Source organism: Pedobacter sp. AC464, from assembly GCF_979253075.1.
Window position 1 is genome coordinate 1,499,030 of sequence record NZ_CEEDBV010000001.1, and the last position, 57,671, is coordinate 1,556,700.

A 57,671-nucleotide genomic window follows, 5' to 3' on the forward strand; every position below is an offset into this window, starting at 1 on the left:
CGCATTATTTCCATGGATTGGATTGAGGGTTTACATTTGAAAGAGTTTTTACAAACCAATCCATCACAAGAACTTAGAAATAAAATCGGACAGGCGCTATGGGATTTTTACAATTTTCAGCAGCATGAATTAAGAGCCGTTCATGCCGATCCGCACCCTGGGAACTTCATGATTACGCCAGATGAAAAACTTGGCGTTATAGATTTTGGCTGTATAAAAGAAATGCCGGATGATTTTTATTATCCTTTTTTCTCATTGATTTCCTCAGATGTGATTCGCGACAAGCAAAAAACAATCGAAGCGTTTCGTAAGCTGGATATGATTCACAAAGATGATACTGAAGGTCAGGTGGAATTTTACTATAAATCTTATAAGGAGATGATTGAGCTTTTCGCGAAGCCTTACATCAACCCCGTTTTTGATTTCAGCAAGAATGAATTTTTCGAAAAGTTATATGCTTACGGCGAAAAAATTTCAAAAATGCCCGAGTTTAAGCAGGCCCGCGGTGTAAAGCACTTCATTTATGTAAACCGAACTAATTTCGGCCTTTATACCATTTTGCACGAACTTAAGGCAGTAGTTAAAACCGATACCTTTAAGCCTGCAATCGAGAAGAGCTAAGCATTTTTCTTTATCACATCGATCATATGATCTAAGTCGAACGGTTTTTGAATAAAATCGTCGGCTTTACTTTCTTCTGCAATTTGGGGTAACTTATCAGATGTAGAGGTTAGAATGGCAGAAATATCTTCTGTTTCAGGTTCCGATTTCAGTTCCTGGATTACCTTTGAACCTTTCTTAGTTCCTTTAATATTGTCGTCTATTACCACAACATCAGGATCAATTTTATCAATATTTTTAATAGGATCTGTTGATAGTGAAGCTGTTACATCAAATCCTTCCTCGTCCAATACCTGGTCCATAATATCCAGAATATCCTTGTTATCCTGAACTAGAACAACCTTTTTCTTCATAAAAATTCACACGTTTAATTCTTTTTAAATATAAGAAAAAGAACAGTTCCATAACATAGTGTTTCATTTTTTATGTCTGGCGCCGATGCTGTTCGTCCGGAAATTCGTGGCGTTGGTCGATTAGTCTTTGATTCTCGTATAAAAGCGCCATTCTGGCTGCAACGTTTTTCCCCACTTGGCGTCTTATCAACAAACAATAACATAAAAAACATAAACCGATAAATAAATCATTTTAAATAAAGCATTATGAAAACCTCAATCAAAACCCTAATCGCAACATCATTAACCGCAATCGTTTTAACATCTTCAATTTTTGCAGCAGACGCAAACGCCGGAGAAAAAAAACCAACGACTTCTGTAAATGCAGCAAGCAACTACAAAAGAATTGTTATCAAAGGCAATGTAGAAGTTACGCTCATTCAGGGCGCAAAAGAAGGTGTGAGCTATACTGATGATAACACGGGTAAAGCGAAAATTATGCAGGAAGGAAATATTTTAAAAATCTCGTCATCCGATAAGGATTTGGTAAAAATCACGGTGTACGTTGCCGATATTTTCAGAATCGATGCCTCAGATAACGCAGTTGTAAAAACAAACGGAAAAATCAGGACTAAATATTTACAGGTTTTCTTAAGAGGTAATGCGCAGGCAGAAATCAATTCTACCACAGAAGGACTTTACACCGTAATTGAAGATTATTCAGATTTAAAATTGAGCGGCGCTACAGACAACCATACAATTGTGATGGGAAAAACACCAAAATTAACGATAGACAGGTTCGCGGCTTTAAAAACCAACATGAGCTCAGGCGAAGCCAGCATTAATCAAACCGTAGCATTAATAAAATAAGATTAATCAATTTACCTTTAAAAGCGACTAAACTCTAGTCGCTTTTTTTTTGTCTTTTTTTGCGCCGTAAGCAACTTCAGTATTTCTTCAGATTACAAATGTAAATTGCAAAAAATCAAAAAAAATGATGAATTTACTTAAGGGCAGATACGCTGTTCTTTACGCCTTTATAATCTACTTCCTTACTTTTTCCTTTTTAATTCGAATTGCACTTTTTATCGCCTCGGCTCAGCATGTAGCATTTTCTCTGGGCGAAACCCTAAAAATATTTGTGTTGGGCTTATTTTACGATTTGGGAACGAGCCTTATGCTGGTAACGCTGTACAGCTTGTTTCTTTTATTAATACCGACCAAAAAATACCAAAAAAAATGGAACAGGTTTTTTACCCCTGCCGTACTGTTTTTCTTTCTGGTCATAACGCTCTTCTCTTTTTTCGCTGAACTTACTTTCTGGCAGGAATTTGAAAGCAGGTTCAATTTTATTGCTGTAGACTACCTTATTTATACGTATGAAGTTATTCATAACATTAACGAATCGTATCCATTGCCATTACTAATCTCCGCAGTTTTACTTATTGCCTTAGCCATAACATTGCTCTTTTATAAACTAAAAATTTTTAAAAGAACTTTTGAAAGTACTGTTCCCTTTAAGCAAAGGGTTATTTTTTCATTAACACTTATCGCAATTTCACTAACCTTTTGTTTTATAGTCAAAAACAGCTGGGCCGAACATGGAAATAACCGCTACGCAAACGAATTAAGTAAGGCAGGCATTTATTCCTTTTTTGCCGCCTTCAAAAATAATGAGTTAAATTATAAAGACTTTTACAACCTTATCGATGATAAAGAAGCATTTAATTTAATGCGAAAAGAGCTTGAGGAAGCAAATGCTAAATTTTTAACCAGCGGCTTATCCATAAAAAGATTTGTGGCTAATGATAAGCAGGAGGTTAAACCAAATGTGATTACAATTACCGTAGAAAGCCTGAGCGCTGACTTTTTAGCGCACTACGGAAATAAAGAAAATTTAACGCCTTTTTTGGATTCAACTGCAGACAACAGCGTCTTTTTTAGTAACATGTATGCAACCGGTACCCGCACCGTTCGTGGCATGGAAGCACTCACACTTTGTATTCCGCCAACACCAGGTAGCAGCATTGTCAGGAGAATGGATAACGAACATCTCTTTTCTGTAGGTGCTGTTTTTAAAAAGAAAGGTTATGTAAACACCTTCTTTTATGGCGGCGATGGCTATTTTGATAACATGAACCACTTTTTTGGCAACAATGGCTACAACATAGTTGATAGAGGACGAAAACTGCTAAACGAAACTTTTGATGGAAGTAGAAAAATTATTAAAGATGGGGAAGTAACGTTCGAAAATGCCTGGGGTATTTGTGATGAAGATATTTTTAATGTGGTCATTGAAGATGCTGATGCAAAATATAAGGCGCACCAGTTGTTTAATAATTTCATCATGACCACCTCTAACCACAGGCCCTACACCTTCCCGGCGAATAAAATAAATATGCCTTCGGGTACAAGGGAAGCCGCTGTTAGGTATACTGATTACGCGATTGAGCAATTTATCACAAAAATTAAGCGCAAACCATGGTTTAATAACACGGTAATTGTTATCGTGGCAGACCATTGCGCCAGCAGTGCGGGTAAAAATGAAATCGACATTTCAAAATACCAGATACCCTGCATGATTTTGAACTTAAAAAATCAGCCCGCTTTAAACATTAGTAAAATGACCTCGCAAATTGATTTGTTTGCCACGTTATGGCATCTTTTGGGCTGGAAATACACCAATGGATTTTTCAGCAAAAATGTTTTAGACGAATCGTATAAACCGAGGGTGGTTTTGGGAACTTACCAAAAACTTGTTTACATGCGCAATGATAGTATGGTGGTACTGAGTCCGCAACATAAAATGGAGCATTACATTTACAACAAGGCTAAAAACGAACAGAACAAGACCAAATTCCCGGATGCTTTCGGAAACCAGGCTATTGCAAACTACCAGACTGCTTTCGAACTGTTTAAAAACGGAGGACTAAAAGAGTAAAGCGGAAACAGCTATGCCAATTCCGCTTCTATTAATTTTCGTTAAGATTTAAGCTTAAATCTGCTGCTTTAGCGCTTTCTACTTCTTTACGCTTTCCTTTTGCCTGGTATTTGACACCAACCCGGAGTGCCTTCAAGCCAGAAACGCCTTGTAATTCTTCCAAATCCAACTGCTCCAAATCATCATTCAAAAACCCTAAATCCTGCAGGTATTTAATGTATTCGATATACTCTTTCGCTTCTTCAGCATTAAAATACACCATTGCTATTTTATTTGGCTGCGTTAAACGTTCCGAAGTATTTTTAATCAACACCTTATCAATTCGTTTCTTAACAACTTCATAGCGTATGTTGTACGCACCTTCCACATCAAATCTACGCTCATCATTTCTGAAACTGATGTCGATAGAGTTTGAATGTATAAAAACCAGTTGTGTAGTTTCCAACGGACGAGGCATTTCGCCAATTAAACTTTTAGATAACCTTGCAATTTCGACCATGGATGTAAGTTGCCATAACCTGATATTTTTCAGGTAGAGCAAATCGAAGGGCTTATTTGGGGCAATATCCTGACCGATGTAAATATCATACTCTACCCCATCGGTTCTAAATTTCGCAAAATAGCAAGGATAAGAAGCCTGGAGATTTGCCTGCGCAGTTTCCAAATACTGGCTCACCTCCATATTGATAAGCTGCATAGAAACCTCAAGCTTGCGTCTGTTTTCGTAAGCTAAACCTGTTTCAGGCAGAATTTCTGCAAAATAATCGTCTACAATTTCCGCCGACTCTGGATGGTTAACCTTTATAACGGAGAAAAATGGGTAAACTTCTGCAGCTAAAAATTCATTCAACAACATTTCTTCATTACTCGAAGCAACATTACTAATGCGCACAATCCAATCGTTACAGTTAAAAATTAACTTATCAATTAATTCTAAATGAACAAATTTACGTAAGCCTTTCAGCGTCTTAATTATGTTCAATAAATGAACATGCATATCTTCTTTTAAAGCCTGGTTGCGTTCGGTGGTCGAATTTCTAATATCTACAGCGCCAAAAAGCGGATACATATTTTTAAAAGTAACCGTTTCTATCTGCTTATGTTTCTTGTTTTGTTTATTCTGCTGGATGAAATGCCAAACCGCCTCGTTAAACTTCCACTGTACGGAAGGCTGTAATGCCGTAAACTTATCCATCAAAACGGCATCCATTTTGGCATTAAACTCCTCAATGCTGTATTGAAAAAGCTGCCCGATTAAAGGCATCGCAGGGCGTAATCTCGACAAGAGTTTATCGTCTACAACAACTTCCTTACTCGAATATACTTCTAAAACACCCGCAAGTTGTGTATTGTAATAAACTGGCAATACCGAATATGAACACACTCCGGCAGTTTTCAGTACCCGTAAAAACGGATCTTTGGCCATCTGATCTTCATTAATCGAGCTCACAAAAATTGGTCGTGGATCTTCCTTGTATTTATCAACCAGAGAGTAAAAAACCTCTTCTTCCATATTAGAAGCTTTGGCCGAATTGATAAGCATGCTTTGCGAAAAGTCCTGATTATCGAAAACCAACTTGTTATTTACAGTCAGGAATGGCATTAAACCGAATTCCAGATCGCCATTACCGCTTAGTGTTTTCAAAGCCTGAATAACGTGGTTGTAAGCCTCAGTTTGGTAATTATGATCAACAAGGGCGTTTCTAATGCCCTCAATGGCATGTTGTAACGTTACATCCGTTATAGAAATAACACTAAAGCCTTCAAAAGTGAATTTGCTTAATGGCAGTTGTTCAACCAGGAAATCAATCTCATTACCTTCCTGAAAATGCTGTGCCAGGCTCTCGAAATTTAACTCAGGCAACTCACCTTTATGTTGAATATCGATAAACTGCGTGTCATTTTGAATGTTGTAGTACTGTATTAATTTATTATCAGGATTAACATGGGCGTAGATGATTTCATTTTTCAACACCGATGTGAAATTGTAAAATCTATCTAAAATTAAATTGTAGATAAACTTTAAGTGCTTCATCTCTGAAGAATCATTTGACTTGTCTTTATTAACTTTGTTTTTAGGATCGTGATCTTTAAAAAACTGGTAAAAAGCGTTGGTACTGAAAAAAATCTCGTCGGGCACGGGTGTGCTTAGTGCCCAAAACAATTCATTTTCATTCGCCATTAAGGGCGTAAGAATAGTAAATATCAGTTCGAGCGTTTCTTTATGCTTCGCTAACTCCTGTGCGGTGATATTGCCGAGTAAAGCATCTTCTTTTTCAATTTTCTCTAAAAGAAACCTGTAAAATTCAGACTTAACCGTTTTCTCAGTCTTTAAGCGGTTTTTCAGGTAGTTTACTAAAGGCCTGAAAGACAAGTTCGATTTAACCTGGCAATGAATACATTCGTTTTTATGTATTTGTATTACATTGGTATTCATGGGTAAAAATTTATTATAGACGTGAAATTAATAGTTAAAAAATAGTATAGTTAACAAAGATACAAACAGCTTAAGCGATAATTAGTCTTCAAAACGTAATACTATTTTTACAACACCTACATATAACTTACGTTAGAAAGTGGTTTTTAGTTTAAAAAAAATTGATTTCTTACTCCTGCGAAAGAGAAAGCGTATTAATATCTAAAATTTAAGGATACATACGGATACCAGCCATCGGTAGAGTGCCCCATCACAAAACGCACGACAGTTAGCGATGCCGGCGCAAAATAAACGCCTCCACCAACGCCATGATGCCATGTGTTCGACACATCATTTCGGCTCCAAACGCGGCCAACATCATAAAAGCCGAGCAAGCCAAGCTGGCCCGGAAGCACATAACTTACAAGGTCGCCGAGTTTTGCACGAAGTTCCAGATTGTTGTAAAAACTGTGTTCGCCAGCAAACCTAAACTGACGGTAGCCCAGCAAATTTCCCTGCCCGCCTAAAAACTGCGACTGGTAAAAGGCTGGTTTTCCTACCGTTATCCCCCCACCAAACCTATCGGCAAGTATGAATGCTTTTCTGCCATCGAGGTTTTTAAACAATGCAATGCTTGCCGTAAACTGCCCGAAAGAATTTGAATATTTGTTTATCCCTTTATAGCCAAGCAATTTAAAATCGACGTAGCTACCCAAAGTTGGCAGTAAATCGTTATCTCTCGTGTTGTTTGTAAAGCCGATAACGGCCCCTGCAAACATTTTTTCGTTGCGGACATTCAGGCTATCTGCAGAGCCTAACGGAGCGCCACTGGTAATAAATCTGCCCTCATTATCTTCCTGGTTTAATTTGTAATACTGGAATGAAGGACCAATGGTGATGGTCGATTTAGGCCGGCGCCACCGTAGTGACGGATCGACCTGATACAGATTAAACCTGGCCCGGTAATACCTGATGTCATCACCATGCTCGTCGAAACGGGTATCATTACCTAAGCCAAAGAAATTTTGCGTGTTATTTGGCGCATAGGCGTCAGCTTTTAAAATAAAATCTGCATTGCCGATAGCCTTAAGCCATTCTCCCTTATAATTAAACCTAAATGCTTTGGTTGAAAAAGAATGTAAAAACGAAACCGTCTGAGCGTTTCCATAAGGCTGTTTTCTAAAGCCAGGGTTGGTTTGTTTGTAAACTAAACCCAGTAAAATTCCGTCATCATTATTATAACCAACATTTAAATTATACGATTTTCTGGTGTACATATCTTTAGGTATGTAACTGAAATTGGAGGTATCGTTAGAAATTATTTTGCTGATTTTCTTGTCGGCATCTCCAAGATAGGTTGCTTTATCTTCTCTTCCGTAAAGCTTTACAGTACCATTGCTATTTGCAAAATCGTATACTTTCTTTCCCTTCCCGCCAATAATCCTGATTTTTATCGCGGATGTTTTGTTATCCAAAATCAGACTATCGTTTCCATTATGCATGTAAACCCTGATTTCCCTGGTTACTTTTGCATCAAAAACGCGGTTAAACAATTCATCCTTAATATTACCTTCCTTGGATATCTTATTGATTTTAACTTTCAGCCCTTTGTCTGGTGCATCTGTAATTTGAATCAGCTCGTTCTTATTGGTTACTTCTATATCTACAACCTTGTTAAAAAAGTGATAGTAGTCGTTCATCAATTTCGGGAGTGCAGCAATCCGGGAGCGCATTTGCGCCAGCAAGGCATCGTGATGTAGCGAGTAGCTTGGCTCAGGCAGTTTTCTTAATGCCCGCTCAAATACCTCGTCGTTATAATTTGCGCAGAAATCTTTAATTATCTTATTCCATTCTTCCTCACTAATATCGGCTGTCCAGCGGCTGCTCAGCTCCCGCCCTTCCCATAAAAACCAGTTTATATTTTTAATTCCCCGCTCGTAACCCTGCATCATTGGCAATAATGACGATGATTGGGTATAACGCTGCAGTAAACCGTCTGATCTGAAAAACACCTGATCCCTATCCCGTGGCACCGGAGTATAGCGTGAACCGCCGTCTTTCTTGCTTTCTTTCCAACGCCACTGGTCTTCATGCCTGTCCCAGTCGCCCAATAAAACATCAAAGGCTCTGGCTTTTACCCAGGCGGGTCCATCCAGCGTATTGTCATTATCGTCGGTCAATTGCTTATCCATCTTCGGAGAACTGTCTGATTCGCCCACCGGCTCCCTTTCCTCTAAAAGGCATAATGTATTCGCAAATGCCGATTCATACTCGCCAAGGTTATCATCCGGTGAAACCCAACCAATGATCGGATTACTGTGTGGAATGCCCGCGGCTTTTGCCAGCTCGGGTACAACCAATGCAGAAAACGGATGCTGTGCCGACATGTTATCCTTTATAATGTCTTTAGCAAAAGTTTGCCGCAACTGTTCGGGCAACAGGACTTCAGGAAACTTTTCTACGCTCCTCAGCACATATTCCTTTCCGTTCTTATCTTCCAGGCGCAAAGATCTCGACTGATTTCCACCGCCCCTCTGCGTTGCTTTCAAGCCGCCAGCAATTTGAGAAACCCGGAGTACCGGAACCTTGGTTTTCATAGCATATTCTTTCCGGTAATTTTCGCCAAAAATATAGCGGTGAAAACGCCCAACACTATCATATTCAGGCTTAATCTGCACAGTAATGCTATCGGCCAAAATAGGCTTATCCCTGTTTCGAACCTTTTGATTAATCGTTTCGAACTTCTTTGTGTAGGTGTAAACCTGCTTCACCCCCGTGTCTGCATATATGTAATATTCATATCGCATATCATTATTCATAAGTTGATCTGCAATAACGTAACCTTGCTGCATTTCATGAAACAACGATGTTTTGCCCTCTTTATTAGGCGATACCTTTGAACCCGAACCACTGATAACCTGAAGCTGTTTCCCTTTTATGAGTTGCAGGCCATGCTCGTGACCAGAAACATAAGTTACATTAGGATAGTCGCCGAATACACCTGTTACAGATTTTATCATGTCTTTATAAGCCGGATGGTTCAAATCTTCAGGACTTAATAAGGTTGAGCGCAACAGCGGATAAACAGAGCCGATAACCGGCATTGGGATGTATAGGTTTTTATTTAATGATGTTAAAGGGAATAAGTGGTTGCGTAAATTAAAATAGCCGCCATGCGGACCGTAACTTTGAAACGGATGGTGCGATGCAAGCAGGATTACCTTTCCCTTATTTTTATCCAGCAAATCCTCCATTTTTACCAAGACCTCATCTTTGGTGCGGCATTCGCACTCGCCATTTGGATTGGATTTGTTGTAAGGAAATAGCCACCATTCACTGTCGTAAGCAATAATTGTTAACTTATCGGTTAGGTTAATTGCAACAGGATCCGGACAACCATTTGCAGGAATAAGCTTAAGAAGCGGGTCATTTTGTGCTTTCAGGTAATCATCCTGAGCCTTAATTTTAGCTAAGCCTTTCGGACCGGATTTGTCCCAATCGTGGTTGCCTGGCACAAAATAAACGGCAGCACCTTTTTCCCGCATGGGCGCAAACTGCGACTGCAGAATTTTGCGGGTATCTTCCTCCTCCAAACTGCCTGGCAGGCCCATTCCCGTTGGGTATATGTTATCGCCGAGGTAAACGACGGTGGTTTTTTTTGGAATTATTTGTTTAGCGGCATTCTTTAGATCCTGCATCTGTGCGGGATTCATTTCTCCGGCATCTCCAAATAAAATGACACGATATTTTACATCACTTTGTGCAAATGCTGAAAGGCTGACCAGTAATGAAAATAGAAAAAGAGTAAAGTTTTTAATCATATTTTTTATTTGGAATCCGAATATGTATCCAAGATACAGGTTTTGCTGCTCCCTAAAAAGGGAACAGCGTTGAATTGATTTACTTTTTAAGTTTAAACGCAAGAATATCGCCTGCGGCTAAGGTGCCGCCTTCGTTTGAAATGTATAAGTTATTGTCTTTATCGAAAGCAATACCTTCTGGTTGATTGAAATTGCCACCTTTTAATGGATATGTTCCTTTTATCTTAAAATCAGCATCTGCTACAACCAATAATTTATTTACGGATGATAAAATGTACCACTCGCCGGTCGCTGGATTTTTCGCGAAGGCAGAAGGCTTGAATTTCACTTTCTTTTCGCCTGATAGTTTTTCGATTTCATCAAAAGGCAGGTTAAATGTGCCCGAAGCTTTCAAGGAATTGTCTTCTTGAAAATCGAAGGCATAAATACTCGTCGCTTTATTTTTTTCATCGTCTTTACTTCCCTTTGTCAGGATATAAACTTTTCCAGCCTTTTCATCAGTTGCAATGCCCTCGTATTCCGCCTTCGGAACCAAATCTTTTATTTTTACCACATTATCCACCTCGGCTTTGTTAATGTCGGCAATTGGAAACATATGGAGCTCGCCATTACTTTTCAGCACAATTATCTGATCTTTAATAATGGTTAAATCCTCATAATCACCTTTGCCACCAAACTTCGTATATTTTGATTCCTTATCGTTTAAACCCAGATAAAACAAGTCGCCGTCTTCATCCTGAATGGCAAAAACCTGTTTTGGATCACCATTATGAAACACTATACCCGAAATTTCGAAAAGATTCTGGGGCATATTATACTTTGTTGGGTTTTCCAAATCATAAGGTAACGTTGATTTTTCGGTACTGGCCGACTTTGTATCAGCATCAGCATTTTCATCACGCTTTCCATTAACGCAGGAAATGCAAAAGAAAGCCAGCAGCAAAACACTAACTGCTGAAAGGGTATAAAGCTTGTAATTTTTCATTGGTAATTGTTTATTAATTGTTAAAGTCCACTTGTAATTGCCCCGGCCTGCGATGCGGTCCTGAAAATAAACTGGTTAAGCTTTCAGGAACTCGTAAATACTTTGTTGGGATGCAATAAGCGGTTTCGTTTCTTTTATTGGAACGTTTTCCATCTGTTCATCAATAATAACTGCCTGGAGGTTATCTTGTTTTTGAATATTAACAATATCCAGAATCTCTGCCTTGATTTTTTCATCGTAAACCGGAAAGCAGACTTCAATTCTTCGGTAAATATTGCGGTTCATCCAGTCGGCAGAGCCTAAATAAACGTCGTTTGCCCCTAAATTATTGAAGATAAAAATTCGCCCATGCTCCAGATACCTATCTACAATCCTAATAATTTTAATGTTCTCGCTCACATTCTTCAGGCCTGGAATTAACCTGCAGATGCTGCGAACAATCATGGTAACCTGTACGCCCGCCTGTGAGGCTTCGTAGAGCTTATTAATCAGCACTTTTTCTTCGAGATTATTAAGTTTAATGGTTATAGAGGCTTCCTTACCCGATTTCGCAAAATCAATTTCGCGGTCAATTAATGCTATAAATTTTTGCTGAAGGTTAAACTGGGCAACTAAGATGTGTTCAAAATTAATCAAATCAGACGATGAAGGCTTTACCCGCTTCGCCAGAAAGATAAAAAGCAACTCAATCTCGCGGAGAATGGCCTTGTTAGCAGTCATTAAAATGTGGTCGGTGTAGAATGATGCGGTACTTTCGTTAAAGTTACCGGTGGCAAGTAACCCGGTGTATTGTAACCTGTCGCCAATTTTCCGCTTAACCAAAGCGACCTTCGCGTGCACCTTTAATGCGGTAACACTGTACACAATTTCCACGCCCTGGGCTTTCATCTTCTTTGCCCATTTGATGTTGTTGGCTTCATCGAAGCGGGCTTTAAGCTCAACCAAAACAAAAACCTTTTTGCCGTTTCGGGCAGCGCTGATTAAGGCATTAATGATTTTAGAATCGCTTGCAACCCGGTAAATTGTAAGGTAAATTTCCTGAACATCAGGATCTACAGCGGCTTCGTTAAAAAATCTTAATACGCTATCGTAGCTTTGATAAGGTGTATGGATGATAATATCGTTTTTTAGGATTGCCTCGGTCAGCGTTCCGGTAATGGTATCGGTATTGCAGATTTTGGGCCATGCGGCGTTAGACAAATCCGGGTTTTTAACCGGGAAACCGATAAAGTCTTTTAAGTTATGGTACTGACCACCTTCAACCATACTTGCTTTTTTCAGGTTGAATAACTTTTTTAATAAAACCAGTACCGGCCCGGGAATACCGGGCTGATGCAAAAAGCGTGTCGCCAATCCGGCGTCTCGTTTTAAAAGTTGAGCTTCCAGTTGCTCTGATAAACTACCTGAATATTCATCTTTCAGGTCGATTTCGGCATCTCTCGTAATCTTGAAACTAAAGCAACCCGTTATTTCTGCATCACGGAAAATCGAGTTCAGGTTAAAACGGATGATATCATCCAGAAAAACCACAAACGACTCTTTCGCATGGTCAATTTTATAAAACCGGGGCAGTTCATTAGAAGGGATGTTTAAAATGACCTGCTTTTCATCATCCTTATCCTTCAAGGTGATCAGAAAATAAAGCTCGTTATTTGAGGGGAAAAATTTCGTATCCCGGTTAAGGTAAACCGGCTGCATAAAAGCCAGAACCTGGCTCAAAAAGTACCTGCTGGTTTCTTTAACTATAGCTGCCGGAAACGGATTTCCATAAATAAAATTGATGCCGTTTTCGTTTAAACCCGGAATGATGTCTCCCTTTAAAATTTTACCGTATCGCTGCTGCTGGCCGGCAATCATATTATTTGCGCTTTGCAAAAGGTCGGCCTCAATTTGTATATCGTTGTCTTCCCGGTTGCTTAATTTCTCAAGCGCCAGCAATACAGGCATCCTGACCCGGTAAAATTCATCCAGATTAGATGAAAAAATCGACAGGAATTTAATTCGCTCTAAAAGCGGAACGGTATCCCGCTCTGCCTCCATTAAAATACGCTCATTAAATTTGAGCCAGCTCAGATCTCTGTTGAAAAAAGATGAATTTGTATGCGCCTCCATTAAAGTTTTCCGTAAGCTGCGTAGGCAACAACAAATGCTAAAACTGCTGCAATTAAACCAAACATAAAGATGTTGTATGCCAACCTAATCAGCTTATATTTTCTGCCCAGTACAACACCGCCAGAATATACATCAGTGATTAACGTACCGTATAAAAAGTCTTTGTCATTCATTACTTTAAGCATCCCATCTGTATAGGTGGGTAACGACATCTTATAAAAATTTCCAAAGAACAAAAGATTCACCTTTTTGGTATCGATATCTTCAGGTGTAAAAATGCCGGGGGGTATGGATGGGCGTGTCGATAAAATTGATACAACCACACAGGTTAAGCTTACAGAAAGCAAAATGAAAGTCGGGATAATCAGATTGCTGTGGTCTTCCAGCCTTCTTAGCAGTAAACTCACAATTAAAGAAAGCATAATCGAGTTCACCGTTATCAATATATGCGCTTTATTATCAGCCATATCACTAAGGCGCTGGTTGTTTGCCGAGGTAATCCTGAACATGGTTTCGATGCCTTTATCAGGTTTCTCCAACTTATCTTTCTTGTCTTTTTTCTTTCCATCTTTGGCAACCACCGCAGAACTCGTCAATTCAACGGGGATTTCATCAAAAACAACCTGTTCTTTCTGATCTGAAAGTTTACTTTTTATTTTCTCAATGTTGCGCTGCTTTTGATCCTCCAGTAATAACCTGGCGTAATCTGTATGATAATGCTGCGATTCTAAGAACTGTATATCCTTGATGCGCCACTCGTTTTTACTGATGTCTTTTTTATAAATCAGCTCTGCTTCTTTATGCATCATTTTACCTTTTTTGCGAAAATCTTCTGTTCCTAAGTGAAAGAGATCTGCATCACACAAAATGTTATCAAGCTGATTTTTTGGTTGTTGAGGGATTTTGGTGCTTAAAATAGCGGCAGAAACTTTTTCGCGAACGTCTGCTTTTACGCCTAAGGATTCGAGGTAAGTGTTGGCCAGCCCGGCGCCTTTAACTTCGTGGTCCATTGCATCTTCGAAATATCCTGTATCATGAAACCAGGCCGCAGCCGTTACAATGAAAAAATCTTCGTCGCTTAGCTGATAATGATTGGCAATTTGATGGGTTGCCTGCACCACATCTTTGGTATGCTGAAGATTGTGGTAAACCAACCTTGAATCGTGGTGTGTATTAAAATAATCGTTTACGTGCTTTTCTACATCAGTTTGTAGTTGCTTATAGTTCATGTGGGTAATGCTAAATATTAAATTATTAAACGAAAATCATCCCTGCTGACTTTTGCCGCATTTAATTAGCTAAACTACGCTAATTTTTATAAAAATTGAACGCTTGTTTTCTATGGAAAAGTAAAAGCATTTAAAGTTTAAAATACGTAAGCTAAAATGAATCTGTTAAACATTTGTTTTAAAAAAAGGCAATTATTTGAAAATGAATCGGAAATATTAAAATTTAAATTTTTAGCGAAAACTTTTTCGAAAATCGAAATCAAATTTGTAACATTGCACTCGCAAAAAACGCAAGTTTTTTCAGGGCCTATAGCTCAGTTGGTTAGAGTAGAAGACTCATAATCTTTTGGTCCCTGGTTCGAGCCCAGGTGGGCCCACAAACAAAAATCGCCCCTTGAGACAAACTCGAGGGGCTTTTTTGTGCCTTCAGCTTCCCAACTAACTATAGAAACAGCTTTGTTGGAACCCTCCATGGCTCTGTATGGAAAAAGGTATAATGAGATTCTTTATTAAAACGGTTGGTTGTATTTACCCGTAAGCGCTTTGTTTTCAATGCTTTTTGCAAAGTTTGGCGTTTCCTCGTGGTTGTGAGTGTCTGATGCATCCTGTCTTGCTGCTGCTGCATCTTTTAACTTTATGCCTTTTTCTTGGAAATAGGTGAGCATTTCAGGTGTAGCAGTAGCATGTATTTCGTTTGTGTAAAGTGTCGTTTTATCATCAATCTTAGTAGCTTTTAGCTCCCATAAAACCTGGACAGTGGTACGGCCGCTTTTGGTTATTGAATCGGAAATGGAAAGCATACGGCAATTATCAGGTTGGGCAACATCTGCTACATAGTGCTGAACCATTAGTGCATCGCCAATAGTTTCCACATTAAGTGATACAGGTTTTCCATCATAAGTGGTGCTGATTGCCGCACCAATGTGTTGCGTTGAGCAACGCTGATATTCTGCATCGGGCAGATTTAAAAGCCAGTCTGCTATATTAACTTTTTCAATTGGCGCATTGATAATTGCTGTCACTTTTGAATGAGAGAGGGTGTTTTCCGGTGTTTGCTTAATTTCCATAATGTTTGAGTTTTTCGTAAAACTAAAGCGACGGCACTTTCAGGCCAATTGCTATTCAACGAAACAGCCAATTCGCTCGTTGAAAGCGTGAAAAACATCGACGGAAATCATTTTTTGGGAACCCGTCCTAGCTTCGAAGCAAACTGGAAAACGCCTCTTGCTCGAAATCAATAAGGCGTTCCACTAAATGTATTTAATTCGCTCGAACTAGCCCTTTGCGAAATGATCAGAGTAATACTGCTGAAATGCCTGACCAATAGAGTACTAACTAATTTTTCCCGATCCAGCCAGAACTGGTGTGCTTAAAATCGTCAGAATATTTGAGTCCATAACCCAACATGCGATCGAATGAGGAATGTGTTACCAATAACAAACCCAGGGTGATCACCGTATCCAGCTGCATCAGGAACCCAATGGCCACAAGCGCCAATGCCAGCCCACGATGATGAACCAGATTATAAGTGAAGGCACCTACACGGGCGTTAAAGAGGTATCCGAGCATAGAAAGGTCAGGACTAAAAAATAGAAAAGCCCATGCCCAGGCTGGCAAACCAAGGTTATGTATGTATAAAAAATAAATGCCAACTGCTGTTAGCGCCGCTTCTTCACCTTTGATGGTAAAGCCCATCAATCTTTCCTGGTTCATATGGTTTTTTTTTAACTTTAAATGCAAGCGTTGCAAGCCGGTAATTCTATGCTAAATCCTAACTTTAAATTAATTAAATGCTGCCCTAAACTCAAGTGGCGACTGGTTTGTTTTAGCTTTAAATAATTTACTAAAAGAAGGCAAATGCTCGAAGCCGAGGCTGTAGGCCACCTCACTAACCGATAATTCGCTGGCCGACAATTTCTCTTTGGCTTTTTCGATGAGCTTTTCATGTATGTGCTGCTGCGCATTCATGCCAGTCTGCACTTTCAGCAAAGTACTCAAATACTTTGGCGAAAGGTTCACTGCATCGGCCAGATAGGCTACGCTTACCAGGCCCGCAGAAGTAAGTTCATCATTGTTGAAGTAGTTGACGAGTAAATTTTCCACTTTTTGAACGGTCTGGTGATTCGACTTCTCGCGGGTAATGAACTGACGATGGTAATAACGATCCGAATAGCGGAGTAAGGTTTCGAGCTGTGAAATAATAACGTTTTTGCTAAACTTATCAATATTGGCTTGATACTCTTCGCTAATGTTCTGGATGATGCTGTTGATCATCGCCTCCTCCTTTTCAGAAAGAAATAAAGATTCATTCAGCGAATAATCCCAAAAATGATAGTCACGAATTGTTTTAGCCAGGCTAGTATTCCATAGAAAATCAGGGTGAATGTAGATTACCCACCCTGTTTTTTCGGTCACTTTTGTTTTGTCGTCTACTTCGATTTTCAAAACCTGGTTAGGCGATAGAAAAGACATAATCCCTTCATTAAAATCGAAGGGCCGCTGGCCGTATTGCACTTTAAAATTCACCATCCGCTTTACAGAAATGGAATAAAAATTCATCGCCATGCTCATCGGCCCTTGTACTTCCCGGTGTGGTACGGTAGCCACATCCACCACGCTGATAAGCGGATGAAGTGGCGGTGGTATTTCCACAAATTGATGAAACTCGGTAATCGTTTTAAAATGCTTCATAAAGTTTACGCTTAATGCCTGATGTCTAAAACCAGCCTGCCCCGTACATGCCAGGTTGCAATCTGTCGGTGTGCTTCGGCAACCTCTTGCAAAGAAAAAACCTTATTAATTAAAACCTTAACTTCCCCTGCATCTATTAATCCGGCGATTTCTGCCAACCATTCCTGCTTTGGCTCGTTGGCGGCTAAGCTGCAGTTTACCTCTGCGGCCCTGGCAAATGCAATCAATTCCTGGTTAAATGCAAAATCAGTGTTAACGCTCACAAAGCTACCGCCTTTTTTCAGGATACCAATGGCTTTTATTCGTTCGCCATTGTCGCGGGTTGGCGAAGCTTCTAGCACCAGATCAACATCACTCAGCAATTTTTCAAAGCGTTGTGTGCTGTAATCTATCACCTCGTCTGCCCCCAATTGTTTTACATAGTCAAGATTATCGGCAGATGCCATTCCGATAACATATGCACCCCTGGCTTTTGCAAATTGAACCGCAAAGCTTCCTACACCTCCGGAAGCGCCCTGAATAAAAATGCGCTGCCCTGCTTGCAAATTACCATGACCGAACATCGCCGTCCAGGCGGTTAAAGCGGCCAACGGGACGCCTGCCGCCTGGGTAAAACTCAGGCTTTTCGGTTTAAAGGCAAACTGGCTCGCCTTGCCTACGCAATACGCCGCATAACTCCCATCGCCCGGAAAGTTTGGAACACCATAAACCTCGTCGCCTGCTTTCAAGGAAGTAACCTCGCTACCGGCTTTGATCACAATCCCGGCAGCATCCCAACCTAAAGTGAGTGGCAAGGTGAGAAATCCACGCAGGCTTTCGTTTGCTCCGCTTCTAATCACCGCATCTACCGGGTTTACACCACTTGCATGCACTTCAATTAAAACTTCATCCGGTGCAGGAACTGGCCGGGCGACATCTTCTATTTTCATGACCTCCGGGCCACCAAATTCATTAATCCTTACTGCTTTCATATGCTGTTATTTTATTTATCAAAGGTGTAGATTAACCGCCACCATAATTTAGCGCAAATACGCTTTTGCTTAGTCAATAGTCCCGAATTATCGTGGGGCGATAGGCATTGGGCATTGGCATGAGAAGTGATTAGAGAGAGCTAGGGCTGGTTGGAATCAGCCAAGGCAAGAGGTAAAATGGAAACGATAGACCAAACTATAATAAAAATAGAGCAAAACGTTTCTGTTAAGTTATAGCTAGATTGGAGCGATTTCAATAAATGACATTGTTAATATAACTACATTAATAAGGTTAGGACTTGCTGGCTTCTATATTTTTCTGTATCTTCAAAATACTTGAATAATAAACGCTTAATCATTAATAATTCACAATATGAAATCTTTTTTGTACTGCTTTCTAATTGTCTTTTCCTTATCTGCAAGATCACAAACTGTTAACAACTCCAAAATTTCGAATTTGAGAATAGGGAACAAAAGCCTATCTCATTCTGACACGTTAATAGTTGATGTAAAGGAGGCCTACAAACTCCATCTGGGCAGGAACAATGCTTTTCAAACTGGAGATTTACTTTTCAGAGATTCAAATGAAAATACACAACTGCAATCAAAGTTGCCTTCAATCGTGCAAAATTTAACTTTGTCTAAAAGCAAAATGCTGATTGACCAAAAAATAATAAAAAGAGATTTGTTATTCAGGGATACTGATGTTAAGGCTAAATTGATTTTTCCTTAATATTAGTTATAATTCGCATTTTTAATAGATACTGAATTACGTTGGACATTTTCTGCTGGTGCACGCCTGTCGCGTGTACATTCAAGCAAAGCTTATGATTAATACAATTACGAAGCCTGCCCTATTACCTAATCTTTTATCCTACAATTTTGTCGAAACATTTCGCCTTAAAGGCGGCCATCATTCCAAAAAATACCAGCTCTGTAATTAAAGGGCAATCCCACACGTTAAGTCAATTTTTATCGACCGCGAAATAATGATAATGCGTCATCGAATGGACTATTTGAAGCGTTGCCAATTAAAAATTAATATTCAGTTAGATAATTGAATTATTAGCTTTTTTTAACAAATTGCGATTTTTACATCCGTTCATGAAGTCTGAGACAACAAGTAGGTTAGCAAGTAAGCCACACTATCCAATACTAGATGGTCTTCGGGGTGTTGCTGCCATCATTGTTGTAACATTTCACCTGGCCGAACCATTCTCAACAGGTAATTTAGATAAATTAGTAAATCACGGTTATCTGGCTGTCGATTTTTTCTTCCTGTTATCAGGCTTTGTGATTGGTTATGCCTACGATGATCGCTGGCAGAAAACAACGGTGGGTACATTTTTTAAACGCCGTATCGAACGTCTTCAGCCGATGGTTGTGTTGGGAATGACCCTTGGAGCTATTGGATTTTATTTTACAGATTCTACCATATGGCCCATGATTCATGCCGTTCCGGTTTGGAAGATGTTGTTAGTGATGCTGATCGGTTATACAATTCTGCCGGTACCGCTATCGCTTGATATTCGTGGCTGGCAGGAGATGCACCCACTTAACAGCGTGGGTTGGTCATTATTCTTCGAATACATCGCGAACATTTTATATGCAGTATGGATTAGGAAATTTTCTACGTTGGCATTGAGTATCCTGGTGGCTATTGCTGCTATTGCACTTGTACATTTAGCAGTCACCAATGGCGATGTTAGTGGTGGGTGGACGCTAAATTTTGAGCAGGTACGCATTGGATTTACCCGAACCATGTACCCTTTCTTTGCCGGCCTCTTACTGTCGCGGGTTGCCAGGCCGACTCAAATTAAGAATGCCTTCTTATGGTGCAGCCTTTTGGTCGCCATCGTACTTTACATGCCGCGGCTTGGCGGTGCTGAGTATTTATGGTTGAACGGGATTTACGACGCTTTCTGTATTATTATCATTTTTCCGCTGATCGTCTATTTCGGGGCAAGTGGCGTAATACAATCTCCAAAAGAAAACAGGCTATGCAAATTTCTAGGTGACATTTCTTATCCATTATACATGGTACATTACCCCCTGGTGTATTTTTACGTTGCGTGGATCAGCAATAATAAAGGGATAACGATTGGAGCGGCCTTGCCTTACGCATTAGGCATTCTAACAGGCAGTATTGTGTTGGCCTATGTATCATTAAAATGGTATGACGAGCCTTTGCGTAAATGGTTAAGGAAAAAACTAGCTTAATTCACGCTGTCATCTGCCTATGTTAAAGCCTGTCAATCAACGCTCGGTTCTTGAGCATATCAATCTGAACTGCAATGATTTAACGAATAAGTTGTAAAAATCAATCTATTTATTCCTTTGCAGCAGGTGAACTCAAAAGGGTTTTTGTGGGATGCACCGATCTTAAATAAAAAACCTCATTTCGCATGGCATTTTTCCATTACTCCAAAACTTTGCGACGGTTTAATCATTAAGAAACATTTCTCTTGAAAGTTAAATCATCGACATTCCAGTTTTAAGATTTGGTCATCAAATCTGCATTTGCAAGCGTATTTTAAGGTTTTTTGATAATAAACTTTAAATATCCCCTTAACACGATGCTCGTATTTTCGCCGGATATAACTAATTATTCATATGAAAATTTTCTATTACACGCTGCTATCAATTTTTATAGGCTGCGTTTTTCCGAGCCTGGCATCTGCCCAGGGCTCGCAGGCCTCAATTAATGGCGTAATCACAGAAGAATCGGGCAAGCCGGTTCCAGGAGCATCAATCTCCATACGGAATGAAGCAACCGGATTTAGTACTTCAACAGCTTCAAATTCAAAAGGTGAATATACCTTTAATCAGCTGCCGCTCGGCGGGCCCTACTCAATAAATGTAAGTTTTACGGGTTTCGGCACCCAGAAAAAAACAGGTTTTATGCTAAATCTTGGCGATGCGCAAAAAATCAATATTCAAATAGAATCTACTTCAACGGCATTACAAACCGTCCAAATTACTTCTTCAGGACTTAAATCATCAATCCCAACCCTGGGTGCATCCACATCCATAAGCGCCAGAAACATTGCCAAGCTTCCTGTTAACGGGAGAAACTTCACCTCATTAATCGACCTTTCTCCGCTAAGCAGAGGTGGAAGTATTTCTGGTCAACTGGCAACATCAACGAATTATTCTATCGATGGCATGACTGCAAAAAACCCGACTTTCGGAGGTACTGCAACACCTGGCGCTCCATATTCAATTTCCATTGAAGCGGTAAGAGAATTTAAAGTCGTTACCAACCAATATGATGTCACCTACGGCAGAAGTGGCGGTGGTGCCATAACAACGGCTACTAAATCAGGAACCAACGAACTATCCGGAAGTGCCTTCACTTTTGCCAGAGCCGATTGGTTGTCCTCGCCTTATGACATCAGAGGAAACAAGCGTAACAATGATTTCTCAACATACCAGTATGGTTTTAGTCTCGGTGGTGCCATTGTAAAAGATAAAGCGCATTTCTTTGTCGCTTATGATCACCAGAGAGACGCAAGACCATTACAAATTGCCGATATTCAATCCATAGATGATGAGAAACGCCTTAGCGTAACTCAGGCAACTTTAAATGACTTTTTAAGTATTGCACGAAATAAATATGGCGTAGCCAACACTCCCCAATTTGGATCATTTGATAAAAGGGAAAGAACCGAGGCTGTATTTGCCAGGTTCGACTGGCAGCTAAACACTAAAAACCTGCTTACCCTTACCAATAATTTCATCTTTGATCGCAATAACCAGAACATCGGCGACAATTCAGCGATTAATCTTTACGAGGTATATGGAACAAACAGAACCAGAAGCAATAGCACGCTGGCCACTTTACGAACCGTTATCAATCCGCGATTAACAAATGAGGCAAAGGTTCAATATTTAACTTCATCTTTTGAAAGCCTTGCAGGCGAGCAATTACCGGAAACAAATATTCCCCGTGCAATCGTTCAGCAAGTACCTTCAGTTGTTGATGGAAAAAATGTGTTAACAACCATTCAGCTTGGCGGGCAGCGTTATGCACCAGAATATTTTTTTAGCAATGTAGTGCAGGCAACAAATAACCTATATTTTAATACTGATAAAATCAATTTCACCTTTGGTGCAGATTTAATGTACACACACCTGTACTCGAGGTATGGCAGCGAGTTAAATGGAAGGTTCTATTATTTAGGTATGGATGCTTTTAGGAATAATACACCTTATAACTATGCAAGGGAAATACCTTTGGTGGATGATGAAAACGTAAGGCAGAATTATATCAATACAGCCCTTTATGCCCAAATGCAGACAACGCTTGCCCCGGGTCTGGATATGATGGCTGGTATCCGTGCCGATTACACCAACTATCTGAATAAGCCGAACTTTAACCAGGTGGTATTTAATGATCTTGGGTTAAGAACCGACCACTCTTTAAACACATTTCAGTTGCAGCCACGAGTTCAGTTTACCTGGGATATTGGCAGCAGACAAAAAGATATCGTAAGATTGGGTGGTGGAATTTTTGGTTCTGACATTCTGAACTATACCATGATCAACAACATGGTTTTTGACGGGACAAGAATGGCCTCGGTTGACCTTCGTGGCGCAAATGTTCCGGTCCCAAATTTTCCGGGATACCGGGCAGACCCCTCTACTGCACCAGGCAAGGAATTATTTAACAACCCGGCTATTCAAAAACTGACAACCATTAACCTAAACAGAGAGGACACCAGAATACCGGTTTTGTACAAGGCTAATTTTTCTTACAACCGGATTATCAATAGTAAACTGAGGTTGGGCGTTAGTGCATACGCAAGTTTTGCCCGCAACAATTACATGTACACAGACGCAAATATGGTCGACCAGCCGTTTTTCAGGTTAGCCAATGAAGGCAACCGCGGTGTTTACGTTCCGGCGAGCTCTATTACCGCTCAGGGCGTTTCAAACTGGACATTAGGTCGAAAAACTACAAATGTTGGCAGGGTGCTTGCCCTAAACAGCGACGGGAAAGTAAACCAGTTCGCTTTCGTATTCGATGGCACATATAAATATTTCAAAGATGGTGAAATTTCGTTCAGTTACACCAGAAACGAAACTAAGGATAACACTTCTTATAATGGCAACGTAGCCAACAGCGCTACATTAGCGCTGCCGGTGAAAGATGATCCTAGAGACATCAGCAGATTATCGGCATCAGACAACCAGTTCAAAAACAAAGTGGTTGTTTACGGCACTTTGCCCACGTTTTATGGTGTAAGTGTGGGTATCCGTTACTCAGGCTTCGGTGGCTCGCGGTATTCGATGATTGTTTCAGGCAATGTAAACGGTGATTTTGTAGCAACAAATGATTTGGCTTTCGTTTTCAACCCTAACCAGGCGAGCGTTCCTGCTGCGGTTAGAACAGGTATCCAAACCATTCTCGATAATCCTTTAGTGAGCCAGAGCTTTAAAGATTATGTTACCAAAAGTATCGATCAGGTGGCTGAAAGAAATGGCGGGATAAACAGTTTTAACGGCCAGTGGGATATTCGTGTAGCAAAAAAATTCAAGATATCACGTAAACAGTATTTAGAACTTTCCGGAGACATCTTTAACCTCGGCAATTTGCTGAACAAAAAATGGGGTGTTAGTGAAATCCTTGGCACACAGGCAATATATTCTATCACAGGATTTAATGCAGCCACCAACACTTACAACTATGTTGTTAACCCAAATGCCGGAATCATAGTGCCATCAGGCAACCCATATCAGGTTCAGGTTGGCCTTCGTTACGGCTTTTAATTTTATAAAAGATGAAAAAAATTATAATTACAATATTATGCATCATGTGTATCGGCTTTGCCGGTGCACAGATTGCTAAAAATCCTGTATCAAAACTTATCAAATCACCGGAAGTAAGTGGAGCGGGAAAGGTAACGTTTAGGTTTCTGGCTCCAAATGCCAGGAAGGTTATGCTCGTTATGGATGACGCAAAAGTAAGACCTATGCAAAAGGACACGGCCGGAATATGGAGTTTTACTGAACAATTTAGTCCGGATATTTACAGGTATACTTTTGCTGTAGACGGAAATGTTCTGCCCGACCCGAACAACCCCATGATTAAACCCTTGTTTAAGCGGGCTTTAGGGCAAAGTCTGGCCTATGTTCCAGGACCTAAAACCCTGAGTTGGGAAGTGAATCAGGTACCTCATGGTATTCTTTCGCAGCATTTTTATAAATCGGATATTGTTGGCGACGAGAGAGACTTTCGGGTTTACACGCCACCCGGCTATAATCCTAACAGAAAAGAACCTTATCCTGTATTATACCTTTTCCACGGCATTACAGATGAAACCAGCGCCTGGACAACTGCTGGTCGCGAAAATGTTATTTTAGATAACTTGATTTCGCAGGGAAAGGCCAAGGAAATGATTATTGTAAACACGCTGGGCTACGGTGCCCCGGAAATGCTTGAACCTGGCGCCGGACCTTACGGGAAGGCCGCTTTGAAGAAAAATGAGGAACTCTTCGTTTCATCCTTTATCAAAGAAGTTATTCCGAGGATAGAAAGTATTTACAATGTTGGCAAGACTAAAAAATACCGGGCCGTTGCCGGCCTATCTATGGGTGGAGGGCAATCTTTAGATGTTGGCCTCAACCATCCAGAGCTATTTAGTTATGTTGCCGGTTTCAGTGCAGCGGTTATTTTACTGGATCCCGACTATGAAAAGGCTTTTCCAAAACTCGACGCATCAATCAATAAAGATTTAAAGCTGATCTGGATAGCTATTGGAAAAGATGATTTTCTAATTGAATCGAACAGAAAGTACAAGGCCTGGCTTGAATCTAAAAACATTAAATTTTTCTACCAGGAAACTGAAGGTGTACACTCTTACAACGTTTGGCGCCGTTATTTGACAGATTTTAGTCAACTCATTTTCAAAGATTAGAGGCTGAGATTTTTACATTCTTTTCTGGAGGACAAGAAAATAGCTGGCTAACGAGCGTGAAAGACTTTTTAGCCAGTTATTTCGCAAGAAAAAGTGCCAAACATATCTGTAGTATTTATTCAATGCCTTACCACTTTTTTCTAATCGATAAAAGATTAACATCTCCAAACTTTACCAATAAGAAAAGCACCTGACGAAAACCAGGTGCTTTTTTTACGAGGAAAGACAGGTTATTTATTCTGGTAGCTGCCCATTAAACGTATTAAAAGATCCGGGCTATTCGTGATGATGCCATCTACGCCAATTTTCTCTAAAGCAATCATATCCTCTTCTTTATCTACAGTCCATGGCAAAATCAGCATGTTTTTCTCATGTACTTTTTTAACCATTTCCAGATCTACGCCACTGTAATAGGGACTATAAATATCAGGTACGAATCCTAAGTTTTTAAGGTCTTCCTCGAGCCCTCCTTTTTTTGTATTCATCTGCTTAAAATAGTCATCAACTTCTTTGTCCGAAAATCCATACTTTTTGAGCTGATCCTCGTTTAGATTCATTTTACCCTGAACCAAAAGTGATAATTTAACTTGCGGCTCGTTCTGATGAAGAATTTTAAGCGCTCTCACATCAAAAGACTGTATGATGACCCGACTTTTGATTCCTTTTGCATTAATTACATCCATCATTGTTTTCACAAATACCTCAGGCGTGGGATTATATTTTCCATCGCCCGCCGGAGAACATTTGGTTTCTATGTTGTAATAAACCGGTTTAAGATTAGCCTTTTTCACATAGTTTTCCACGCTGTCGATTAAATCAGTTAATAAAGGCTTATGTGTTTTTAACCTTTGTTGATTAGGGAACATAGGATGTTGCTTAATCCCCAAACTATAGCGGCTGATGCTGTCGTATGGCATCTGAAACAGACTTAACCCTTTTTCTTCGTCTTTAACAATTTCAGTACCGTTGGGTTTACTCATGAATGCAGCTGACATATAAGCGTCGTGAGACACGACCACCTTTCCGTCGGCAGAGATAACTACATCCAGCTCCAAAGTTTTAGCACCTAATTTCACCGCATTTAACATCGCTGGAATGGTGTTTTCCGGCAATAACGCCATACCGCCACGATGGGCCTGAACATCTAGCTTTTGTTGCGAAAAAGCAGTGCCTGATAATAAAAAGCATACAATTGCTAAGTTTTTTTTCATAAACTGTTCTATATTTTAAGTGCGTAAAAATAGAGCAGTTCTGTGGACAAGCATGTTAGGTGAATATTAAATTTAATGACTACATCAAATTGAATTATACTTCAAAAAAGCTTTACGCTAAATGTCCTCCGAAATGGCTATCTCTGCTCATTGAAGTGTAAAGGCTATCTTAATAATTTATAGGATATGTACTCGCCGTCTCTTTCATCGCTTTTAATAAAGCTACATTTTTCCAAAAGTTTGATCGACCTTTGATTATCTTGTCTGGCGTTAGCAACGATTTCGTTTAGCAACAGGTTTTTAAAGGCGAAATTTATCGTGGATGTTAAAGCTTCGAACATCAGGCCATTGCCCTGGTGCTGTGGTAACATTTCAAAGCCAATCTCTGCCTGAGCGTTCTCGATTTCGAAATTCCATATACCTATCGTTCCAATTAACTGGTCGAAGCCTTTCCGCACAATTGCCCACATAATAGCTTCATTATTGGCTTGCATAGTGATAATTCTGGTTATGAATGCATCAGCTTCAACAACAGAGGCCGCTTTTTGCCGGTTGATGAATGCGTTCACGCTATCATTGCTGCGAAGCAAAAAAATTTCGATAGCATCACTAACCTTTAGCTGCCGAAGATAAAGCCTTTCAGTGATGAGCTTCGGGCAAGGCTGGAAATTGATATCTATCATGTTAACTTTAACGAGTGTGAAATATAAACTAGCCACATCTTTGGCATAAATCAAATTTAACCAACCCCATAAATGGAACAAGTGCGGCTTTTGTATGCGGCACCTCTACGCGGATGCTAATTTCATATAAAATTTTTGCCCATTGGGCAGGCTCCCATCAATCCTAAATTACAAATCATCCTTAAATCGCTTTAACATTTCAGTAACTAAAATTCCGTCAATCGTCATTCCCTGTAAATCACAGTCAAGGATACTGACCTGGTTAAGTTTACAATCGGTGAAGACAGTACCCACAAGGTCGCAACACTCAAATTTTAGTGGGGCATGTTTCGACTGAGGGTCATACGCCGGATGGCCTTCTGGCGGCATCCCGACATTATGAATGTATGCACCCCCCAACTGTGCACCATCGATCTCCATATTACTTAGGTCGGCATTTTTTATTTGCACGAATGCCATTGCTACATCATTAAACACAGTGTGATTTAGGCAAACCTTCGTAAATGATGAATGTTGCAATATCGATTCCGCTGCAACCACCGGTTTCTCAACGCCAGTAATTTTGATTGTTTCCATAGTGAATTTGTTTGTACAAACTTGCCAATAGATGAGGAGATAACAAACGGCTGGTCAGGACAAATAGAGGTGTTGAACTGGACAGAAGACAGGTGCCAGAATTGTATGTTAATTTTTATAAGGTCTAGTAAAAATTAAATTTTTAGCTTTCTGAAGGTTTTGAGCAATGTTGAGTATCGAAAACGAAGGTAACTTTCCGGCACGCAATAATATTTTTTTATCTGTGTGTTTCTGGCATCAATTAAGGTTGAGAGCGAATTGTGATTAATATCATTCTAATAAAGAAACGTAGCCAATCCATTAAAGGAAGGAATGATTAAGTTTTTGAAAACCGGCCTCGTTAAAGTTTGTGTGCCCGTTATTTGGTTATATCATTGCCACCTACTCTTTATTGATTCCGCCCGGTGTATCATACCCCAATCTATCATGGCATCAATCACTTTAGTAATGTGCTTACCAGAATCTGTTAATAGATATTCTATCAAGACAGGGGTCTGGTCGTACACTTGTCGCTTCACAAATCCGTTTATTTCTAATTCCTTCAACTCTTTAGATAACATGCGAGGCGTAATCTTTTCGATATTTTCCAGTAAATCTTTAAAGCGAACTCTTCCGTGCAGCAAAGAAGCGATAATAGGCAACTTCCATTTGCCGTTAATAACGTTTAAAGTATCAGTCAGTGCCAGCACGTAGTGCCTGGGGCATTGTTGAACCTTATCCCTGTCTATCAAATCTGTGAACGTTTCCATATCAATAACTGCAAGTCTTAGTATACAAAAGTATAGTAGTTATTTTAGATTAGCAAGTATATTTAAAATAGTCACTTCTCTATATTTGTGCTGTATTAAAAAAAATTAAGATGATTATAGTTACAGGTGCAACAGGTCAGTTTGGCTCTAAAACCATTGACCATTTATTAAAAAAAGGTGCAGAACCTTCTACAATTTCTGCATTAGTTAGAGACGTAAAAAAAGCGAAACGCCTTGCAGATACGGGAATCACATTGAAAGCCGGCGATTATAATGATCACGAGTCGCTGATAAGTGCCTTTAAAGGTGTAGATAAGCTTTTGCTGGTTTCAAGTAATGATAAGGAAGCATTTGAAAACAGGACTAGCCAGCATCTAAATGTAATAAACGCTGCAAAAGAGGCACAGGTTAAGCATATTATTTATACCTCTTTTATCAGAAAACCACATTTTGAAGATTCTGCTATAGCTGCATTTCAAAATTCTCATGTCCAAACGGAAGAAGCTTTAAAAGCGAGTGGTATTAATTATACTATACTTCAGAACGGAATTTATTTAGAGATGATCCCAATATTTGTAGGGGATAAAGTAGCTGAAACAGGAACCATTATGTTCCCAGCTCAGGCAGGAAAGGCCAGTTTCGTGCTTCGTGAAGAATTGGCTGAAGCCGCAGCTCATGTGTTATTAACCGAATCCCATGAGAACAAGGTTTATCAGCTTACAAATACAGAGGCGGTTACATTTGATGATATAGCGGATGCACTGTCGATTCAGCTTGCAAAAGGAGTAAAATATCACTCACCAACCCTTAATGAATTCGAAATGTTATTGAGGAAGCTGGGTATCCCTGACTTATACCTTGGAATGTTTACAATGTGGGGGACTGCAGTAGCGCAAGGAACGATGGACCTGGAAGATAATACCTTACAAACGTTTTTAGAGAGAAAACCAACATCCATGATTCAATTTATCAATCAGACCTATGGATAACATTATTGCGTAGCACCGAAATATGGATGTTGCTTACCAGGATTTCTTTCTTTAATAACAAGCTATACCAAGTTTGAATTTGCCCACAACAACAATAAGCACAGTTCGTACAAGCTTCTAAATTGAACCGATACATTTCGTAAGTTTCCTCTATAGTGAATTTTTGTAATGTCGACTTGTCTTTTGGATGGCTTTTTTTTTTGCAACCGCTGGCGCACGCGTGTGGCGGGTGCATTTAAGTAAAGTCTTTGATTGTTACATTTAGGAACCTTGCCCTATTACCTAATCTTTTATTCTATAATTTTGTCGAACCGTTTGAGTCAAAAGCGGCCATCATTCCAAAAAACACAAGCTTGAAGTCGTTTAAGTATGCTATCGATTGCAAACTTTTCATGGATAATTTCAATGAAAAATTTTAGTCCTTAATGAACCATGCAGTTCACTTGCTAATTAGTAAAAAATGGTTCCAGATTTTTAATATTTTTTATCCTCGCCAACTGATCGTCATTTAAAGGCTTGATGATAAAATCGCTCACAATTTTGTAGGAGAATGCCCTTTGCTGGTCGCTGGGCTCGACAGAAGAACTTACCATGACAACATGCATTTTTGAAAAAAGTGGATGCGCTGTGAGATCTTCCAGAAGTGACCAGCCATTTTTAACGGGCATATTGATGTCGAGCATGATAAGATACTCTGTATCCGCTTCATGATTAGTTTCCAGACGGTCCAGCAGCTGGAGTGCACTGCTGAAAGATTCAGGATCATTTTTAACACCAAAATCAGAGATTACGGTCTGGTGAAGAAAAAGGGCAATGTGATCATCGTCGACGATCATGATTTTGTAGCGCATATTTTTTTAGCAAGGCGTTCGAATGGTTAACACTATAAAACAAGATTGGTTTGCTGCCCTACAAAATGTTTTTTACCCTTTCGAAGATCATGAACCTAACCGAAACTACCGCATACTTCCTACGATGTCCCGAATGGCGAGATCGAGGCTTTCTGCGCTATCCAGAATCATTTTGCACAGATTTAGCAGCTCCTTGTCTTCGGTTTGTTTTTCCAATATAGCAGTCAAAGCGAGTATATTGGTTAGTGGCGCTCTGACCAGATGTGACTGTTTGAAGGATATCCTGCTCAACAGCACTGATTTTTTTTCGATTTCGTCCAAAGCCCCGTCCAGGCGTATCCTATCCGCTACGAACTGTGTAATGTTATAGCCCAGACAGAAAATTCCCGCCGGAGCGCCCATTTCATCAAACATCGCTCTGTACTCCCACTGGGTATACAGATAACCACCCTTCCCGTCGTGCTTTCTTATTGTTGCTGGAAAAAGACTTCCGGGATTCTGAAAGCATTTTAGGGATACGTCCTCACAGGTTTTCCTGTCATCGGGATGCATGGTAACGTGGTATGGCTGGCCGACAAGCGTTTCGTTTACAAAGGCAAATTGCTCCGCGTAATGCTGATTGACGTAAGCGTAATTTCCGTCCATTCCGGCGCTTATTATATAGAAGTAGTTAGATTTTTCCAGTAATTTTCTGGTCTCGGTAAAGTGTTCCATGAGAGATTGAGATAATTTATGTTTTAGGAGCCATCGCTGTGTGTGGCATTATTGAGTGGAAAAATAACAAATGAGTCCGATTAAACAAAATGGCAAATGCAGCGGCCGAGTTGTTGCCCTGCTTACCAATTGATTACGTAGCAAGAATGTGAAAGCAACTTTCACCTTTTTTACCGCCGGTACACCCGGTATTTATAAGGTAGTGATTGAAGGGATTGATAATAAAGGAAGTTTTGGCCGAAAGCCATTTTTTTTGAAAATTCAATAATTAATATGTGAGAATTGTGTGTTTAAAATAAAATTCATGGATATCATCCAGGGTATAAAAAATTTGGGGCAGATAATTGTTTAAATCTCAAAAAAGAAGCTATTAGTTAATCTTCACCAATAATAATTTTAATACAACAACATTTTACTGGCGGTTGAAAAACTCCAGCATTGTCTTCAATGAATTTTCTGAGTGCATTTTCTCACCATTTTCAAGCGAAACCTTTGCTGCATTTGCTGCTCTTGGCCGCATCTTTATTTCATAAGCTAAGATAGCCTCTTTCAAGGAACCGTACTCATCAGAAGTCAGACATTCAGATAGTTCAAGGGCATCGAGCATTGCCATATTAGCACCTTCTCCAGCAAATGGTGGCATTACATGAGCGGCATCGCCAATGATAGTGAGGTTTGGAAGACTTTGCCAGGTTTGGTTTAAAGGTGCACAGTAAATTGGCCGCGGAATAAATGGAATCGCTGCATGCTCAAGCAATGTATGCCACATATCACTCCAGTCAGAATATTCGTTTTTAAACCAGTCCCGAACCGCTGTGCGATCTGAGAAGTTAACGTTGCGCTCTTTTGACCACATTTCATCGGCTTTAAAACTTATGTAAAATCCGAGCTCACCACCGGCTTTCTGCCCCATTAAAATATTTTTTCCGTTTCCGAAAGCCATGATTTTACCACCGTTGATTAGTGAATCGAATTGCGGAACCGCTTTTTTAGCGTCATAAATATTACCTTCCAACATGGTTACTCCAGAGTAAAAAGGCTTAACATCTGTTATGTAAGGTCTGATTTTAGAATTTGCGCCATCAGAACCGATAACGACATCTGAATAAACAGACAGTCCATTTTTAAAATGTAGCATCCAGCCTTCCTTATACTGTGTCATAGCAGTAAAATGACTGTTCCAAACGATAGTTTCCGGCTGCAAAGACTCTAATAATATTTTTCTCAAAGCGCCGCGGTCAATTTCAGGACGAAAGTTCGCATCGCCGAAATCTTTTTCGATATTCTTTTCATGATCACTGAAAAAGATTTCCGCCTGATGGTTTAAGATTAAAGTTTTGTCTGCCCCCGGCATGAAATTATTTTCAAACTCGGTTAACAAATCAGCTTTAATTAAAGCTGCCATTCCCGACGCCTCATGCATATCGAGTGGTGCGCCTTGTACACGTGCATCCTTATTGATGTCTCTTTCATATACTTTCACATCGCCGCCCTTAAGCTGTAACAGCCTGGCCAACGTTAAACCACCAGGGCCGCCACCGATAATTGCGATTTTCTTATTATTGATTTGCATATTCTTTATCTAATTGAATGATGCAAAACTATGCTGTCTTAAAGGAAGATAATAGTATAAATCGGTCGTTTTGATTTTTAAAAAGTACTTTGGGCACAACGCCAGAAAACTTTTTTATTTCTTTGATAAAATGGGTTTGATCTGCAAAATTAAGCTCCGGGAAGAGTTTTCCTTGTGCAATATGATCCAATGAAGCCCGAAAGCGGGTTATGTTGCAAAATGATTTTAAAGAAATACCAAATTGCTGATTAAAATATCGGTTCATCTGTCTACTGCTCCAACCAACTTTTTCAGAAAGTTCTTTTACGGTAACAGAGCCGTGCATTTTGTAGATGAGGTCAAACAATTTCTTTTTGCGAGGGTCGATCTCTGTTGGGATGCGGGATCTTATTTTTTGTGATGCCAGCTCACAAAAGCTTTCAAAAGTTTTAAGATCTTGAAGATTGATATCCCAAAAACCGTTAGCTAATATTTTTCCATCATCGACAATAGCTGAAATGGTTTCATGAAAGATATATTCAACGGCAAGCGGCTTAAAACTTACTGCAAATCTCAAACTTTTGGCAGGTATGAACCCGCTTTCATGATATTGCGTACCTAAACCAAGCAGTACAACTTTGAAAGACTCGTTGCCTGACAGTATAAAAAACAAATCTATCCGGCCATCCGGTAGCCCGACCGTTTCCTTATCACTGTCTGAATCATTCTGGAGCACCCAAAAACTTTCCACAAAGTCCGAAAGATCATCATCTGGCTTGATTTGTTTATAATAGATGCCATTAACCATATTTAGGGTTTGATTGAGAATGGAACAGTTCTGGATTCTACTTAGCTACATCCTGAAGTGCAGTTAGCGGGTGAAAATATATTCAGCTACGAACGGCGACCGGAGAACAGACGAAGCTAATAAAATTATTTAGAGCCAGGTTTTGACAATAGTTTATAGGGCTTATTATCCAAAATTGATTGAATGGCAGCCGCAATGTCATAAAGATTACCTTGCCTTTGATTAGAGAGGATAACGATTGTCCTATCTTTAGTATTGTCAGCTATTACTAATGCCTGGTAATGTAAAGCAGTACCATCGTGTGTATGTGTTACAACCTTATTATCTTCCATATTACCCCCGCCTAAGCCAGATTGCTTGTCAGCAGAAACGGGCGTAATAATCTCTTTTGTAGATGCGGCGCTAATCAGGCAAAAGTTATTGATGCATTGAGACCATTTATAAAAATCATCGATATTTAAGCAAGTCCACCCAGAAATCGGCACTTCCAGGCCATCCTGTTTAAAATCATCATTAAATGATTTCGCCACCATCGAATCGCTTTCATTCGGGTCGACTATACCATTACTGATACCCGCGACTTTGAGCATATTCTCTTGAACAAAATGCTTAAAAGAAAGACCTGTTACTTTTTCGATTATTTGCCTGCGTAAAAACGTGTTGTTATTGTTATAAGCATAGCTGCTTCCGGGCTCGAATTCTAATTTTTCAAGGGATTGCAAATCTTTCCAGTTATCATCATCACTATGAACCGTCCGATATTTTATATCAGGCAAGCCGCTGGTGTACTGCAATAAGTTCTTCACACTTATTTTTTTTGCCCAAGGTGGTAACTGTGGAAAAAACTTAGACAAGTTATCTTTTATACTTAGCTTACCTTGTTCCTGAAGCATCATAATCCCTACGGCATCAAATTCTTTCGCTACGGAGCCAATATGAAAGCGATGATGTACGTTGAGAAGATTTTCTTTTGAGGCGTCTGCATAGCCAATTGCCTTTCTAACGATTACTTTTCCACGATCAGCAACTAATATATTCCCGTTGAAAACGCCTGATTCATTTGCTTTAACCAAAAATTCATCTATTATCTTCGCTTTATCATTCTGTGCGAAGGTCCGTGTCCCTGTTAAAACGGCTAATAGAAAAACGAATTTGATAGTGCAATAATGTTTGCTCATGAACTTTAATTTTCTATTTGAGACAGCATCGAAATTCATTTGTTACATTTGAACCTGTATAAATCAATATTTACGTCTTTGAGAGGATTTAAAATTTTCATTAGATTGATTGCCCAACAAACCGAAAAATGACCAAGCTGAATTACGTCCTTATCTTTTTCCTATGTATCATGCTATCCTGCAACGTGGATAGGAAATTCGACAAAGAAATCTGGCTGAAAAGCGCTGATGTAAATGATACCAAAAACCCACGAGCTCACATGACAAAGGACCTTTTGGAAAATCGTTTGAAAACCGGTATTACCAGGGATTCAGTATTGGCTTTATTAGGCAAACCATATAAAGAAGGCATAGAAGACAGACTTCCGAAGGGGATGGAAATTCCAGATTCACTATCTTTTTCTAACAAAGAAAACTTAAAACAAAACAATAATGGTGGAGGTACTGACAGAATTGACGCCTTTATACGCTTAAACGCCCAGCCCGACACATTGATGCTATATCCTGTCGGTTGGGCAACGATAGACCCCAATTTCTTAGTAATTAAATTAGACAACAAGGGCTTGGTCGCTGATTTCTGGATTGAGCAACACTGACAAACTAAAGGAAGAAGATAATAGCTACCAATTTTTTAGTTCGTTCCTGTCGACTTTTTACCCTCTACCAGTATACTGATTAATCAACGTCATGGTAATCGGGCTACATGTAAGTTTCAGGTATTTCGATTATTATATGATTTAGAGCGAATTCGCAAGATAAGGAGTAGATTCATGCTAGAAACGTAGAGATTTTGTGGTCCTAATTTTTCTGCCTCTCCCCCCTTTAAATCGAAAACAAATGTCTAAGATTGATTGGTTAAAGATTGCAACGGAGCTCGTAGCAGACGTTTGTTTAGTTGACCTTAACATTGATTTATCTCGACGCTTCTAACCATTCATTAATGATGTCTGCCAGCACTTCTTGCCCCTTTTCGATCTCCGGTAAACCTTTAAAAGTTATAACTGCCCGACTATTATCTTTCCAAACCAACATTTCGCTTTTATTTGAAATTAATTTTTGTTTTGGCTGTGGCTGCTTTTTAGCTCCTCTATGAAAAACAAGTTGTACTTCTTTTTTGGGGGGCTGAATTCTCATCGTAATTCTGTCTGCGTTATCAAAGGAATAATTTGGACCATTCCATTTTAAATTTTCTTCCAAACCTGTGTTTGCGGATAAAATGTAAATCCTCAGTTGTTCAATCTCATTTCTAAACGGATGGTTCAGGGCATCCAAAAAAGCTGTCACTTCATGATTTAGCTTAATTTCCTCCGACATGATTAATATTTAGGTATGTGTGGAACATAAACAAATGTTGTGGTGTAAGTCTTAAGATTTTTGTCTTGCTGAGCTAAAGATAATTCAATAACCGGCTTATTAAAGCGATATTGGAGTTGTTAATCCTCCTACATTCTGCCGAATTGCTTAACCGGATTTGCTTTTAAAATGAGCAAACAAATGATGTCAGTTTCAACGGAGGCAAATTACACACTTGCCGGTACCTGTTGATCGTTAATAATTTTTCGTATTCCAAAAAAGGAGATAAGGCCAATCGTTACGCCTACTATAATTGCTGTTTTAAATGCCATAATAATCAAACAGGTGAAAATGAAAGATTGTTTTATAACACGAGAACTTAAAATTAACGAAAGCTGTTTAATTAGGATATGAGAACGAAACGCCAGGAAAAATTATTGAACTTTGTAACAGTGCAACACCGCCAGCAGAAAAGAAAGTATACCGGTGAGCCATATACCGTTCATTTAGTGGCCGTTGCTGAATGCGCCGAAGCACATCAATTAATTTTAGGTTATGAAATTGGCCTATGCCATGATTTATTTGAGGATACGGCTTGCACCGACGCTGAACTCCGCACCGCCTTACAGGAATATGGCTACAGCCCAAACGAGATAGACTTTATCCTTCAGGGAACATGGGATCTGACGGATAAGTTTATATCCGCCGATTATCCAAACTTCAACAGAAAGCAGCGAAAAGCAATGGAGGTGGAACGCTTGTCGAAAATAAACAGAAACAGCCAATCAGTTAAATATTGCGACCTTATTGACAACACTAAATCAATTGTTCAACACGATAAAGGTTTTGCCAGGGTGTACCTGGCTGAAAAGGCGAACCTGCTTAGCGTGATGAATAAGGGGGATGAAATGCTATACAAGGAAGCACTTAAGAATTTGGCTGATAGTTGAACACACGAATTAAATGACACGGACAGTAGATTGGCATTGTCAAATTTCCGTTGTGAAATCAATTAGATAAGGTTTTAAGGAAACCCCCTTCAAATTACGGAATCCATCACCCACAATTAATTGATAATGCTTGTTTTTATCTAAGTCAACCTCAAAACTTAACGTTCGCCCATCATCAGAAAACCCAAGCATTTTCTTAATTTTTAAAACACCATCTGCTCCCAGTGGACCTAATTCAAAGTTTCGAAATCTTGTATCCATGGCTTCGGAAAAGTTTATCGTTAAGATTTTTGCAGATACATTCAATTTTGTACCCTTGAGCTGAGCGATTCTTGTTACCGTTGGCCTACTTATCTCATATTTTTTAGCTAATTCAGTTACAGACTCCTCAAAATAACCGGATCGTTCTGCAAAAAATAGCAGACTATCCCGATTGTTATAATCTAATTCAATCATTTCTTTTATCGACTTCATCTTGTCAGAAGCGTTATTGTAATTTCCTTTACAAATCGCATAGCCAACAAAGTAGCCTAAATCTCTAATTTTGAACTCGTTATCAGCATTACTATAAAGCCAGAAACCACTTGATGTATTAAGCATTTGTGAAGCGAATATTTCTGCAACATGCTTTTTGTTTGCATTACCGTAAGCCAGGGCTGGAAGATTAGAAGGTTTTCCTGTTGCCTGCTCAGCAATAAACTCAGCAACGCCTTCCAAAACACATTGTCCTAAAAGGTTCTGGGCTATAGTCGTTTTCTGCTGCGTATGTACATACTCGTGAACATTTGTGAAAACCAGCGAGTTTATTGGCCTTGATTTTAAGTAGCTTGCCAGACTTGGATTTGTTGCTTCGAATTCTTTCGTATAAGCATTCTTATCCGCCATTGCAATTTCACTTCCAATTAGAACAAGGCTATCTAAGGTAGTACCGCCAGACCTGAAAGCACCAACTGTAAAATAGATTTTCGCAGGCTTTAAAGCGGGATATATGATTTTTAACTTTCCTATATTATCAGCAATTTCGGCAGAATAATTTTTAGCTTTAAACATGTCCCTCCGAATCGACTTCCAGTACATCGGGTATTTTTCGATAGCATCAATGAACGATTTATCGGTATATGACCTCGCAGCCATTAGTGCTTTGAGGCCGGGCGTTCCCCTTGAAATGAAAACCGAATTAAGAATTTCATATTTCTTAACACTGTCTTTAGTGGATTTTATTTGATCATAAGCATTCCAGAAATTTTCAATATCAGTAGTAATTACATTGTTTGATTGGGTTTGCGCTGAACCAACATTAAAAGTGAAAATAAAAATAAAAAAAATCAGTGTCCTCATGACTAAAGGACAAGTTTATCGACCATTAGTTGCATGCTTTTGAAATTAATGAATGAAAAAAAGATTCCCGCTACAGCGAAAAACGTTAGCGAGATTCCTTTCCATGCATGGTTGTTTTTAAACAGGATTAGACTCTACTTAATTTTTTCATAGGAAAAACTGTTCTTAAATCTAATCAGGTGCTTAAAAAAAAATTCTTTTTCCCTGTAGGGCCTCCTCTACAGTTTTATCTTAACAAAGTAAAGACGGTTTCGGTCTACCGATTTAGTTAAAGGGAGAATTTTTTGTGCAAAGCCACTTGCTCCATTGTCTACAACACCGAAATCGTCGTCGTTAGAAATTACCAGAATATTTCCTGGCAGCAGAACCAGCCCTTCAGCCTTGTCATGAGGATAAACAGATGGCAAATCCTTTAATAAATCCAGCACTAATGTTTTTGTAACAGGAGCAATACCTGCAGCTGTTAAGCCAGCTGCATTATTCAGTTCTTCCACGGTTTTACCCCCATACAACTTCCCTGTGGAGCCATTTGCCACATCAGAGATATCAGTCGCTGCGCTGATGTCTATTTTAAATACCTTCTTAAACGCAGCCGGGTTGGTTGCATCACCCCCAAAAAGCCCGTCCCGCTCAATGGTTAAAAAAGTTGTGGCATTAACGGCTACAATATCGCTCACTCCTGTTAATGTGGTGTTATCCATTAGGTAAGCATATTGTTTAGTTGCTCCTGTAGCAATATCGAAAGTTAGAATCCTCAATACCATAGAACTCGCTACAGCTGCTTTTGATGGATTATACATCGGCGACTGCATCATGCCAACAAGCGTTTTCCCATCAGGGGTTATCGCAAGGCCTTCCATGCCACGGTTTGGCCTTCTATTGGCAAAAACAGCCGGTATTTTTCTGCCACCAGTTCCACTACTGAAAGGGTTAATCCGCTCAATTGTTTTTCCGCTTGCGTCGAAGTGGACTAGATGAGGACCGTATTCATCACTAATCCAAAAACTGCCGTCAGCAGCCCTCACTAAACCTTCAGAATCGATGCCATCGGCGCTTGGCGGAATCGCCTGTCCGTTTAAATCGTAAGCCGTTTCCCCTGATGCACCCATGCCCACCGGATTCGGGATACCGTTCAACCTGTCACCAGCAGCATTTTTGAGCATTATCGTTTGTTCCAAAACCAACTTACCATCCTTTAATCTAAACTTTCCGATTTGCGGGGTAAAGTCTGGTTTTCCAATAATAATCGAATTGGCAAGCTGCCCGGCTACGTTAGAGCCTCTATCAGTTAGCATGTAAAATATCGTCGGATCGTTCGGGTCAGAAGCTACTGCAGAACCGAAGCCTCCGTTGTAAACCTTAACGCCATTTGATGTCGTAAATAAAACAGCAGGGTCTGATGCTTCAGCTGCATCGGGATATGCAATTTCCTGTGAAGGGCTGTTTGAATTTTTCTTACATCCAACCATACCCATACTAAATGCAAGCGCAAGTATTGTAATTTCTTTCTTCATTTTAATTTATTTGTCAGTTCTACAAATCACGCAACTAAATATTAACACTGCGTTAATGGCGGAATAACTAATCTAACCGCCTGATGCCTGGCAATTCACCTTAGGAGATGATGCAACCTCGAAAAGACATTTTCCTTTCTTCTGAGTTATCGAAAACTTAACAATTTCTTAATCACTTATTCGTAGCGTTATTTTTATTCGTGCCGTATAAGGAATAAAAAACAAACTATGAGAAACGCTCTGCTATTTTTAACTGTTATTATTATGCTTCTTGGTGGCTGTAAAAAACAAGCTCCGGCTGAAGAAAATCTGCCTACCGAAACCGATTTAACTGCATGTTCGTTAACTACAAACTGCAGTTTTTTATATGCTGATAATGCGGGTATGGATGGTATAAAATTGAATTTAACAACCGGCCAATACCGGGTTTTCTGGGCCCATACGAGCATTGATTACGCCGCTTTTTCGCTCTACATGATGGCACCGATGATTGGGAACAGCTTTACCTTAACCAAAGAAGATATGCTGGCCGGGCGAGTAAAATATCAAAACAATTGCCCCACCTGTTACTCAAGTGCAATGTTGCCTGTCGACGGGAAAATAATAGGACGAAGAATTGCAGCGAAAGATGGCTTGCCGGAGCGGTGGCTCGTTCAAGCCGATATTGTTCTGCAGGCAGGCGGCGTTTCTGCTGGAGCTCAAACCATCCACCTTAAGCAATATTATCTTCCCGCGAATTAGCACGAGAAGATTTCATCGTTTGCGAATTACTGCATTGAAATTGCCTGGTAACAGCATTCAAACGGCATTCCCAAAATGGCTTCTAAAACCAAGGAATTACATGTCAATGATCTCAATTTAGTGCAGAGCGTAGTTTCAAAGTTTTTCGAGCGCTATTCTATCATCCTCTTTTTTAACCCATTCGATGGTAGGCTTAAAATTTACTGCCTTTAAACTGGTATTCCAGATGGTTTTTATAAATGGCCAGCGATGTGTTTTTCGATTAATGACAATACGAAATGGCATAATAAACATTCTATGTATCCAGGTAACCCAAAACTGAAGTTCGCCGTTATGCATCCTTTTTGTAAACAGTTCATTTCTTAGGCCATATTCATATTTCCAAATATGCTCGTGCGTATCTTTGAAAACACTGCTTAAATGATTGATGGGCGTTTCGTGTATCGCTATGCTGTGTTCTACAGCTAAGCCTGCCAGGCCATTTTTAATAATTCGCTTTGAATACTCTACATCATCATTCCAGATGAAAAATTCTTTAATTGGTAAGCCAACACGTTCAACGGCTCTTGCCGAAAGCAACATGGAAACAAATGTGCCAAACTGTATAAGTGGAAACTGATGTTGCTTTGTTAATGATAACCTCGCAATCTTTTTCTTATCCATTAAACGATAAGTCCTGTTCATCTCGTGTATGTTGTTGTCAGTCCACAGAATTTTACTTGAAAGGAATCCAACATGTTGTTGGTTGCTTCGCAGATTCACCAAGGCAGAGAGCAGCATTTCTAACGCATGTTCTTCTGGAATGGTGTCATCGTCCATCATCCAAATCCAATCTGCACCGTGGTGATATGCTTTTGAAATTCCGGAAGAAAATCCGCCTGCACCGCCTTCATTCTGCTGATGATAGGCGAGAATTCCCTGATTATTTAGCCAGGATGCCGTACCATCTGTAGATCCGTTGTTGATCACGATGACTAAATCAGCTTTCCTGGTTTGCTTTTCTATTTGGCCAATACATTTTTTAAGAAGATTTAAGCGGTTAAAAGTAACAATGACGGCGATGACTTTCATGTTTTTCATGCTTTGATATTGCGAAATTGAGAATTGTAAAAATTGATTTCTGATGGCGTCTTAATGAACCTAGCGAGCCGTTTAGCTGCGAAATTGAAGTTTCCAATGATTACAACCATAAACCTTATGAACTGACCAACCGACAATCTTATCAGCTGCCTTACCGGTGAAATCTTGTTGATTAACTTGTGTTTCATTTTTTCTAATACGCTTTTTCGGCTGACTGAGTTTAGGTGGCTTATACCCAAAATACATGCGTAGAACCCGCACTGTTGGCAAAGCGAGTTGGTTTTCAATGGTATGCAGCTAAGCGTTTAGCAAGAGAATATACCATTTATAACGTTGACTGACAGAATTTTACGATAGTTTTTGAATAACTTAAATTCTTAATTTTCCAATTGGATAAGTTATCGTACAAATGATGTTCGTCTAAAGGTTTATCTTGTGAGACCATCATCTACACTATGAACTATCAAAGAATCTCTCTTATTATTGCCTTTTTGCTAACCCTCATTGCTCATTACAGCGAAGCTCAAAACCTAAATAAAGCAAAACTCGATAGCTTTTTCAACGCAGTTTCTGCTAACAACCAGGTTATGGGTAGTGTCCTGATTGCGAAAGGTGGGAAGCCCATCTACCAGAAAGTTGTTGGTTATAGCCAGATTGCTGCTGATAAGTCGGTGCCGGCAACACTGCAAACCCAATATCGAATTGGTTCAATTTCAAAGACGTTCACAGCAGTGATGATATTTCAACTAATTGAGGAAAAAAAAATCTCATTAAATAGTAAGCTCTCTATGTTTTTTCCTGAGATGCCTAATGCAGACCGAATCACTATAGCGCAGCTTCTCAGTCACACCAGCGGCCTTTCGGATCATGTGAATGAAAATAGAGAATGGATTAAGGCGCCACATACTAAAGCAGAATTACTTGATAAAATTGCCAGCGTTAAACCACATTTCGAGCCAGGAACGAAACAGCAATATTCCAATGGCGGCTTTTTATTACTTGGTTATATTATAGAGAAAGTAACCGGCAAAAGTTATCAGGCAGCCTTGCAAAAGCGAATAATCGATAAAATTGGACTTAAAAGTACCATATCATCAACCAAAAATAGTAGCCAGCCGTTGGAAGCCAGCCCTTACGTCTTTAATGTTTCCTGGATTCCGGTTGAAGACATCTATTTTCCAAATACTATTGGCGTAGGTGACATCCTCTCTACCCCTCAAGATTTGTCAATATTTATTGATGCACTTGTTCATGGAAAGTTGGTTAGCACACAGAGTTACCATTTGATGAAGACTTTTACTGGTAAAAATACCATGGGAATGGGGCTGCTAAGTGCACCGTTTTATAAAAAAATTCTTTTGGGCCACAATGGCGGTACTTACGGCAGTTACAGTGCAATGTACGTTAACCCTGATGATGATGTGAGCTTCCTGATTACCACGAATGGGATGAATTATCCGTTAAATAATGTGCTAATTACCCTGCTACAAGCTTATTACGGTCATCCTTACCAAATACCCCTGCAACTAAAAGAAAACGATTTGGATGAATTGCTTGGCAACTACCAAAGTGAAGAAATGCCTTTAAAAATCCTGATAACAAAGTCTGGAACCACCTTAGTTGCTCAGGCCAGTGGCCAACCTGCTTTTTCCCTGGATGCCGTAACCAGAAATGATTTTAAACAGGACCAGTTTGATGTTCTGCTGAAGTTTGACCGTGTAAAGCATGAAATGACCCTTGTTCAGGGCGGTAAAAATCATCGATATGTAATTATACGATAGAATGTTAGTGGTTTAATAACACCTTTTTGCCCGTTTTTACAGCCTGATAAATGGCGTCTATAATTTTAAGATCTCTCAATCCTTCCGCACCATCTATAGGCACTACTGGCTTACTATCTTCCAATAAAATGGCCGCCATTTGGTCCATTTGAACAGTTTGCTGCGTAATGATTGGTTGAGAAATTTCGCCCAAATGCGTTCTGCCTTTAATGGGCCCATAGCCGGTAGAGGGCTGCATTTCAGCAAATCCTTTATCACCACTCAGGAAAAATCTATCCAGGTGATTAATGTTATAGCTAGACAGGCAAGAGGCTACAGCACCTCCTGGAAAACCCAGTTGAAATTGTATGGTTTCATCCACACCATCTTTAAATTTTATCGGGTCGGTTTTGGTTTCCTGTGCAGAAACCCAAATCGGTTCTTCGCCTACCATATATCTTGCGCCATTAATGGCATAAATCCCAATATCCATCAATGCTCCGCCGCCGGCAAGCGCCTTGTTTAGCCGCCACTGGTTCGGATCACCAGCCACAAAGCCACATTGCCCCTGAAAAAATTTAATTTTACCAAAGTCGCCAGCATTTCTCATCCGAACCACTTCCAGCGTTCTTGGCTCGAAATGCAGCCTGTAACCTACAAGGAGTTTCACATTCGCTTTGCGACAGGCATCAATCATCTCCTGCCCCTCTTTTGCGTTCAGCGCCATAGGCTTTTCGCAAATCACATGCTTTCCGGCTTTCGCCACCCGGATAACCTGATCGTGGTGCAAAGCATTTGGTGTGATCACGTAAATCGCATCAATGTCTGGGTTATTTCGTACCTCATCGAAGTTTTTGTAATCGTAGCAATTATTTGTGGGAATTTTATATTTAGTCTGCCATGCTTCGATTTTCGAAGGCGTACCACTAATTACACCAAGCAGTTTTGCTCTGGTGCAGGCTTTCATAGCTTCCGCAACACGTGTAGCATAACTTCCCAAGCCCATAATAGCCACCCGGAGTACCTTGCCTTCATCGTAGTGCTGAACCGGATTTGAGGATTGACCAAATGTTTTTAAGGAGTTTAGCTGCATCAGAATTACCGATGCGCCTAATTTTTGCAGAAAGTCTCGTCTGGTATCCATAATTATCCGCTGCTATTAAAGATGAAGCTTAACAAACCACCTTGCATAATAGGCATTTAGATTACCTAAACTATTGATTTGTATAAAGATAACATTGAAGCGGCAAATTAAGTTTTCGCCTAAAAAATTTCAGACTGTTGCTAAAGGCAAAAGATTAAGTTTTGCCCAAATGGCAGAAAGTTAAAGGACAAAGCGCCTGTTTTAATTTTGTTAAGGAAGTTTCGGCGTATTGTACCGGTAAATGACTGCGTTTTTCCCCTCGCTGATGCAATAGTAGGCCTTTCCGTCTGGCGTAAACCCAATGGCCTCACCCTGCGGTTCTAAAGTGTAGGGAAGCCTTGTTGGTTTTCGTTTAAGTGCCTGAGCTATGGATTCCTTACCTTCCCGCACCCAATAATAAACATTTAAGTAAGTTTTCAATAAAATTTGTCGCCCATCACGGGATATATCACCGGCTACGACGTATTTTGCCAAACCTTTGCCTGGCAGGAAAAGGCTTCCCTCCTTTTTCATGGTTACGGTATCTCCATTCTTGAAAAAAAGCGAAGCTGAATATATCGCAACCGTGTCCTGTCTTTTTGATATGATGATAAGTTCTTTCGAAACCGGATCGATCATTAAGGTTTCCGCATCTTGAGGACCATTTGGATATTTGAGGAAAACTTTTTCACCTTCTACCTGCATTTTTGTAGACAGCTTGCCCGGCTCGGCGAAACGATATGCGGTAACATAAGGGCGATTGTTGCTATTGTCGCCAATGTCGCCAAGATAGATGTAATTTTTATTTTTCACAGGGCCTGGTCCGCCGGACATGTCCTCACAATCTATCACGCCGAAATGTTTTTTCGAAGCATCGCCCTTAAAATATAAAGTCGACAATAAATTGCCTTTGGCATCAATGGCAAAAAAACGAGAGGTATCGCCACTATCGTTATGTGCAAAAATCAGGTTTTCTTTTGCGATGAAGAGTCCGGATAGTTCGCTAAGCTCAGCGGGCACAACCTTAACTGCGGTAGCCTGCGCAAATGCCCCATTGTTCATACTCGATAATAAAAAAACGAAAACCAGTAATCTGGCGGCAAGAAATGCGGTGTGTCGGGCTGTGATCATTGCGGATTAAGGGTTTGATGTTCGACTGCGAAATTGAACATCCTTTTCGGAACAATCAAATCAATTTCTTAAAAATGCGAAAATCACCGTTAATTATGCCTTTAAATTCGAGTGGAGGGTTATTTGGACTACCATGACATTTTATTATTAATCACTGAGGTAAAATTATTCCAGTTCAATTTATGGGATGAAAAAAACAAAATAAAGTTAAGAAGTGATAAACGCCTGAGACTGTTGGTTTAATTGATTTTCACCTACAAAATGCTTCCGAACTTTCCCAATTACAACAACTTTATCTTCAAATAATTAATTGCCAGGCATTATTCTGAAACTTTTTTAGCTTTCTTAGCATGAATTAAATTAATAGCCCTGCTCCACTTCTTGTAAATTTCAATCGGCTTGCTGTATCCATCTATGTCAAAATCCCATGGCACCAAAACCTCAATATCATTCCTGTCTGAAAGATCGGTTACCCATTTGCGAATAAAATTTTGCGCATTGTATTTATTAGACTGGTGAACAGGATTTGTATACCAAATTTCGAATGCCTGCATATGCCAGTTCATCCAGTTAGAACTCACATCGTAATCAATTAATTTCGACTCGAAATAAGCTGCGCCCCATGTCCAGTCGATCTTAAGATCGTGAACAAAATAACTTGCACAATTTACCCGGCCGCGGTTGCTCATAAACCCTGTCTGGTTAAGCTGTCGCATGTGCGCATCTATGAAAGGAATGCCTGTTTCGCCTGCACACCACTTTTTAAATTTTACGGGGTCATTTTCCCACGCAATCGTTTTATTTTTATAGCCTTTAGTTCGAAATATTGCATTTCCGAAGCGCATTGCCTTAAATGTAAAATAATCTCTCCAAACCATTTCGAATATTAGCCACCAGGTGCTTTGGTTTTTTTTAACTTTTGATTCATATTCCTGAACTTTCTGGTATATCATTCTGGGCGAAATACAGCCCAAAGCCAGATATGGAGAAAATTTGGAACTATAATCTAAACCATCCGACTTATTTCTGCTCCACCGGTAGCCGGTTAGCAATTCGGCGCCAAAAGTATAATACTCCAGCCTCTTTAAAGCTGCAATTTCGCCACCCTGAACCAGTGGCGCTGCAAGTTCATACGCTTGTTTTTTATAGCCATACGCCTTGTAAGATGGAAAAGAATCGCTTTTTATTTTTTTCGCACACTTAAAAACGGTCGGCAGCTGAAAGATATCTCTGGGTGCAGATTCCTTTGCCGCAGGGATTCTGTAGGCTTTACTGGTAAGTGGAATTTTTGCGATTTCGAAGGGTATGTCATCTTTATGGTAAAGTGTTTTTCCCCAAAAAAAATGAAATTTAATATTTGGCAACGCCTTTACAACCTCGTCGACAAGATTTAGTTCATAACTGGCGTACTCCTCCTCGGCATATACATCGGTTATGCCATATTTGTTGATCAAAGCGGAAATGGTTTGGCTTGCAGAAACGCTACCAATGATGAGGTGGCCGCCGAGGGCTTCGAGGCTTTTTCTTAAATCCAACACACATTGCTCGATGAATTTAAACCTGACAACATCATACCTTTTAAAACCATATACTTCAGCTTTAAAATCGTTCTTTTCAATACAGTAACAAAAAAACAATTCATCGCAATCCAAATTAGCAGTAACTAAGGCTTCATTATCATGTAATCTTAAATCATTCTTGAACCAAACCAGTCCACGTTTTGCCATATATTGAAGCTTTTCTTTATAAATAATATTACTGCGGAGGAAGAATTCAGTCAAAAATCAGTTATAATCTTCCAATCTGTTTGCGAAGATTGAAACCTGACGGCTCTGCTAAATTAAACTACTGTTATACCTCTAACAGTACCCCGGGGAAATGGTTTTTTTTAACCTCTCAGTTCAGGTTTGGAATTAGGAGTAAAGTCTTTAAATATTTAAAAAACTAATAAGAAAGGCCTCAACATTTACTTTCTTTGCTCCATTTATAGTGAAGAGTCAACTGCTAAATCATGTAAGTGACAGGACCGGAATGAGATGCAGAAAGCAAAAAAAATTTGCATTTTGGCTGAAATCGCCGTAAAATAGATTTAATTTCGAATTGATAGATGTAACATTTTTTCGAAAACCAACGATAAATAAAAAACGTTTTAAACCCATGACGACTGAGCACATTCAAGAACAATTTGACAACTACATACGACTGCTTGAAAAGGCACATGAAATAGATAACGACATTGATGCTTCTATTACAGAAACTGAAATTTCAGAGCTTGAGGAAAAGCGGCTGAGGTACAAAAACCGGATGAAAGCCATTCGCAAAAACCTGATTTCCTTAATTGAAGAAAGTGGCGAAAAATATACTGTTTACAATACGCTAACCAAAAAACAAACATCCCTTTATGTTGAAGAAGGCAATTTGAAATACCACGAAGATTAAAAGCCGAGTGATAAATTGGGTTGAATATCGATTAACCGGTGAACTTGGTTATTTCTACAAAACAAAAAATTCAGGGCACAGAAAATCTTTACCAAAGTATTGTTTAGTATTTGGTAAAGATTTTTGTGGTCGACTTAAGCTTTTCTTTTGCCGATTTACTCGAACTGGTTCTTAATTAGATAACCGGCGGTTTTGAGCATTACTTCTTTTTTAAACAAAGAAACATCAGACCACATCATCTCCTCCACTAGGTCTTTCAATTCATATTTTGGATACCAGTTTAGTTGCTCGTTTGCTTTACTCGGATCGCCAATAAGTAAATCGACTTCTGTTGGGCGAAAATAGGCGGGATCTACAGCCACAACGACTTTGCCAGTTTCGATTTGATATTCATAATTTCCGCAACTGATAACAAATCCCTCTTCGTTTAAACCTTCTCCCCGCCAACCTAAAGTGATATCGAGCACACCAAAAGCGAGGGTAATGAATGCCCGTACTGTGGTTGTTACGCCGGTAGCGATTACATAATCTTCAGGTTTTTCCTGTTGCAAAATTAGCCACATGGCTTCCACATAATCCTTTGCATGGCCCCAATCCCGTCTGGCATCAAGGTTCCCTAAATATAGCTTTTCCTGAAGGCCCAAGGCGATTTTTGCAGTCGCTCTGGTAATTTTCCTGGTTACAAAAGTTTCACCCCGCAACGGACTTTCGTGGTTAAATAAAATACCATTACAGGCAAACATTTTATAGGCTTCGCGATAATTGACGGTAATCCAATAAGCGTAAAGCTTAGCAACCGCATAAGGCGAGCGTGGATAAAACGGAGTGGTTTCACTTTGCGGCACAGCCTGCACCAGGCCATAAAGTTCTGAAGTTGAGGCCTGATAAATTTTAGTTTTGTGTTCTAACTTTAAAATTCGCAATGCTTCCAATAACCTCAAAGTTCCGAGGCCATCAGCGTTTGCGGTGTATTCCGGCGCATCGAAGCTAACTTTTACATGGCTCATTGCGCCAAGGTTGTAAATTTCATCTGGCTGCACCTCCTGTACAATTCTAATTAAGTTAGTTGAGTCGCTTAAATCGCCGTAATGGAGCCGAAAACGCACATTTGCCTCATGCGGGTCTTGGTATAAATGGTCGATGCGGTCTGTATTAAAAGAAGAGCTTCTTCGCTTAATGCCGTGCACTTCGTAGCCTTTGTCTAATAATAATTCGGCAAGATAAGCCCCATCCTGCCCGGTGATTCCGGTAATTAATGCTTTTTTCATAAAATTAGTTTCAGTTTGTAGGTTGATGAAAGGTTAAAAATCTCATCATTCGGTTATAGGTTGATTAAAAAAATTTCCTTAGTGTTATGATGGCCGTCCTGATTCGGGTTTTTATTGTTCCGAGCGGAATGTTGAGCGTTTCAGCAATTTCTTCATGCGTGTAACCTTCGTAGTAAAACAATTCCAGTATCGCCAACTGCTGGGTACTCAATAAGCTTATCAATTGTTTTAACCCAATCCCATCAGGATTAAAGTTACAGCTATGTTTTATGCCCAATTGATTTTGAGAAAACTCTAAAGATTGGTTCAACTTATTATTTCTGCTTGTTTTTAACCGGAGGTGATCAATTGCTACGTTGTGGGCAATTGCTTTGCTCCAGGTTAAAAGTTGCGATCTACCTGCGTCATACGTATTAATACGGCTGTCTATTTTTAGAAATGCATCATGCAAAACATCTTGTGCTGTTTCATACTGTGGAATGATTTTCAGGATTGTAAAAAGTAACTCTGATGAGTGATTTCGGTAGAGATCATTTAGCAGTTTCTTTCCATTTAATGCTGTTTTGGGCGCAACCGGATAGGCGCCCGGTAAAAGGGTGTGCTTTTTAGGAATGTTTTCCTGGTAGGATGTCAAAATCATAGAGGTGGTTTTTAGGATTTTTTCTGTTTTAATTCTTCATTTTTCTTGCTGTTTTATTATTTTTTTTGGTTCATTTTTTCTTATCCGCAGTTCTAGGGTTGCTCAATCCTTAAAACCTGCAGCTCTGCACACGTATAAGTACGGTAACCCGTTGTAATACTTATAGTTGCGAATTGAAATTTAAAAATTTTAATTGGGATTTTAAAACTAAAAACTTGCAAAAACCGTATAAGATTTCCACAAAATCAATAACTATTGTATCATTTATTAGCCTGATTTATGGAAAAAATGTTAAGCCTAGAGCGCCCGGGAATAAACTACAAATTGTACCTCGGAAACCTGAACGAATTGCCGCTGAATTCGAAAATTGTCATCAACACCATTAACCAATATTCTTACTGTATTGCAAGGCAGGATCAAGAATTTAAAACAGCCCTCACAAGTTCTGATGTGCTTCTCCCCGATGGTGAAGGCGTTTGCCTGGCCGAGCGTTTACTTACAGGCAAAAAGGTGAAAAAAATTTCGGGTACAGACCTTCATCTTTATCTGCTCGGTACCTTAAACAGTCAGTTCGGGAGGTGCTTCTACCTTGGATCCTGCGACGAAACTTTAGAAAAAATCAAACTTAAATTAAAAAATGAGTACCCGAATTTAGAGGTTGGTTATTACGCACCACCGTTTAAAGCATCATTTGATTCAGCAGAAAATGAAGCCATGGTTAAGGCGGTAAACGATTTCATGCCCGATGCGCTGTTTATCGGGTTAACGGCACCGAAACAGGAAAAGTGGTCTCAACAATTCAAAAGCCAGATAAATGCAAAATTCATCTGCTCTATAGGTGCCGTTTTTGATTTTTATGCTGAAACCGTTAAGCGTCCGAGTACATTTTTGGTTCGCCATAAACTGGAATGGATGGGAAGGTTAATCAGCAATCCTGCGAAAATGTGGCGCAGATATCTTTACTACGGCCCCGTCTACATATTTTATATTCTAAAATTAAAGTTTTCAGCCGTTAACGGGAAAAACGCTTAGCAAAAATCAATCATCCTCTATCTCTATGACACAACGATACACCAATCTCCACCGGGTTTTCTTCCTGATAATGGATCTTATTGCCCTGAATAGTCTTTTTTTATTACCGCTACTAATTTTCGATAAAAACCCGCAGTCAGATTTACGAGATTTAATAATACTCAATCTAATTTCCAACATCGTTTGGTTACTAAGCTCTTATATACTTGCAGCCTATGTTATTTACAAACAGGTAAACCTTCATATTTTAGCAAGGCGAACTGCAGTTTCCTACCTGATATTTGCGCTCACCATTAGCACTTTTATCTACCTTGGCAGCTTTCACAATCCAATTTATTTTGCGCTAAGTATCGTACTGGGCTTCGGAATTGTGCTACTAATTTCCAGGCTAATTTTAATCAGCTATGTGCTTTACACGCGGTCTAACAGCAAGTTTTTTCAGAAAATAATCATCATCGGTTATAATGAAACTGCAAACGCCCTGATACAGTCGTTTTCTTCTTCGCAAAGTAATTTGCGCTGTTTAGGCTGTTTTGATGATCTTGAACTACAAGAAGGCAATTCCAGCTTTCAATACCTCGGACGGATTTCTGCCAGTTTGGATTTTGCAAAAGCGCACGAAATATCGGAAATTTATTGCACCCTATCTCCGGAGAAGTTCCCCTATCTATATGAGCTTGCCGAAACAGCTGAAAAAGAGTTCATTAGGTTCAGATTTGTACCAAATATTTACAAATTCTTAAACAGAAAGGCACATTTGGATTTTGTAGATGAAATGCCGGTTTTATCGCTCAGACCAGAACCGATGAACTATGCCACAGCGCAGCTTAAGAAAAGATTCTTCGATATTTTCATCGCTTCGATAGTTATCATCTTCATCTTATCCTGGCTTTTACCAATTCTGGCAATTATTATAAAGATCGATTCAGACGGACCGGTGTTTTTCAGACAACAGCGTGGAGGGAAAAACAACAGGGGCTTTTCCTGCATAAAACTTCGAACTTTAAAGCAAAGCGCAAGCATTGCGGGCACTGAAGTTCAGGTTAAGCATGGCGATAACAGGTTAACGAAAGTTGGCCGCTTTCTTCGCAGAACCAATCTCGATGAGCTTCCACAGTTTTTCAACGTACTGTTAGGCAACATGTCGGTTGTTGGCGCCCGCCCGCACATGCTACAACACGACATTAGTTTTGCATCTATTGAAGCGAGATATGCTGTGAGGTTACTATCAAAACCCGGCGTTACCGGTTGGGCTCAAATAAATGGTTTGCGTGGCGAAATTAAAGAAGCGATTCAACTCAGAAAACGAATTGACTATGATATATGGTACATCGAAAACTGGAATACCTGGCTGGATTTAAAGATAATTTGGCTCACGGTACAGAAAATGATCACCGGCGATAAGAATGCCTATTGATGGCATCATCATAAATTTTAATGAGCTGATTATAGTTAGCAAGGGGGCTGTATGTATTTTCATACGTTTCCCTTGCTATTTTTTTGAAGTGCTCTTTAATCTCCGGAGGAAGGTTTTTATAATAGTCGATCTTCAGTCTTAAATCCTGGTCATTTCCTGCTTCAAATGTTAAACCGTTTTTTCCATTAGTTACAATGTTCTCAATGTTGCCAAGTGCGGAAGCAATCACGGGAGTCGACTTCGAAAAGGCTTCTATTAACACCATTCCAAAAGTTTCAAACCAGCGTGATGGAAAAATCAATGCTTCAGCATGTTCTAAAAGCTGAGCGATGTTGCCGGCCGGCTGCTGACCGAGATATTCGATGTTGCTATTATTCCTTATCGCATTTAAAACCATTGGCTCGAGCGGCCCTGACCCAACAATTTTTAACTTACTGCCGGTTTTTGAGAATGCATTTAACAAAGTTTCAATCCCCTTTTCCTCTGTCAACCTTCCAACAAACAGAAAATATTTATCCTCGTCGCTAAAAAAGCTGTTTTTAGCAGCTTCCGTAAAGTTCGGCTTAACAATAAATTTTTCGGGACTTACCTGAAAATTCGAACTTGCAAACAATTCTTTAGAATGTGCGCCCAAAACGATGAAAGCATTCACTTTGTTATAAGTTTTTAGCTTTTGATGAATGTAATTGGCGAATGCGAGCCAAAAAGTTAAAAGCGTAGAATTTTTATAGGCACCAATTTTTACTGCTTTCCACGGAAAACCAGAGGATAGTGATTCTAAAAAGATTTTCCCATTAAAAAACAGACTTGCCGACGGGCATAATAACCTGTAGTTATGGAGCGTTAAAACGACCGGTATTTTTAGCGAATGAGCGGCATAAATAACAGACGGCGATGCGGCGAAATGCATGTTGTGAATATGCACCACATCTGGCCTAAATGACCTGATTTTCCTCTTCGCCCTGATAAAACTTTTAATATTAAATGGTAAAAAGATAAGTTTTAGGAGCGTAGCCTGGCTATTATCAAATTGGAGCAGTTCGACCTCGTGCCCATTATTTTGAAGGAGTTTAACCTCATTAAGTACAACAGTATCTTCACCACCACTGCGTTTATAAAAGGTATGAAGAACCAAAATTTTCATTGCTCTACTTTTTTAGTTGAGTTGGTTAATTTGATAAACTCATTCCTTAGTTTTCTTACAACGAGGCTTTTTAGTGCGTACGGTGCTTTAATTTGTTTCTGGAGTTCGGCTACAACATTATCAGCAGGCGAAAAATTAAAAGTGCGGTTTTTTCCTTCATCAACCGGCGTTATCAGGTAATTTACACCAGAAGTGTTTGTAGATTGTTCATCAAAGCCAATATTGCTCACCTTAGATAATGTTGGGTAAATTACCTTCAGCCTGTTTTCTGCAACGTGCGTTTGCATTTGTATATCCCAGGTAGATATTCGTCCGTCTATTTGTTTTTCGAGCATTCTTACTAAATCAAAACCCTCCGCATTTAAACGTCTTTTAAATCCGGGCGATGTTTGCATCAGCTTCAAAAGTTCTGCTTCATCCCAAATGATGTTGCTGAAGCGATTAGCCCAACCGCCCCATCCGTACGAACAGAATCTTTTATACACGATTGTATCGTAAGGGTAGTTTTGCATTTTGATTGGAAAAACATAAGCGGTTACGCAAAAAACTGAACTATCGTTTTTGTAGTATTCCAGAGCATCAACTAAAAATTTAATGTAATTGGAACTTACAATCAGGTCGTCTTCAACGATGATAAACTGTTCATAGTTTTCACTTAAAAAAGTAAGACCAGCTTTAAAATTTGGCCCGGTACTTAAATTTTCGGGTCTGTAGTGCTTAATAACCGACCTGAAGCCCTGCAACTCATCAATAAATTTCCTAACTTCATTAATTGGCCGTTCGTCTGCACCTTTTTTTGGTCCATCGCTGAAAAAAATAATATCCATTGTTGCGCACTCCGGATTTGTTAATAGTGCTTCTATGCACCTTTTTAGCTTCGAAACCCTGTTGTAGCAGAACACGCCTATAACTATCGAATTTTCCATTATTTCTATCTTTTTAAAAGTTGCCACAGTCCGGGAAAAAGCGTTTTCGCCCAGATTTTAAAAAAAACCGCTACCTTATGCGTCGGGAAATGTGTTTCGATAAAACCCATATACTCTGCATAAGCCAGGCCTTTCGGACTTCTTAAATGTGCAATTCTTTGTTTTAAAGTTCTTTTAAGGTCAGTTTTATCATTCAAATTGTCATCTACACAAGTGCCGAGCGCCCCAGGGGCAACAACCACCTTAAATCCGGCCTTCTTGGCTCTTAGTGTATAGTCAAAATCCGCAATGCTGTGCGTGAAATTTTCCGATAAAATTCCAATTTGGTCTGTAATCAATTTCGGGACGAGCATTATATTAGCATTAGCCATATCACAATCCAAAAATTCCGTTTCACTGAAAATATTGTAACAAGGCACTTTTTTTTGATTCAATAACCTATGCCCGCCGTAAGAAATTTGGTTCTTTGCCTCATCTAATGTACTCCCAACCACAATTGCGTTTGGCGTACTATTATTGCTTGTGTAGTAGCTCAGCAAAGTGCTGATGCAATTATCCTTTAATACCGTATCATCATTTAACAAAAGGTAGTAATCTGGCCTGGTTTGCAACGCCGCCGACCATGAACTGCGCATGCCACCAGCCCAAAAAAGATTTCCGTTGCCATTGAGTACATTAACTTTCGGGTAGTTTTTTTTTACTTCGATGGCTGTTCCATCAGAAGAGTTATCATCTGTTAAGTAAACCTGCAGGTTGATGTTGCTATCCATCTTTTGTTTAAAAAGGCTTTCCAGACAAGGAAGTGTTTTGAACTTTCTATTAAATGTTGCTAAAAGGACTGCTATTTCCATATCTTACTTAGTTGAAAAAAGTCTTTTTACCCGTTTTTTGAGCGCTCTGTAATAGCTATGAAAATAATATTTGCTGTAACCGGACAAGCTCAGGTGCGGAACGCCCAAATAATTCCGAATCTTTTTTGTGTAGGTTTTGTGCGGTAAATTGACTCCGAAGTTTGGGGTTCGCACTATCAAATCTTCATAAAGGTCTGATAATCCAAACGTTTTCTCTGCCGGCAGGTGCCAAATGGCAACATTAACATCTGTTGGCTCTACATTTCTGTAAAACACAGGATTTGTCCAGATGCGTTTTAAATATGTTTGGTTTTTGCTGGCTTCGAATTTGTTTTTATAATAGATAAAACTGAGCGTTTGCGCCTCTTCGTTAAATTTCGGGAGATTTTGCTCATGCCTTTTCAAAAGCTGGGGCCAAAGCTGCAAAAAGTCGTTAAAAATGATGTTGATATTTTTTACGCTTGCGAGAAAAAACTCGCCGAGATGATAACCTGGTATAAGGTCAACTTTTTCGCCCAGCAAATCTTCGTAAAGCACTTTCATGTCTTTTCTGCTTAAGCCATGAATCACCAAATCAGTTGTGCAGTCATCCTCAAAAGATGCAAAACCTTTAGGCGCAGCATATCTAAAGAGCGAATCAACGGGTTGTGTGAAAATACAATCAGAATCGAGGATTAGATAGTGATCATTTGAATTTTGGTTATTTTTTGAGATGTACTCAAGAATTGAGAATTCGTAAAACTGATTTTGAAACAGATTGAAATAGCCCTTTGGTGTTTTGTAATTAAAATCTGTGTAGATAATTTCAACTTCAAGGCTTTTTAAATCTTCGGCAACATTGCGTCCCTCGAGAGTTGGAATATTTTTGGTATTGCTAAAAAGTATGTGTTTTTGACTTTTATTGAACCTTTTACTCGTTGCGAAAAACAATAGAATACATCGCCAGTAAATATTCTGATGTTTTTTTCCCGACGATTTTTCGCCGGTTTGCGGGTAGATGCTTTCCTCTCCAACTGCGTCAGTACAAATCCAGGTACAAATATGATCCATAGTTACGTTAGTTTAATGTTTTCAGGAACCCTTTTGTTCAATAAATCAATTGGTTGTGCTTCTAAATTTTCATGGTTTTCATCAGTTGTTTCCAGATAATAAAGACATAAACCAACAATACCCCAGAATATGAGCGGCAAAACATAGCTAAATGAAAATATAAGGCCCGACAGCGAAAAGGCAATTAAAATAATTGATTTTTGGTTGAGGCTCTTGCTGAATGCTTTCCACGCAAGGTAGATGAGGAAAAAATATTTCATCAGTAAACCTAAAAAACCGTGGTAGAAAAGCATTTCCATAAATCCTTCATGAAAATGTTGTCCTGTTTTTTCTGGCCACCAATCAACAAGTGGATTTTTCATCTCAAAACCTTCAAATGTCCATCCGAAGAAGGGCTTTTCTAAAACCATTGGGAAGTACACTTCACGCTGATCTGCCCTAAACTTTCCGGTTCCATCTTCTTTTGCGGGGTCGAAAATTTCGCTAAATCTGTCTGAAAAAAACACTAATGTACCGGGAGATGCCTGGTAAACAGTAAATACGATAAGAGCAAGGAGCAGCAAACCACTAAGCGATGTTCGTACCAATCTGGAAATGGGAATAAGATAGTTTCTTAAGCTTATAAAAAAGTAAATGCCGATTGCAAAAATGCTGCTTGCCCACACAGACCGATGCTGGTGCACCACGATTACGGCAACACAAAACAGAAAGATGAGCAAATCGGTAACTTTAAGTTTTCTTAGAAACTGGTTAAGATACCAGAGCAAGGGCACAATCATCATGAAAATGGAGCGGGCATGGATAATTCTGCTATCACCAGAGAACGGGCCATAATCTTCCATATCTACCTGTTCCAAACTGAAAGAAAAGCCACGGCCATAAATAATCATGAAAACCACGTATAAAATCAAGTAAAATTGAGCAACCAATTCTAAAATATCCAGGCTATAGGAGCGGGCGATAAACTTTATGAAAATGGTAAAAACGACTGGAAATAATATGGTGAATAAAGTAAGTTGCTGGAAAATGCTGCCGTAAACGAGCATAGATTCGAATAAAAGCCTGATTATGAATACACAAAAAAGACCGATGTAAATTTTCTCATCGCGGTTTAGGCTGCTGAAATTATAAAGTACGAATGCAAATATGGCAAGGCTCAACAACTTTTCGTACATCAACACAATATTCGATACGGGCAATACCAGCCATGAAAAGGTGTTTTCCATCAGAAAAAAAGTAAAAAAAAGGAGCAATATTTCTTTTACTGAAAACTCGTATTTTGAAATTCGAATTAAATAATCCATTAAAAAAATGCTTTAACTTTTCTAACTACTTTTGGAACAATGTGCGCAAGTTGTAATGCATTTAAAACCTGGTTTAGCACAATAGTTTTTGCACTATTTCTGTTGTCATCCCATTTTATGGGCCGCTCGCCTTTTAAATACATGCTTTGGAAAATATCTTCCTTTTCTGGGATGATGGCCCTGTAGATTTCGGCCTTTTTATCGACCAGCTCTTTGTTAATGTAACCAAGGTGCTTTAATCTGAAATTCGTATTTCGTTTTAAACCCTTTATTCCTTTAACATTGGGAGAATCTATTATTAAATCCTGAAAATAACCGGA

49 protein-coding genes and 1 tRNA gene (2 of these 50 running past the window's edge) are annotated in these 57,671 nt (G+C 39.5%); 16 read left to right on the forward strand and 34 right to left on the reverse strand.

Going from position 1 to position 57,671, the window contains the following annotated elements; genetic code table 11:
* Nucleotides 1–621 carry the 3' end of an ABC1 kinase family protein gene (locus AC0IWT_RS06470; RefSeq protein WP_471796487.1) on the forward strand. Its footprint begins 687 nt before the window's first position, so 621 of the gene's 1,308 nt are visible here — the last part of the coding sequence; the start codon falls outside the window, past its left edge; its stop codon occupies nucleotides 619–621.
* On the opposite strand, the gene AC0IWT_RS06475 is transcribed toward AC0IWT_RS06470, so the two are convergent.
* Nucleotides 618–974: a response regulator gene (locus AC0IWT_RS06475; protein WP_056870424.1), complete on the reverse strand. Its 357-nt coding sequence runs from the start codon at nucleotides 972–974 to the stop codon at nucleotides 618–620. The two genes, AC0IWT_RS06470 and AC0IWT_RS06475, sit on opposite strands and share 4 nt — an antisense overlap.
* 246 nt (nucleotides 975–1,220) lie before the next feature.
* Between AC0IWT_RS06475 and AC0IWT_RS06480 the strand changes: the two genes are divergently transcribed.
* Both AC0IWT_RS06480 and AC0IWT_RS06485 read left to right on the forward strand, forming a co-directional pair.
* Entirely contained in the window at nucleotides 1,221–1,823 is a 603-nt protein-coding gene (locus tag AC0IWT_RS06480; protein WP_471796488.1) for a GIN domain-containing protein, read from the forward strand.
* A 124-nt stretch (nucleotides 1,824–1,947) separates the two neighbouring features.
* Complete coding sequence (locus AC0IWT_RS06485; protein ID WP_471796489.1) at nucleotides 1,948–3,894, forward strand: LTA synthase family protein; 1,947 nt, start codon at nucleotides 1,948–1,950, stop codon at nucleotides 3,892–3,894.
* Nucleotides 3,895–3,925: 31 nt separating this feature from the next.
* On the opposite strand, the gene AC0IWT_RS06490 is transcribed toward AC0IWT_RS06485, so the two are convergent.
* From AC0IWT_RS06490 to AC0IWT_RS06510, 5 genes are all read right to left on the reverse strand, one after another.
* The gene (locus tag AC0IWT_RS06490) at nucleotides 3,926–6,331 is read right to left on the reverse strand and encodes a GAF domain-containing protein (RefSeq protein WP_056870426.1); all 2,406 of its coding nucleotides are present in this window, start codon (nucleotides 6,329–6,331) and stop codon (nucleotides 3,926–3,928) included.
* A gap of 194 nt (nucleotides 6,332–6,525) precedes the next feature.
* Nucleotides 6,526–10,131 carry a BamA/TamA family outer membrane protein gene (locus AC0IWT_RS06495; RefSeq protein ID WP_471796490.1) on the reverse strand — a complete coding sequence of 1,202 codons (3,606 nt, stop codon included), beginning with the start codon at nucleotides 10,129–10,131 and terminating at the stop codon, nucleotides 6,526–6,528.
* A gap of 79 nt (nucleotides 10,132–10,210) precedes the next feature.
* Complete coding sequence (locus AC0IWT_RS06500) at nucleotides 10,211–11,116, reverse strand: SdiA-regulated domain-containing protein (protein ID WP_471796491.1); 906 nt, start codon at nucleotides 11,114–11,116, stop codon at nucleotides 10,211–10,213.
* Between the two features lie 75 nt (nucleotides 11,117–11,191).
* Nucleotides 11,192–13,228 (reverse strand): polyphosphate kinase 1, encoded by a 2,037-nt coding sequence (ppk1, locus tag AC0IWT_RS06505; RefSeq protein WP_471796492.1) that lies wholly within the window; start codon nucleotides 13,226–13,228, stop codon nucleotides 11,192–11,194.
* Entirely contained in the window at nucleotides 13,228–14,457 is a 1,230-nt protein-coding gene (locus AC0IWT_RS06510; RefSeq protein WP_471796493.1) for a Pycsar system effector family protein, read from the reverse strand. The genes ppk1 and AC0IWT_RS06510 overlap by 1 nt, the downstream gene beginning before the upstream one ends.
* A 303-nt stretch (nucleotides 14,458–14,760) precedes the next feature.
* On the opposite strand from AC0IWT_RS06510, the gene AC0IWT_RS06515 reads away from it, so the two are divergent.
* A tRNA-Ile gene (locus AC0IWT_RS06515) sits at nucleotides 14,761–14,834 on the forward strand.
* A gap of 132 nt (nucleotides 14,835–14,966) precedes the next feature.
* Here AC0IWT_RS06515 and AC0IWT_RS06520 read toward each other — a convergent pair.
* From AC0IWT_RS06520 to AC0IWT_RS06535, 4 genes are all read right to left on the reverse strand, one after another.
* A complete protein-coding gene (locus tag AC0IWT_RS06520) occupies nucleotides 14,967–15,524 on the reverse strand; it encodes a hypothetical protein (RefSeq protein WP_471796494.1) in 558 nt (185 codons plus the stop codon).
* Nucleotides 15,525–15,792: 268 nt separating this feature from the next.
* Nucleotides 15,793–16,170, reverse strand: coding sequence for a DUF4260 domain-containing protein (locus tag AC0IWT_RS06525; RefSeq protein WP_471796495.1), 378 nt, complete (start codon nucleotides 16,168–16,170; stop codon nucleotides 15,793–15,795).
* A gap of 69 nt (nucleotides 16,171–16,239) precedes the next feature.
* Nucleotides 16,240–17,148 carry a helix-turn-helix domain-containing protein gene (locus AC0IWT_RS06530; RefSeq protein WP_471796496.1) on the reverse strand — a complete coding sequence of 303 codons (909 nt, stop codon included), beginning with the start codon at nucleotides 17,146–17,148 and terminating at the stop codon, nucleotides 16,240–16,242.
* Nucleotides 17,149–17,159: 11 nt separating this feature from the next.
* On the reverse strand, nucleotides 17,160–18,119 hold the full coding sequence (locus AC0IWT_RS06535) for an NADP-dependent oxidoreductase (RefSeq protein ID WP_471796497.1): 960 nt from the start codon (nucleotides 18,117–18,119) through the stop codon (nucleotides 17,160–17,162).
* Nucleotides 18,120–18,576: 457 nt separating this feature from the next.
* Here AC0IWT_RS06535 and AC0IWT_RS06540 point away from each other — a divergent pair, with 457 nt between their 5' ends.
* From AC0IWT_RS06540 to AC0IWT_RS06555, 4 genes are all read left to right on the forward strand, one after another.
* A complete protein-coding gene (locus AC0IWT_RS06540) occupies nucleotides 18,577–18,852 on the forward strand; it encodes a hypothetical protein (protein ID WP_471796498.1) in 276 nt (91 codons plus the stop codon).
* A gap of 371 nt (nucleotides 18,853–19,223) precedes the next feature.
* Entirely contained in the window at nucleotides 19,224–20,339 is a 1,116-nt protein-coding gene (locus tag AC0IWT_RS06545; protein WP_471796499.1) for an acyltransferase family protein, read from the forward strand.
* Nucleotides 20,340–20,732: 393 nt separating this feature from the next.
* Nucleotides 20,733–23,891 (forward strand): TonB-dependent receptor, encoded by a 3,159-nt coding sequence (locus AC0IWT_RS06550; RefSeq protein WP_471796500.1) that lies wholly within the window; start codon nucleotides 20,733–20,735, stop codon nucleotides 23,889–23,891.
* A gap of 11 nt (nucleotides 23,892–23,902) precedes the next feature.
* Entirely contained in the window at nucleotides 23,903–25,039 is a 1,137-nt protein-coding gene (locus tag AC0IWT_RS06555) for an esterase (protein WP_471796501.1), read from the forward strand.
* Between the two features lie 230 nt (nucleotides 25,040–25,269).
* Here the strand turns inward: AC0IWT_RS06555 and AC0IWT_RS06560 are convergent, their stop codons facing one another.
* The 4 genes from AC0IWT_RS06560 to AC0IWT_RS06575 form a co-directional block, all read right to left on the reverse strand.
* Nucleotides 25,270–26,250, reverse strand: a complete 981-nt coding sequence (locus tag AC0IWT_RS06560) for a glycerophosphodiester phosphodiesterase family protein (RefSeq protein WP_471796502.1) — start codon at nucleotides 26,248–26,250, stop codon at nucleotides 25,270–25,272.
* A 164-nt stretch (nucleotides 26,251–26,414) separates the two neighbouring features.
* Nucleotides 26,415–26,933, reverse strand: a complete 519-nt coding sequence (locus tag AC0IWT_RS06565; protein ID WP_471796503.1) for a GNAT family N-acetyltransferase — start codon at nucleotides 26,931–26,933, stop codon at nucleotides 26,415–26,417.
* 168 nt (nucleotides 26,934–27,101) lie between these two features.
* The gene (locus AC0IWT_RS06570; RefSeq protein ID WP_471796504.1) at nucleotides 27,102–27,509 is read right to left on the reverse strand and encodes a pentapeptide repeat-containing protein; all 408 of its coding nucleotides are present in this window, start codon (nucleotides 27,507–27,509) and stop codon (nucleotides 27,102–27,104) included.
* Nucleotides 27,510–27,880: 371 nt separating this feature from the next.
* Entirely contained in the window at nucleotides 27,881–28,258 is a 378-nt protein-coding gene (locus AC0IWT_RS06575) for a winged helix-turn-helix transcriptional regulator (protein ID WP_471796505.1), read from the reverse strand.
* A gap of 110 nt (nucleotides 28,259–28,368) precedes the next feature.
* On the opposite strand from AC0IWT_RS06575, the gene AC0IWT_RS06580 reads away from it, so the two are divergent.
* Entirely contained in the window at nucleotides 28,369–29,247 is an 879-nt protein-coding gene (locus AC0IWT_RS06580) for an SDR family oxidoreductase (RefSeq protein WP_471796506.1), read from the forward strand.
* A gap of 446 nt (nucleotides 29,248–29,693) precedes the next feature.
* Here AC0IWT_RS06580 and AC0IWT_RS06585 read toward each other — a convergent pair whose 3' ends face one another.
* From AC0IWT_RS06585 to AC0IWT_RS06605, 5 genes are all read right to left on the reverse strand, one after another.
* Nucleotides 29,694–30,098 carry a response regulator gene (locus tag AC0IWT_RS06585; protein WP_471796507.1) on the reverse strand — a complete coding sequence of 135 codons (405 nt, stop codon included), beginning with the start codon at nucleotides 30,096–30,098 and terminating at the stop codon, nucleotides 29,694–29,696.
* Between the two features lie 105 nt (nucleotides 30,099–30,203).
* A complete protein-coding gene (locus tag AC0IWT_RS06590; RefSeq protein WP_471796508.1) occupies nucleotides 30,204–30,812 on the reverse strand; it encodes a PAS domain-containing protein in 609 nt (202 codons plus the stop codon).
* A gap of 412 nt (nucleotides 30,813–31,224) precedes the next feature.
* Nucleotides 31,225–32,385, reverse strand: coding sequence for an FAD-dependent oxidoreductase (locus AC0IWT_RS06595; protein ID WP_471796509.1), 1,161 nt, complete (start codon nucleotides 32,383–32,385; stop codon nucleotides 31,225–31,227).
* Between the two features lie 28 nt (nucleotides 32,386–32,413).
* A complete protein-coding gene (locus tag AC0IWT_RS06600; RefSeq protein WP_471796510.1) occupies nucleotides 32,414–33,172 on the reverse strand; it encodes a DUF6597 domain-containing transcriptional factor in 759 nt (252 codons plus the stop codon).
* Between the two features lie 125 nt (nucleotides 33,173–33,297).
* Nucleotides 33,298–34,350: a serine hydrolase domain-containing protein gene (locus AC0IWT_RS06605; RefSeq protein ID WP_471796511.1), complete on the reverse strand. Its 1,053-nt coding sequence runs from the start codon at nucleotides 34,348–34,350 to the stop codon at nucleotides 33,298–33,300.
* 260 nt (nucleotides 34,351–34,610) lie between these two features.
* Here AC0IWT_RS06605 and AC0IWT_RS06610 point away from each other — a divergent pair, with 260 nt between their 5' ends.
* Nucleotides 34,611–34,946 (forward strand): hypothetical protein, encoded by a 336-nt coding sequence (locus tag AC0IWT_RS06610; RefSeq protein ID WP_471796512.1) that lies wholly within the window; start codon nucleotides 34,611–34,613, stop codon nucleotides 34,944–34,946.
* Nucleotides 34,947–35,262: 316 nt separating this feature from the next.
* Here the strand turns inward: AC0IWT_RS06610 and AC0IWT_RS06615 are convergent, their stop codons facing one another.
* Nucleotides 35,263–35,664 (reverse strand): DUF1801 domain-containing protein, encoded by a 402-nt coding sequence (locus tag AC0IWT_RS06615; RefSeq protein ID WP_471796513.1) that lies wholly within the window; start codon nucleotides 35,662–35,664, stop codon nucleotides 35,263–35,265.
* Nucleotides 35,665–36,053: 389 nt separating this feature from the next.
* On the opposite strand from AC0IWT_RS06615, the gene AC0IWT_RS06620 reads away from it, so the two are divergent.
* Nucleotides 36,054–36,593: a hypothetical protein gene (locus tag AC0IWT_RS06620; RefSeq protein WP_471796514.1), complete on the forward strand. Its 540-nt coding sequence runs from the start codon at nucleotides 36,054–36,056 to the stop codon at nucleotides 36,591–36,593.
* Nucleotides 36,594–36,632: 39 nt separating this feature from the next.
* Here AC0IWT_RS06620 and AC0IWT_RS06625 read toward each other — a convergent pair whose 3' ends face one another.
* Complete coding sequence (locus AC0IWT_RS06625) at nucleotides 36,633–37,931, reverse strand: Ig-like domain-containing domain (protein ID WP_471796515.1); 1,299 nt, start codon at nucleotides 37,929–37,931, stop codon at nucleotides 36,633–36,635.
* 218 nt (nucleotides 37,932–38,149) lie between these two features.
* The gene (locus AC0IWT_RS06630; RefSeq protein ID WP_471796516.1) at nucleotides 38,150–39,445 is read right to left on the reverse strand and encodes an esterase-like activity of phytase family protein; all 1,296 of its coding nucleotides are present in this window, start codon (nucleotides 39,443–39,445) and stop codon (nucleotides 38,150–38,152) included.
* A 228-nt stretch (nucleotides 39,446–39,673) separates the two neighbouring features.
* On the opposite strand from AC0IWT_RS06630, the gene AC0IWT_RS06635 reads away from it, so the two are divergent.
* A complete protein-coding gene (locus AC0IWT_RS06635) occupies nucleotides 39,674–40,186 on the forward strand; it encodes a hypothetical protein (protein ID WP_471796517.1) in 513 nt (170 codons plus the stop codon).
* Between the two features lie 135 nt (nucleotides 40,187–40,321).
* Here the strand turns inward: AC0IWT_RS06635 and AC0IWT_RS06640 are convergent, their stop codons facing one another.
* Nucleotides 40,322–41,257 carry a glycosyltransferase family 2 protein gene (locus tag AC0IWT_RS06640; protein WP_471796518.1) on the reverse strand — a complete coding sequence of 312 codons (936 nt, stop codon included), beginning with the start codon at nucleotides 41,255–41,257 and terminating at the stop codon, nucleotides 40,322–40,324.
* Nucleotides 41,258–41,721: 464 nt separating this feature from the next.
* Between AC0IWT_RS06640 and AC0IWT_RS06645 the strand changes: the two genes are divergently transcribed.
* Nucleotides 41,722–43,047 carry a serine hydrolase domain-containing protein gene (locus AC0IWT_RS06645; RefSeq protein ID WP_471796519.1) on the forward strand — a complete coding sequence of 442 codons (1,326 nt, stop codon included), beginning with the start codon at nucleotides 41,722–41,724 and terminating at the stop codon, nucleotides 43,045–43,047.
* A 4-nt stretch (nucleotides 43,048–43,051) separates the two neighbouring features.
* Here the strand turns inward: AC0IWT_RS06645 and AC0IWT_RS06650 are convergent, their stop codons facing one another.
* The 3 genes from AC0IWT_RS06650 to AC0IWT_RS06660 form a co-directional block, all read right to left on the reverse strand.
* Complete coding sequence (locus AC0IWT_RS06650; protein ID WP_471796520.1) at nucleotides 43,052–44,170, reverse strand: Gfo/Idh/MocA family protein; 1,119 nt, start codon at nucleotides 44,168–44,170, stop codon at nucleotides 43,052–43,054.
* A 210-nt stretch (nucleotides 44,171–44,380) separates the two neighbouring features.
* The gene (locus AC0IWT_RS06655) at nucleotides 44,381–45,280 is read right to left on the reverse strand and encodes a hypothetical protein (RefSeq protein WP_471796521.1); all 900 of its coding nucleotides are present in this window, start codon (nucleotides 45,278–45,280) and stop codon (nucleotides 44,381–44,383) included.
* Nucleotides 45,281–45,600: 320 nt separating this feature from the next.
* On the reverse strand, nucleotides 45,601–47,007 hold the full coding sequence (locus tag AC0IWT_RS06660; protein WP_471796522.1) for a DASH family cryptochrome: 1,407 nt from the start codon (nucleotides 47,005–47,007) through the stop codon (nucleotides 45,601–45,603).
* 430 nt (nucleotides 47,008–47,437) lie between these two features.
* On the opposite strand from AC0IWT_RS06660, the gene AC0IWT_RS06665 reads away from it, so the two are divergent.
* Nucleotides 47,438–47,719 (forward strand): hypothetical protein, encoded by a 282-nt coding sequence (locus tag AC0IWT_RS06665; protein WP_056871024.1) that lies wholly within the window; start codon nucleotides 47,438–47,440, stop codon nucleotides 47,717–47,719.
* Nucleotides 47,720–47,874: 155 nt separating this feature from the next.
* On the opposite strand, the gene gmd is transcribed toward AC0IWT_RS06665, so the two are convergent.
* Together gmd and AC0IWT_RS06675 are read right to left on the reverse strand one after the other, a co-directional pair.
* Complete coding sequence (gene gmd / locus AC0IWT_RS06670; RefSeq protein WP_471796523.1) at nucleotides 47,875–48,987, reverse strand: GDP-mannose 4,6-dehydratase; 1,113 nt, start codon at nucleotides 48,985–48,987, stop codon at nucleotides 47,875–47,877.
* Nucleotides 48,988–49,051: 64 nt separating this feature from the next.
* Entirely contained in the window at nucleotides 49,052–49,627 is a 576-nt protein-coding gene (locus tag AC0IWT_RS06675) for an RNA polymerase sigma factor (protein ID WP_471796524.1), read from the reverse strand.
* A gap of 279 nt (nucleotides 49,628–49,906) precedes the next feature.
* On the opposite strand from AC0IWT_RS06675, the gene AC0IWT_RS06680 reads away from it, so the two are divergent.
* A complete protein-coding gene (locus tag AC0IWT_RS06680) occupies nucleotides 49,907–50,659 on the forward strand; it encodes a WecB/TagA/CpsF family glycosyltransferase (protein WP_471796525.1) in 753 nt (250 codons plus the stop codon).
* Between the two features lie 25 nt (nucleotides 50,660–50,684).
* The gene (locus tag AC0IWT_RS06685) at nucleotides 50,685–52,076 is read left to right on the forward strand and encodes an exopolysaccharide biosynthesis polyprenyl glycosylphosphotransferase (RefSeq protein WP_471796526.1); all 1,392 of its coding nucleotides are present in this window, start codon (nucleotides 50,685–50,687) and stop codon (nucleotides 52,074–52,076) included.
* Here AC0IWT_RS06685 and AC0IWT_RS06690 read toward each other — a convergent pair.
* The 6 genes in view from AC0IWT_RS06690 to AC0IWT_RS06715 are tightly spaced (at most 5 nt apart) and all read right to left on the reverse strand, a layout consistent with a single transcriptional unit that may run on beyond the window.
* Complete coding sequence (locus AC0IWT_RS06690) at nucleotides 52,051–53,220, reverse strand: glycosyltransferase family 4 protein (protein ID WP_471796527.1); 1,170 nt, start codon at nucleotides 53,218–53,220, stop codon at nucleotides 52,051–52,053. The two genes, AC0IWT_RS06685 and AC0IWT_RS06690, sit on opposite strands and share 26 nt — an antisense overlap.
* Nucleotides 53,217–54,146, reverse strand: a complete 930-nt coding sequence (locus tag AC0IWT_RS06695; RefSeq protein WP_471796528.1) for a glycosyltransferase — start codon at nucleotides 54,144–54,146, stop codon at nucleotides 53,217–53,219. Before AC0IWT_RS06695 ends, AC0IWT_RS06690 begins: the two co-directional genes overlap by 4 nt.
* 5 nt (nucleotides 54,147–54,151) lie before the next feature.
* A complete protein-coding gene (locus AC0IWT_RS06700) occupies nucleotides 54,152–54,997 on the reverse strand; it encodes a glycosyltransferase family 2 protein (protein ID WP_471796529.1) in 846 nt (281 codons plus the stop codon).
* Between the two features lie 3 nt (nucleotides 54,998–55,000).
* Complete coding sequence (locus tag AC0IWT_RS06705; protein WP_471796530.1) at nucleotides 55,001–56,047, reverse strand: hypothetical protein; 1,047 nt, start codon at nucleotides 56,045–56,047, stop codon at nucleotides 55,001–55,003.
* A 2-nt stretch (nucleotides 56,048–56,049) separates the two neighbouring features.
* On the reverse strand, nucleotides 56,050–57,351 hold the full coding sequence (locus AC0IWT_RS06710) for an O-antigen ligase family protein (RefSeq protein ID WP_471796531.1): 1,302 nt from the start codon (nucleotides 57,349–57,351) through the stop codon (nucleotides 56,050–56,052).
* Nucleotides 57,351–57,671, reverse strand: partial view of a glycosyltransferase family 2 protein gene (locus tag AC0IWT_RS06715; RefSeq protein WP_471796532.1) — the 3' end only. 441 nt of this gene lie beyond the right edge of the window; only the last 321 of its 762 coding nucleotides appear in the window; its start codon lies off the right edge, out of view — the gene reads right to left on this strand; the stop codon is at nucleotides 57,351–57,353. Before AC0IWT_RS06715 ends, AC0IWT_RS06710 begins: the two co-directional genes overlap by 1 nt.

Coding starts and splice junctions, on each gene's coding strand:
- AC0IWT_RS06485 (WP_471796489.1), top strand. CDS start 1,948: ATGATGAATTTACTTAAGGGCAGATACGCTGTTCTTTACGCCTTTATA.
- AC0IWT_RS06620 (WP_471796514.1), top strand. CDS start 36,054: ATGAGAACGAAACGCCAGGAAAAATTATTGAACTTTGTAACAGTGCAA.
- AC0IWT_RS06665 (WP_056871024.1), top strand. CDS start 47,438: ATGACGACTGAGCACATTCAAGAACAATTTGACAACTACATACGACTG.
- AC0IWT_RS06500 (WP_471796491.1), bottom strand. CDS start 11,116: ATGAAAAATTACAAGCTTTATACCCTTTCAGCAGTTAGTGTTTTGCTG.
- AC0IWT_RS06625 (WP_471796515.1), bottom strand. CDS start 37,931: ATGAGGACACTGATTTTTTTTATTTTTATTTTCACTTTTAATGTTGGT.
- AC0IWT_RS06660 (WP_471796522.1), bottom strand. CDS start 47,007: ATGGCAAAACGTGGACTGGTTTGGTTCAAGAATGATTTAAGATTACAT.
- AC0IWT_RS06590 (WP_471796508.1), bottom strand. CDS start 30,812: ATGGAACACTTTACCGAGACCAGAAAATTACTGGAAAAATCTAACTAC.
- AC0IWT_RS06700 (WP_471796529.1), bottom strand. CDS start 54,997: ATGGAAATAGCAGTCCTTTTAGCAACATTTAATAGAAAGTTCAAAACA.
- AC0IWT_RS06705 (WP_471796530.1), bottom strand. CDS start 56,047: ATGGATCATATTTGTACCTGGATTTGTACTGACGCAGTTGGAGAGGAA.
- AC0IWT_RS06490 (WP_056870426.1), bottom strand. CDS start 6,331: ATGAATACCAATGTAATACAAATACATAAAAACGAATGTATTCATTGC.
- AC0IWT_RS06580 (WP_471796506.1), top strand. CDS start 28,369: ATGATTATAGTTACAGGTGCAACAGGTCAGTTTGGCTCTAAAACCATT.
- AC0IWT_RS06570 (WP_471796504.1), bottom strand. CDS start 27,509: ATGGAAACAATCAAAATTACTGGCGTTGAGAAACCGGTGGTTGCAGCG.
- AC0IWT_RS06525 (WP_471796495.1), bottom strand. CDS start 16,170: ATGAACCAGGAAAGATTGATGGGCTTTACCATCAAAGGTGAAGAAGCG.
- AC0IWT_RS06550 (WP_471796500.1), top strand. CDS start 20,733: ATGAAAATTTTCTATTACACGCTGCTATCAATTTTTATAGGCTGCGTT.
- AC0IWT_RS06695 (WP_471796528.1), bottom strand. CDS start 54,146: ATGGAAAATTCGATAGTTATAGGCGTGTTCTGCTACAACAGGGTTTCG.
- AC0IWT_RS06605 (WP_471796511.1), bottom strand. CDS start 34,350: ATGAGCAAACATTATTGCACTATCAAATTCGTTTTTCTATTAGCCGTT.
- AC0IWT_RS06615 (WP_471796513.1), bottom strand. CDS start 35,664: ATGTCGGAGGAAATTAAGCTAAATCATGAAGTGACAGCTTTTTTGGAT.
- AC0IWT_RS06650 (WP_471796520.1), bottom strand. CDS start 44,170: ATGGATACCAGACGAGACTTTCTGCAAAAATTAGGCGCATCGGTAATT.
- AC0IWT_RS06520 (WP_471796494.1), bottom strand. CDS start 15,524: ATGGAAATTAAGCAAACACCGGAAAACACCCTCTCTCATTCAAAAGTG.
- AC0IWT_RS06675 (WP_471796524.1), bottom strand. CDS start 49,627: ATGATTTTGACATCCTACCAGGAAAACATTCCTAAAAAGCACACCCTT.
- AC0IWT_RS06690 (WP_471796527.1), bottom strand. CDS start 53,220: ATGAAAATTTTGGTTCTTCATACCTTTTATAAACGCAGTGGTGGTGAA.
- AC0IWT_RS06475 (WP_056870424.1), bottom strand. CDS start 974: ATGAAGAAAAAGGTTGTTCTAGTTCAGGATAACAAGGATATTCTGGAT.
- AC0IWT_RS06610 (WP_471796512.1), top strand. CDS start 34,611: ATGACAAAGGACCTTTTGGAAAATCGTTTGAAAACCGGTATTACCAGG.
- AC0IWT_RS06510 (WP_471796493.1), bottom strand. CDS start 14,457: ATGAACTATAAGCAACTACAAACTGATGTAGAAAAGCACGTAAACGAT.
- AC0IWT_RS06630 (WP_471796516.1), bottom strand. CDS start 39,445: ATGAAGAAAGAAATTACAATACTTGCGCTTGCATTTAGTATGGGTATG.
- AC0IWT_RS06685 (WP_471796526.1), top strand. CDS start 50,685: ATGACACAACGATACACCAATCTCCACCGGGTTTTCTTCCTGATAATG.
- AC0IWT_RS06495 (WP_471796490.1), bottom strand. CDS start 10,131: ATGATTAAAAACTTTACTCTTTTTCTATTTTCATTACTGGTCAGCCTT.
- AC0IWT_RS06575 (WP_471796505.1), bottom strand. CDS start 28,258: ATGGAAACGTTCACAGATTTGATAGACAGGGATAAGGTTCAACAATGC.
- ppk1 (WP_471796492.1), bottom strand. CDS start 13,228: ATGGAGGCGCATACAAATTCATCTTTTTTCAACAGAGATCTGAGCTGG.
- AC0IWT_RS06555 (WP_471796501.1), top strand. CDS start 23,903: ATGAAAAAAATTATAATTACAATATTATGCATCATGTGTATCGGCTTT.
- AC0IWT_RS06585 (WP_471796507.1), bottom strand. CDS start 30,098: ATGCGCTACAAAATCATGATCGTCGACGATGATCACATTGCCCTTTTT.
- gmd (WP_471796523.1), bottom strand. CDS start 48,987: ATGAAAAAAGCATTAATTACCGGAATCACCGGGCAGGATGGGGCTTAT.
- AC0IWT_RS06635 (WP_471796517.1), top strand. CDS start 39,674: ATGAGAAACGCTCTGCTATTTTTAACTGTTATTATTATGCTTCTTGGT.
- AC0IWT_RS06710 (WP_471796531.1), bottom strand. CDS start 57,351: ATGGATTATTTAATTCGAATTTCAAAATACGAGTTTTCAGTAAAAGAA.
- AC0IWT_RS06530 (WP_471796496.1), bottom strand. CDS start 17,148: ATGAAGCATTTTAAAACGATTACCGAGTTTCATCAATTTGTGGAAATA.
- AC0IWT_RS06655 (WP_471796521.1), bottom strand. CDS start 45,280: ATGATCACAGCCCGACACACCGCATTTCTTGCCGCCAGATTACTGGTT.
- AC0IWT_RS06545 (WP_471796499.1), top strand. CDS start 19,224: ATGAAGTCTGAGACAACAAGTAGGTTAGCAAGTAAGCCACACTATCCA.
- AC0IWT_RS06565 (WP_471796503.1), bottom strand. CDS start 26,933: ATGATAGATATCAATTTCCAGCCTTGCCCGAAGCTCATCACTGAAAGG.
- AC0IWT_RS06680 (WP_471796525.1), top strand. CDS start 49,907: ATGGAAAAAATGTTAAGCCTAGAGCGCCCGGGAATAAACTACAAATTG.
- AC0IWT_RS06645 (WP_471796519.1), top strand. CDS start 41,722: ATGAACTATCAAAGAATCTCTCTTATTATTGCCTTTTTGCTAACCCTC.
- AC0IWT_RS06560 (WP_471796502.1), bottom strand. CDS start 26,250: ATGAAAAAAAACTTAGCAATTGTATGCTTTTTATTATCAGGCACTGCT.
- AC0IWT_RS06600 (WP_471796510.1), bottom strand. CDS start 33,172: ATGGTTAATGGCATCTATTATAAACAAATCAAGCCAGATGATGATCTT.
- AC0IWT_RS06480 (WP_471796488.1), top strand. CDS start 1,221: ATGAAAACCTCAATCAAAACCCTAATCGCAACATCATTAACCGCAATC.
- AC0IWT_RS06640 (WP_471796518.1), bottom strand. CDS start 41,257: ATGAAAGTCATCGCCGTCATTGTTACTTTTAACCGCTTAAATCTTCTT.
- AC0IWT_RS06535 (WP_471796497.1), bottom strand. CDS start 18,119: ATGAAAGCAGTAAGGATTAATGAATTTGGTGGCCCGGAGGTCATGAAA.
- AC0IWT_RS06595 (WP_471796509.1), bottom strand. CDS start 32,385: ATGCAAATCAATAATAAGAAAATCGCAATTATCGGTGGCGGCCCTGGT.